This window comes from Phytoactinopolyspora mesophila, assembly GCF_010122465.1.
In the GTDB taxonomy this organism is placed as follows: Bacteria; Actinomycetota; Actinomycetes; order Jiangellales; family Jiangellaceae; genus Phytoactinopolyspora; species Phytoactinopolyspora mesophila.
In genome coordinates this window covers 1-57,671 of record NZ_WLZY01000002.1, presented here as the reverse complement: position 1 = coordinate 57,671, position 57,671 = coordinate 1, and the positions used below count along the sequence as shown (strand labels likewise).

Below are 57,671 nucleotides of genomic sequence, written 5' to 3'. Positions count from 1 at the left end.
TCCCCAGGTGGCTCACGCCGCACGATCAACCTGGGACCACGCGTTCGAGGGCGCCGGAAACTGGTCGTTCAACACCGCCTATGCAGCCTCGTTCCGGCAGCTCGACGCTTACACCACCAGGCTGCGTTCGCTCGACGACATCGAGCGATTCATCGATGCCGGGATTCCGGTCGTCACGTCCCAGTCTTTCGCCGAAGACGAACTCGACGGAGCCGGGTACAGCACTGCCGGCCATCTGATGGTGGTCACTGGTTTCACCGACGACGGTGACGTGGTGGTCAACGACCCCGCCGCCGTTTCCAACGCATCGGTCCGGCGGGTCTATGACCGTGAGCAGTTCGAACAGGTCTGGCTGCGGACTCAGCGTCCGCTCGCCGGTGGCGGCATCGGCGCCGGTCCGGGCGGCATCGTCTACATCATCAAGCCCTACGAACACGACCTCCCGGACGCGGCCGGACCGGACGAGTCCTGGTAGATCAGCGGCGGAGTTGGCTGACCCGCCGTGCGCTGGTAGGATTATCGATCGCGTGTCCGCCCAGGTCGTGGATGCGCCGGTGCACCTCACGCCGCTCACAACGAGTCCCCAATCGCTGTGTGTCCCGAGGTGGTCCGAACGCCCTCATGACCTATCCGATCGACACAAAGGCACACGTTTCGTGGCGAATATCAAGTCCCAGAAGAAGCGCATCCTCACCAACGAGAAGGCGCGGCAGCGCAACAAGGCGGTGCGGTCGTCCCTGAAGACGGTCGTGCGCCGCTTCCACCAGGCTGCCGACGCCGGCGACACCGACGCCGCCACGGAGGCGGCCCGGGTCGCCAACCGCGAGCTCGACAAGGCCGCCTCCAAGGGTGTCATTCACAAGAATCAGGCGGCCAACCGCAAGTCGTCGATCGCCAAGCGGGCCGCCTCCGTCTGAGCAGTCCCGCTGAGCCTCGCTGATCGGCGAGACTCGATCCTGCTGGCCCGCACGGGCCCCGGGTAGCACACTCACGCTTCTGTTTCGGCTGGCCCGGAGCGGCGCCGCACTTCCACGTGGAGAGCGGCGCCGTTCCTTTTCGGCCGCGACTTTAGATCCCGCTGACCTGGACCGATCCGTTGGATTCCAGGACGAGGTGGATTGCCTCGGCGCACGATCCCGCGCTCGCCGTCGGCTGGAATTCAGATTCAGCCCATACGCGCCCCCGATGCATCCACACACTGGAGATACCCGCCCGGTGCGCGCCTGCGATGTCGGACGCCGGATTGTCACCGATCATCCAAGCTCCGCCCAGTGGCGCCCTGGCGCGCTCGGCGGCCAACTCGAAGATGAGCGGATCAGGCTTCCAGACGTCTGCCTCTTCGGAGATGATCCAGCCGTCTACCATGGCGTCGAGTCCGCTGGTGCGGATCTTCGGTTCCTGAGCGGCCACCGAACCGTTGGTGACGATGAAGGTAGTCCAGCCCCCGTCGCTGGCCGCCTTCAACGCCGAAGCCACGACGGGTTCGACCGTCATGCCGCTCACAAGACCTTCGAGTATGCCTTCGGCGACCTCGTCCAACGTTCCCTCGAGGCCGTACCGGTCTTTCAGATCCACGACGAACTCCCGCAGCGGCAGCGGCGCACCGGCGTCCTTGTTCAGCAGCCAGTCAATATCCGATTGGGGGGCATCGATCTCGCCGAGGAAACGTTGCGCCCAGGCGCGCATCGCAGCTGTGCGATCAAGAAGGGTGTCGTCGAGATCCAAGAGAAGCAGCGTCATGTGCTCGACCATAACCGTAGCCGGCACGGCACCCGCCTGGAGGCATGATCATCATCGATGCGGCGAATCCGTCCAGGGCATTCATCGAGCGGCGTCCTGAACTCCGTATACGAGCAACCGGTATCTTCGCATGGAACACCAACATCCACGAGGTCACCGTCAGTCACGCCTATGGTCGAACCTACCGGCACCCAGTCGGCAGCATTGCTCCAGCGACCTGGGAAGCCCGCCGGCCCGCCCGGTACCGCCACCTCCGCAACGTTCGGATAGGCATCTCAGCACGGGCGCCTGGCTGGGCAGATGCCCCTGGCGGAAGCAGCCCCGGCCCGGATATCGCCACGTATCCGGCCGGCCCAGGCCACGGCCGGCGACGCAAGTCCCGCTCCAGGAATAAGAGCCTGGAATTCACCGCGGTACACCGCTCCCTATTTCGCAATAGAGGACATTGCGACAATTTCCGGAGCCCCGATGATCACTGTGCGTTGTTCTTCAATAACTGAGAGTGAGAATTTCCAGCACCTTGCGGCCGTTACAGACCGTGACGTATTATAACGCAAAGTAGTTTGTTGCCAATGGTCCGTTTGTCGGTTATTGTTCAACGTGTTCGCAGGAATTCCGACCGAACGGCTCGTCGCTCCAGATAGAGCAAAGTGACGAACAGCAAGCTACAATTAGTTTACTGTTCTTCATAGCGGCTCAGGATTCCTGCGGCCTCACGGCTCAGCCGTGAACCCTAGACCCGGTGCGGCTCCGCCCTACCCACCCCGCACCGAGATAAGGGGCGCGGTGCGTTCGTCCGGGGATGAACGCACCGCGCTCCACACACACAAGCGGCGGCAGGATCCATCGGGGGGCGGATCCTGCCGTCGCTGTTTCTATTTCTCGCGTGCCGAAGCCGCATTCGATCACGAGTATGGCAATCTAACAGACAGGACGTTCTGTCCTTCCAGGCCGCGCCCACCCATCCGTTTCCCAGCGGCACCCCTGCGCATGATCATTGGGGATTTATTGGGCACTATAGACATATGGAGCAGACGAGCCAAGCAACGTTAACGAGGATGAGGCCGACACCCTTACCGGGAGGTCAACTGTTCGAGTTCAGGGACGATGTGACCGGATTGTGGATGCGCTTCTACCGCCCCATGACGCGCTTCGACCTCTGGAAGCGCTACGTGGCGGGCGTCACGCAGACATATCGCAAGTTCGGGGCCGAGAATGCGCTCTCGCTCCCCCGTGTCACGCCGGAGTCGATGTGGCCGATCTTCGCGGTTCTCACCGAGCGTGACGACCACGTCGTCGGCGGTTGGTACGTCAACGGGCCGTTGACGGCGGTCAACCAGGCGTTCGCCCCGAGCGAGTTCGCGGCCGACCCGCTCTCGGCGACACTCATTGCCGAGTGGGTCTCCCAGATACTCCCCGAAGGCGCCATCGAACTGAAGGCGGGTTGGGTAGACAACGCTCATCCAGCCAAACGGGCGCTCGCCGACACCATCGGCCGTTCCGTGATCCACTCATTGCACATGCTCGAAGCCCGATACGCCTTCGCGACGGCTGCCGAGCACGCGATCCGCCGCTGGCAACTCGCCGGCGGCAGCCCGTTGCCCGGCATCGCCCCCACGCCCTACCCGGATGAGCGCTACTCGACCCACTTCTATCACTGGGACGCGCAGACCGCCTTCGACATGGCCAGCCCTGCGCAGCAAGACCTGTTCTTACTCGACCTGAAATCGACCCCACGGACACTGGTGACCAGTGGGGGTCCGGTCAGATGACACAACCCGTCCCGGACGACACCGAAGCATGGCGTCCTGTTCACGTTCACAAGCCCAGCGAATTGTCCCGGCTGAGCGCCGATCCCCACACCAAGGTGTTCGACCGGGTGGATCAGCAACGCCGGGACCTCGCCCGGGTGCTGCCCTATCCGGACCCGCGCCACCTCGACGAGCCGACCCGCTGGTACTACTACCCCTGGCGCCGCAGTATGGTCCACCTGCTCGGACCAGAAGCATTCCAGGCGCTACGATCCGACCGGAACCGGAACAAGCTCACCGCTGACGAACAACAACGTCTACGGCAACTCACCATCGGAGTGGTCGGGCTCAGCGTGGGGCACGCCATTGCGCACACCTTGGCGCTGGAGGGCATCTGCCGGGAGATCCGGCTGGCCGACTTCGACGAGATCGAATTGTCCAACCTCAACCGGATCCCGGCGAGCGTGTTCGATCTCGGTCTCAACAAAGCCGTGGCTGCCGCCCGGCGCATCGCCGAGATCGATCCCTACATCGAGGTGAGCATCGATCCGAGCGGCGTCAGCCTCGACTCCACCGACACATTCATGACCGGGCTGGACATCGTCATCGAAGAATGCGACTCCTTCGACGTGAAGCTCGCCGTCCGGGACGCCGCACGGCGGCACCAGATCCCGCTCATCATGGAGACCAACGACCGCGGCCTGCTCGACATCGAGCGCTACGATCTCGAGCCCGATCGCCCGTTGTTCCACGGCTTGCTGGGCGACACCAAAGCCAGCGAGCTGATGGGGCTCTCGACCCGCGACAAAGTCCCCTACATCCTGCGTATCCTCGAGGCCGACAAGCTCTCCGCCCGGGTCCTGGCTTCGATGACGGAGATCGACGAGACCGTCAGCACGTGGCCACAGCTGGGCGGCGACATCCAGTTGGGCGCAGCGGTCGTCTCAGCGGCGGTACGCCGGATCGGCCTGGGACAGCCGCTGCGGTCCGGCCGCGTACGCGTCGATCTGCACGAGGCGCTCGACCGGATCGCCGAGCCGGCCCGGCCGATGGCGACGGACGCCCACGACGTGTCGGCCGAACCGGAGGAAGCGCCCGCCGTAGCCCGAGACGCCGTCGTTCATGCCGCGCGGCTCGCGCCGTCCGGGGGTAACACCCAGCCGTGGACATTCACCGCCGACGATTCGAATCTGCTGATCCATCTCGACCCGGAGCAGACATCGACTTTGGACGTCGCCTTCCGGGCCAGCTATGTCGGCATCGGCGCCGCGTTGTTCAACGCAAGGGTGGCAGCTGCCCGGCACGGCATACTCGGCCCGGCCGAGGTCTTCGCCCACGCGGGCGACGCGTCGCCCGTGGCACGGCTGGCCTTTGCCGACGCTGCCGACGACGAACTCGCGAAGCTGTACGAACCCATGCTCCGGCGGGTATCCAACCGACGCGTCAGCGAGCCGCGGCAGCTTCCAGAGCATGTCGTGCCGGAGTTGCGGCGCGCAGCGGAGCGAGAAGGCGCCGAGGCTGTCGTCGTCACCGATAGAGAACAACTGCGCGAGCTTGCCGAACTGTACGGCGAGTCCGACCGGATACGCTTTCTCACCGACCACCTGCATCACGAAATGATGCGGGAACTTCGCTGGCCAGGCGTCGACGACCTGGACTGGGGGCTCGACGTGCGCACACTCGAGCTCGATGCCTCGGACCTCGCGAAGCTCGGGGTGGCGCGGCGGTCCGACGTCATGGCGGTGCTGGCGGAGCAGGACCTCGGCCGGGCCCTGGGCGAGATGAGCCGGACCCGGATAGAAAGCACGTCGGGCTTCGTCATCGTCACCGTCGACGGCGCGGACCCGGCCGACTATGTCCGCGGCGGTCAGGCAGTTGAACGGACGTGGATCCAGGCCGAACAACTCGGGCTCGCGGTTCAGGCCATGTCGCCGGTGTTCATATACGCGGTGGATTCCGCGGATTACGGCCAGCTCTCAGTGTCGTACGCTGAACAGCTGAGGAGTCTGCACAGGAAATTCAATCAGTTGACCGGGATAGGCAATCAGCAGATCGCACTCACGATGCGCATCGGCTACGCTCCATCAATCAGCGCCCGAAGCCGTCGCCGGCCCGCTGAACGTATAGTCCGGGTTGCCTGAAGAGCATGGAGCACAACTTGGGTATGGACCCCGATACGATCCAGCCATTGCTGAAGTCTTTGGCGGAGACGACGCATGCCGTGGCAGCGGATGTCATCGCCGTCGACGACGGCGTGCCACTCGCCTCGTGGGGTCGTGCCGTGAATGCCGGAGTCCAGGGCGAGGCATTGTCGGAAATGCGGGACACGATCCGGGATGTGACATCCGACGTCGCGAACCGGGAACCTGACGACGCCATTGCCGAAGCGCTGATACCCGGTTTCACACTGATGGCTCACGGACTGTGGCACAAGAGCTTCCGCGGCAGCTTGTGCATCATGCGCCCGGACGACCAACCGTGGACCGAGAACGACCGCGCGCTGCTGAAGATGGCTGCCGACCTCTGCCGCTCGGTCATGGAGGCCGGCAACATCTCGCGCGATCACGGACGCAGGCTCGATCTGCTGGTCTCCTACGTGGCGTCGGAGCTGATGGGCGTCTCGGCCATGGATCACTCCGAGACCACCTACCGCGTGCTCGGGGAGCTCGGCCGCTTCTTCGAAGTAGACACGTGCTACCTCCGGCACAATGATCCACAGCTGCGCGCCAGTGTCCTGGTGGACGAGTGGCCACGGCGCGAAGACGTCCCTGACCCCGATCCACTCGGGGTCATTTCTTGGGACGACCCCATCTCCGCGGTCACCAAGGACCTCCGGGAGCCGTACGTAGTCCGGCCACGCGGCGGGCCGGAAAGCTACCAAGCTCGAGTCGAGGCCGGCTCCGGGATTCATCAGGCGTCAACTGCCATGGTGCCGCTCGTCAGTGGCGATACCACCCGGGGCGTGCTGGGTTTCGTGCACTTCGGTGACCGGGACTGGAGCCGTGCGGAGATTCGCGCTCTGCAGGCCATCGCCTCCCTTCTGGTCCAGCTCGATGCGCGGGTGACCGCCGAGGAGAGCCTGCATCACCACGCCTACCACGACGAACTCACCGGCTTACCCAACCGGAGATCGTTCGTCGAAACTCTGACGGACATCCTCAAAGAGAACCCGGAAGCGCCTCTCACGGTGCTCTTCGCCGACATGGACCGGCTGAAGACGGTCAACGACGTACTAGGCCACTCGATCGGTGACCTGTTCATCCAAGCCGTCGCTGACCGCCTGCGGGAGTCGGTTCGTCCGGACGACATCGTCGCGCGGCTCGCCGGGGACGAGTTCGTCATCGTGTTGCGTGGCGTCGACAACGTCGAGCACGCCGAGCGTATCGCCCGCCGCCTGCTGAATCATCTGACCGAACCGCTTGATGTGGGCGGTCACGTGGTCAGCCGCAGTGCCTGCGTCGGGCTGGCCGTGAACGGCGGCAATTCGAGCGCCATGGAAGAGCTGCTCGGCAATGCCGACGTGGCGTTGCTGGAGGCGAAAAAACGCGGCGGCAACTCCGTGGTGTCGTTCAACGATGATCTCCGCTGGCGCCTCCTCGACCGTGCCGATCTCGAGTTCAGGTTGCGCACGGCCATCGGCGAAGGAGAGATGCGGCTGTTCTACCAGCCGGAATTCGATCTACGTGGTGGCCAGATCACGGCCGTGGAGGCTCTGGTCCGCTGGCAGCATCCGGAACGTGGCCTGCTGTCGGCCGACTCTTTCGTCTCCGTGGTCGAGGAGATCAACCTCTCGGCCGAACTCGGCCGATGGGTCCTGAACGAGGCATGCCGTCAGCTGGCGGAGTGGAAACGGAGCTCGATTCCCGCACCGGACGTGGTTCGTGTCAACATCTCGGCAGGTGAGCTGATCAGCGCGGACTTCGTCGGGTTTGTCGGCACGCTCTTGAGCCGGTATGGCCACAAGCCGCAGGAACTCGGCATCGAGATCACCGAGAGCACGGTGATGCGCGACATCGACGATGTTCTGGCCACACTTCTGGGGCTGCGCAGGCTAGGGGTCTCCATTGCCATCGACGACTTCGGCACCGGATACAGCTCGCTGTCGCACCTGAAGCAGCTGCCGGTGCACACGTTGAAGATCGACCGCAGCTTCGTCTCCACTCTGGCTCATGACAGCGGTGACCGGGCCATCGTCTCGGCCATCATCCGCCTGGCCGAAGCCTTCAATCTGAGCACCGTGGCCGAGGGTGTGGAGGATATCGACACGGTCACGGCGTTGTTGCAGCTCGGCTGTGAGCGGGCACAGGGATACCTCATGTCCAAACCGGTGTCCGCCGCCGACATCACCAAACGGCTAGCCGAGCCCGGAGACTATCTCGGCAGCAGTTGGTGGATGGGACGATCATGACAGATACCCGTTACGCCACCGTGGCCTCGAGCACCGATGACGGCTATTCTGTGCTCTGTCCACGTGTCAAGGCCGAGGTCGTATCGACCCCGGTGTACGCGTGCAGCAAATACACTGTGATGTGGGGGAGCAGTGAGGTAGGGCGGCCTTGGGAGCTCGACAATGAATGAAAGCAAGCTGGACCCGACGGATACAGATTTCGCGAAGGTGGTGGGCGAACGGCTGCGGAAGGTCAGGCGCCGAAAGCAGCTTTCCCTGCAGGCGGTCGAGGAAAGATCCGGCGGTGCTCTTCGCGCCGCGGTGGTGGGATCATACGAACGGGGTGACCGGGCCGCGTCGGTACGCAGACTGGCCGAGCTGGCCGACTTCTACGGTGTGCCGGTCGATTCCCTGGTATCGACCAAAGAGCGGGAAACGTCTCAGGATGATGATGACGACGGCAAGGTTGTGCTGGACCTCAACGCCTTGCGCAGTGCACCCGAAGAGGCCGAGTACCTGATCAACTTCGTCACTGGAGTCCAGCAGAAACGCAACGACTTCGGCGGCAACATCTTGACCATTCGCTCCAACGACGTCTGGATGGTGTCATCGGTCTACGGCTGGACGGCCGGGGAGCTCCGGGAAAAGATGGCGGCTTGGGGCGTGATCGCCGATCAGGGCTGACCCTTCTCGCCGGAGAAGACCGACCCTTCTCGCCAGAGAAGAAAGGCAACGAGAGAACATGGCCGTCACTGACACGGCGATCGACCGGATCAAGGAGATGATCGTCGCCGGCGAACTCAAGCCCGGTGACCGGCTGCCGAAGGAGGCTGAGCTCGCCGAACGCCTGGGTCTGTCCCGAAACTCGCTGCGCGAAGCCGTGCGTGCGCTCGCGCTGATCCATGTGCTCGACGTGCGCCAGGGTGACGGTACATACGTCACCAGCCTGTCCCCGGACCTCCTGCTCGAGACCATGAGTTTCGTCGTTGATCTCCACCGCGACGACACCGTGCTCGATTTCCTCGAAGTTCGCCGTATCATCGAGCCGGCCGCCGCCAGCATGGCTGCCATCCGGATGCCGGACACCGCCATCGCCGAACTCGGCCGCCATCTGAGCCAGCTCGGCGATGACCCCGATGTCGACCAGCTCGTCGCCAACGATCTCGAGTTCCACCGGATGATCGCTCAAGGCTCCCAGAACGCCGTGCTCTGCTCGCTCGTCGAGAGTCTCTCCGGCCCAACTCAGCGAGCCAGAGTATGGCGCGGTCTCACCCAGGCCGATGCCATCTCACGGACGCTGACCGAACACCAGGACATCTACGAGGCGATCCGCAATCGCCAGCCCGATATCGCCGCGGCGACGTCCACGGTCCACGTGGCCGGTGTGGAACAGTGGCTGCGCACGACGTTCGCCGAAACCCGTTAGCGCCTCGCGTGGTCTCATGACTTCAAGACCACCCCACCGAATCAACTCGAGCGGGCTTGCCCTATCTGCACCAACGCATTGGTCAGGGCCAACGTGGAGTCGTTGGCGCCGCCTTTCACGGCTAGATCGGCTGCCGCCACCGCGCGGATGGCTTGGGACAGTCCAGTGGGGGTCCAGCCTCGTAGCTGGCCACGTAGGACCCGGATCTTCCACGGCGGCACGCCGATGTCGCGCGCGAGGTCGGCATCGCGCACGCCCCGCGCCGCACCGGCCAGACGTGCCAGCGCTCGAAGGGCCGTCGCCAGTGATCCGATGACCAAGACCGGGTCAGTGCCCGTCTGCAAAGCCCATCGCAACTGCTCGACCGCCTGGGCGGTGTTGCCTTCAACGGCCCGGTCTGCCACCACCCACCCCTTGACCTCGGCCCGGCCCTCGAAGTAGGTGGCGACGACGTCGGTGTCGACGATGCCGTCCAGAGCGTCGGAGGCTAGCTGCGACGCCGCGGATGCAAGGCCCCGCAGGTCTCCGCCCACGGCATCGACCAGTTGCCGAGCCGCGGGCTCGTCGATCCGCCCGCCCGCGTGACGGACCTCGGCCCGGACGAAACTCACCTGGTCATCGGGCTTGGTCAGGCGCTCGGCCTTGACCTCGTGAGCGCCTGCCTTGCGCAACCGGTCGAGCGTCTTCTTCGACTTGACGCCTCCTGGATGCACGAGCACCAGATGGATGTCTTGCACCGGCGATTTGACGTGCGCCACCAAGGCCTCGCTGACCGCGTCCGACACATCCTGGACATCCCGGACCACCAGGACCCGGCGGGTGGCGAACAGCGATGGGCTGGCATGCTCGGCCAGGCTTCCAGGTGTGAGGTCGGCACCGGCCACTTCGGAGATGTCCGAGTCCGCGTCGGCCTGGCGAGCGGCACGGGCGACCGCGGCGACGGCACGCTCGGAAAGCAAGGCTTCCGGCCCGACGACCAGGGTGACGGGAACCAGCGGATCCACGGTTCGAGTAGGCATATCGCGACACAGCATGCCACGCCCGGCCGACAACGAGCCAAGTGGGAGACGACCACCGGTCTCAACGGGCGACGACGGCGAGGCTCTCGTCCTCGAGCCGCACCACGGCCATGGTTCCGTCCTGGTCGGTGCGCCGCACCTCCACGCCGGCACGTTCCAGCACGCCGAGCACCTCTTCGGAGGGATGCCCGTGAGAATTCTCCCCGACCCCGATGAGAGCCAGTTCGGCTTCGAGCCCAGCCAGAAATCGCTCCTCCTGGCGTGCCGACCCGTGATGCGAGACCTTGAGTACGCGGGCGGTCAGGTCGGGTATCGTCCGGAGCAAGGCGCGTTGGGCCAACGGCTCGACGTCACCGGTCATCAGCATGCTCACGTCGTGGAGTTCCGCAGCCAGCACCACACTGGCGTTATTGGGATCGGACTCCTCGGACGACCGGATGATCCGTCGCGGCCACAACACCTCCATCGAGATCTCGCCCACTGCCCACCTGTCCCCCGCCCGCGCCACGTGGATGGGCACTCCGGCCGCGTCCAGCCACGCGGCCACCTGCGCCGCGTTGGGTTCGGGCTCAGGCAGCGGCGAGACGAGAGCATGGTCGACGTCGCGTCCGGCCAGTACGCCCGGCACCCCATCGACATGGTCTGCGTGATAGTGGCTCAGGACCAGCAACGGCACCCGCGAGATACGCAACGAGTCGAGGCACCGGCGCATCATGACCGGATCCGGGCCGGCATCGACGACCACCCCGGCCCCAGGCCCGGCACGTATGACGACGCCGTCGCCCTGGCCGACGTCACACAGCACCATCACCCATCCATCGGGTGGCCAGCCGGGTGCCGGAACCGCCCGTAGTAACACCAGCACGAGGACGGTAGCGGTTCCGGCCGCGACCAGTGGCCGGCGAAACACCACCGGCAGCACCGCGATGCCCACGACCGCGAGTGCGATACCAACTAAAGCACCCGGCCTGCCGTCAGCCCATTGGTACTCCGAGCCGGGCTGATAGGCGAGCCACCGAGCCACGGCCGCGATCCACCACACCGGCCAGCCGGCCAGCCAGGCAATGGCGGCGGCCAGCGGCGGGACGACGGGCGCCACCACGGTAGCGGCCACCCCGAGCACCATGGCGGGGGCGACCACCGGGGCCACCAGGATGTTCGCCGGCACCGAGGCGATACTGAACTGGCCGAACACACCCAGCAGCACCGGCGTGCAAGCTACCTGGGCGGCCAGCGGCACCGCGACGGCCAGCGCCAGCGGGCGCGGCAACCACGTCATCGCGCGTTCCCAGGACGGAACCAGCAGCAGGATGCCGGCAGTGGCGGATACCGAGAGCGCGAACCCGACCGAACGGGCCAGCCACGGATCGACGAGCACCAATACACTCACCGCTGTCGAGAGCGCGGGCAGGGCACGCCGCCGCCCGGCGAAGACAACACCGAACACCGCGACAGTGCCCATGACAGCCGCGCGCAAGACGCTCGGATCCGGCCGTACCAAGAGGACGAAGCCGACCAGGCTCAACACACCCACCAGGGGTAGAGCGGTTCCTCGTACCCCGATCAGCCGCGCCACTCCGAGTACGGCGAGCAAGACGATGCCCACGTGGGTACCGGAGACCGCCGTCAGGTGTGTCAGACCGGTGATGCGCATCTCCTCGCGAGTCTCAGCTCCCATCATCGATTCGTCCCCCACCACCATCCCCGGGATGAGGCCGCGGTGCGCCCCTGGAACAACGCGCACCGCTTCGCGCAGCCCGGCCCGCAGAGGCTCGGTCAGCCGGGCGATCCGACCCGGTCCGCCGACGAGTTCCGGCTCGCCGTGCACACGCACGAACGCCGCGACGTCCCGGCCTTCGGCTGATGACATCCAGCCGGTGATCCGCACCCGCTGACCAGGCAGAAGCGTGCTCCACACAGCACCGCCGGCCACCGCCAGGACCGGGGTGCGAACCCGATACTCGCCGCCGCGTCCGGAGATCTCATCGACCCGGATCCGCACCAGCACGTAGCCGGCTGTGCCGGGGTCGTCGCTACCGGCCCGCGCGGTTTCCCGGATCACCGGGTCCGTGGACACCACACCGTCGATGTCGACCTGGGCCTCTTGCGCCGCGAGATCGGCCACGGGCCCGTCCCGCACATGTGCGGCACGCGAGGCTCCGATGATCGCGCCGACGGCGAAGCAGACCACCACCACCGCCACCAGAGCACGGCGCGTCCGGGCCGGGCGCCAGGACACCACCACTAGTACCCCCAGCACGGCGAGCAGCGCGCCGGCGAAGGCCAGCCGGGCCGGTGCCATCAGTAGGCCCGCCAACGCGCCGGCCCATAGGCAGCCGGCCACCGGCACGAGCCTCAGGTCGAGCGCCTCACCAGCGGGCGCGTTCCGCGCGTCGTCGCCGGAACGCAGGTGGAATGCCGACATGATTCAGACCCTGACCAGCGGGGCGATGTCGGCAAATCTGCTCGGGCCGATGCCGGCTACTTCGTGAAGCTCGTCTACGTGATTGAAGCGGCCGTTCTGTTCGCGCCAGTCGATGATGCGCTGGGCCAGCGCCGGCCCGATGCCGGGCAGCGTCTCCAGCTGCTGACTCGACGCCGTGTTCAGGTCGATCAGGTCACCTGCGCCCCCTGGGCCGGCCTCCGGGGCGGTACCGGCGCCGGCGTCGCCACCGGCATCGGCTGGCGGCTGGTGTCCAGGAGGCAGCTCCACACCTACCAGAACCTGCTCACCGTCGGTCAGGACCCGCGCGAGGTTGAGCGGTGTCAGGTCGGTGCCCTCGGCCGCACCACCGGCCGCGTCGATCGCGTCGGCGACCCGCGAGCCGGCCGGGACCGTCACCACGCCTGGCCGGCCGACCTCGCCGGCAACGTGGATGACAAGCATGCCGTTGTCCGGATGGCCACCACCGGCCGACCCTTCAGTCGGCGGGTGCTCGCTTTCCATGCCGGTGGCGCCCGATGTGTCCTGCTCCGGGGCCGGTGGCAGGTGTCCCGCGGCGTCGTGACGGGCACCCGGATCAGCCGGACGCTCTGGAACCGGGGTTCCCGTCTCGACGATCTCGGCACCCACCGGCACCGGCTCAGGACGCGCGGTGCTGTAGATCACCGCCGCCACGGCGAGCCCAGCCACCAGTAGGAGGGCGACCACGAGGATCTGTCCGCGCCCGAGCTCTGTGCGCGGCCGACCTGTGCCGGCGGTGCGTGCCTCCCAGAGGCCACGCACGGCCAATGGCAGCCGGTCGATGAGCGCTCCCGATACCGGGCCTCGCACGTACTGGCTCCCTGGCTGGTCACCGGACGGTTCGGGCACGGTGTCGCCGGCGTCGGCCGGCGGGGCGTCATCGGTGTCCGCGAGCGCCGTCTCATCAGCCTGTTCCGGCACCCGCGGCACCCACCCGCCCATCCGGGTCGGGCTGCTCGCGTGGCGGCCCTCCGCCCGGCTGTCGGCTGCCAGCCGGGCCACCCGGTGCCGGGCGACGACACCGAGATCCTCTTCGGTGTCTCGGCTGAAAAGTGGCAAGCGCATAGCCGCGACCTTCGCAGCGGCGACGGCGCCGAGCCAGTGGTTACCGACGAGTTGTGGACAACTCAGTCACGCCCAGGCCGACCGCTGTGGACAACCCTCACCTGGCGCACCCCACGACTCGGTGATCGTCAGTGCGTTGTGGCTGCTGGCGGGTGATCGTCAGTGCGTTGTGGTGGTTGGGCAGCAGCCACAACGCACTGACGATCACCGGGGGTAGGGAAGGCGATGGCCCACGGGGCTGACCACGACGGCCAGCATTCCGGGCCCGGTGTGCGCACCGATCACCGCGCCCACTTCGGAGACCACGAGGTCATCGATCGCGGTCAACCGGCCGGACAGCCGGCTCGCCAGCGCCTCCGCTCGCGCGGCGTTGTCGAGGTGATGAACGGCGATGTTCACCTCGGCGGTCCCGGCCCGCTCCACCGCTAGGTCCTCGAGTCTGGCCACTGCTTTCGCAGCGGTGCGGACCTTCTCCAGCGGCTTGATCAGGCCGCCGTCCAGATACAGCAACGGTTTGATCGCCAGGGCGGTGCCGAGCATCGCCGACGCCGGGCCGATCCGGCCACCGCGACGCAGGTACTCGAGAGTATCGACGTAGAAGAACGCCGACGAACGCCGCGTCGTAGCGGTCGCGGCCGCTACGACGTCATGGCTGGACGAGCCCCGGCGCGCGGCCGCCGCCGCGGCCAGCACGGCAAATCCCAATCCCATGCCGATCGACTCCGAGTCGACCACCTCGACCGGCACCGTCGCTTCTTCGGCGGCAAGCCTGGCGGCGTCGACCGTTCCGGAAAGCCCTCCGGACAGGTGGACCGAGACGATGTGGTCCGCACCCTGCTCCGCCACCTGCCGATAGGTGTCGAGTAACGCCTGCGGGGTGGGCCGCGAGGTACTGACCTTGGCGTGCCCGCGCAACGCCGCGGCCACCTCCTGCGGACCGATTCCGGCGCCTTCGACGCGCGGTACGCCGTCGATCACGACATGCAGCGGCACCACGTGCACGCCGAATTCGGCAGCAAGGTCTGGGGCGAGATATGCGGTGGAGTCGGTCACCACCGCGACCCTGCCGGGCGACGAGCTCCCGGACTGTCCGGTGCGACGCTCCATCGGACGCGATCAGGCCGGCACGATGTTGACCAGCTTCGGTGCCCGGACGATCACCTTTCGCACCCCGCGACCGGCCAGCGCCCGCTCTACCGCCTCGGAGGACAGCGCCAGCTGCTCCAGGGTGGCGTCGTCTGCCGACGGCGGCACCTGCAGCCGGTCACGGACCTTCCCGGCAACCTGCACAACACACGTGACCGTCTCTTCGACCAGCATGGCCTCGTCCGCCTGTGGGAACGGCGCATGCGCCACCGAGCCGGTATGGCCCAGCCGGGACCACAGCTCTTCGGCCAGGTGGGGAGCGACCGGCGCAACCATCAGGACCAGAGCCTCGGCAGCCTCGCGCGGCACGTGTTCCAGTTTGGTCAGATGGTTGTTCAGTTCGATCAGGCGGGAGATGGCGGTGTTGAACCGCAAGTTCGCCATGTCGGTGCGTACCGCGTGGATAGTCCGGTGCACGGCGCGCCGGGTTTCTTCGGTGGCTGGGCCGTCGACGACGATGACCTCACCGGTCTGCTCGCTGATGACATTGCGCCACAGCCGCTGCAGGAACCTCAGGGAGCCGACGACGGCGCGTGTCTCCCACGGCCTGGACACGTCCAACGGCCCCATCGACATCTCGTACACCCGGAACGTGTCCGCACCGTAAGCGGCGTACATGTCGTCCGGGGTGACGATGTTCTTCAGGCTCTTGCCCATCTTGCCGTACTCGCGGTTGACCGGCTCGCCGTTGTAGACGTACGACGACACAGGCTCGGCCTCGACTTCCACGACGTCCTCGGCCGGCACGTACTGGCCCCGCGCGTCGGTGTAGGCGTAGGCCTGGATGTAGCCCTGGTTGAACAGCCGGTAGTACGGCTCTTCGCTGGAGACATAACCCAGGTCGAACAGGACCTTGTGCCAGAAGCGCGCGTACAGCAGGTGCAGCACCGCATGCTCGACGCCGCCGATGTACAGGTCGACGCCGCCGGGGTCGTTGGCGCCGCGGTCAGGCTGCGGCCCCATCCAGTACTGCTCGATCTGTGGATCAACCACCTGCTCGGTGTTGGTGGGATCCAGGTAGCGCAGGTGGTACCAGCAGGAGCCGGCCCAGTTCGGCATGGTGTTCGTGTCGCGGCGATACCGTTTCGGGCCGTCGCCCAGGTCCAGTTCCACCTCGACCCACTCGGGCACCCGGGCCAGTGGCGGCTCCGGCTCGGTGTCCGCGGCGTCCGGTGCGTACGTCTTCGGCGAGTAGTCCGGCACATCCGGCAGTTCGACCGGCAGCTGCTCGTCGGGAATGGCGATCGGCAGGTCGTGCTCGTCGTAGACGACGGGGAAGGGCTCGCCCCAATAACGCTGCCTACTGAACAGCCAGTCCCGCAAGCGGTACGTGACGGTCCCGGTGCCCAGCCCCTTGGACTCCAGCCAGGCGATGATGGCGCTCTTGGCTTCGGCGACGTTCAGACCATCCAACGAGATCTCGTCATTGGCGGAGTTGATCGCCGGTCCTTCACCGATGTACGCCTCACCGTCGAATCCTTCCGGAGGCTGAACGGTCCGGATGATCGGCAGGTCGAAACGCTCGGCATACTCCCAGTCGCGCTCGTCCTGGCCCGGGACGGCCATGATCGCTCCGGTTCCATACCCCATCAGGACGTAGTCGGCGACGAAGACCGGTATCTGCTGGCCCGTAGCCGGGTTGGTCGCGAACGAGCCGGTGAAAACGCCGGTCTTGTCCCGGCCCTCCGTCTGCCGTTCCACTTCGGTCTTCGCGGCCGCTTGCTGGCGGTATTCGGCGACCGCCGCACCCGGTGTCTCGTGCCCGCCCGTCCAGGCCTGCTTGGTGCCCTCCGGCCACACCGTTGTGGTCAGCTCCTCGACCAGCGGGTGTTCCGGAGCCAGCACCATGAACGTGGCGCCGAACAGGGTGTCCGGACGGGTGGTGAAGACCTCCAGGTCCCCCGCGGACGTGGCGAACCGGACCGCGGCGCCCTCGGAGCGGCCGATCCAGTTGCGCTGCATGATTTTGATCTTCTCCGGCCAATCGATGCGATCCAGGTCGTCGATCAGCCGGTCGGAGTAAGCCGTGATACGCATCATCCACTGCCGCAGCCGGCGCTTGAAGACCGGGAAGTTGCCCCGCTCGCTGCGCCCGTCGGCGGTGACCTCCTCGTTGGCCAGCACGGTGCCCAGACCGGGGCACCAGTTGACCGGCGATTCCGAGACGTAGGCCAGGCGGTGATCGTCGACGACGCGCCGACGCTCCACGGTGTTCAGCTCAGCCCACGGGCGGCCGTCGGGGGTGGGCCGCGCGCCGGATTCGAACTCCGCGATCAGCTCGCTGATGGGTCGCGCCCGCCCACGCCCGCCGTCCGCCTCGGCGTCGTACCACGAGTTGAAGATCTGCAGGAAGATCCATTGCGTCCACCGCATATAGGCGGGATCGATCGTGGCGAACGAGCGCCGGGGATCGTGTGCCAGGCCCAGTCTGCGCAACTGGCGGCGCATGTTGGTGATGTTCTCTTCGGTGGTCTTGCGTGGATGCTGCCCGGTCTGGACGGCGTACTGCTCGGCCGGCAGGCCGAAGGCGTCGTAGGCCAGCGCGTGCAGGACGTTGTCCCCACACATCCGCCGGAACCGTCCGGTCACGTCGGTGGCGATGTAGCCCAGCGGATGCCCGACGTGCAGGCCCGCACCCGACGGGTACGGGAACATGTCCATCAGGAAGAACTTCTTCTTCCGCTCCGCGCCCGACCCCGGCGTGGCCAGCTCACCCGCTGGGTTAGGGGTGTGGAAGGTGCCCTCGGTCTCCCAGTGGTCCTGCCAGCGCTGCTCGATGTCGGCGGCCATCTCGCTGGTATACCGGTGCGGCGCCTCAGCAGGCTGCTCGCTCGTGCTCTGGTCCGTCTGAGTCATCGAATTGGCTTCCCTCGTCGTATGTAGTGCTCGGGCCTGGACGTCAAAAAGCCCCTCACCGCAGGAGGGGCTAGCCGCGCCGACACGACGCCTGAAGGCGCCCGCTACTTGACGTCAGCGCGGCCCGATAAGGAGCAACAGACCTCGCACGCCTCTTAGGTTATCGCAAACGATCGGCTCGCACACCGTCACCGACGGGGAACGAGGTCGGCCACCGCCACTGCCGCCCAGCCGAGTCCGGGTGCGCTCACAGTATCTCCAGGCGTGAAGACGCCTGTCTCGATGTAATTCTCATCGCCCAATCGGAACGTATGTACCTCGACATCCGGAGTGATCTCCACCCGCCAGAAGTGTGGAATCCGCGCCTCCGCGTATTCGCGCGGCTTCACTTTCCGGTCGGTCGACTCAGAGCCTGGACTGACAACCTCGACGGCCAGCTCTACCTCTGATGGGCTGTAGCTGCTGCGCATGCCGTCTCCATAAGCCGTCGCGGTCACTACCACGACGTCCGGATTACGCCGCAGCAGATCTTGCAGGTAGATCTCCTGCACACCAACAACTTCAAGAGACGATGGCACCCGCCGTTCGAGCTCACTGATGAGCCTGTGCGCAACCTTCTCGTGCCGCCCGGAAGGCGTCGCCATCATGTGGACTACTCCATCCACGAGCTCACGGAACCTGTTCTCAGGCAGGGCGTCATACTCTTCCGGTTTCAGAACAGTACCGATCACGTCCTCAAGTGCGATCGCCATCATCCACCTCCTGCCCCGGCCGTTGCCACGCGATAGGTCGAGATCGTCTGACCGGAATCGCCTGTCTCACAACATTAGCGTGTTCCACGTCAGAGGTCGCGCGTCGTCAGAACACCAGGTCCCAGCGGTCCCAGAACTCCACCGCGATGAAGATCGCGATGCCGAGCAACCACACCATGGTGATCAGGCCGCGATTGCCGACGATCGCCCGCCGTACACCGGCCGGCGCCGGCAGATGCCGCTCGGACAGCACATACCCCGTCGTATACACGAACGTGGGGATGGTGGCCAGCCACACCACCATGCAATAGGGGCACAACGCGCCGATCACGTACACACTCTGGGTGAACAGCCAGGTGACAAAGACAGCGCCCAGCACAGTGCCGCCCCAGAGCCCGAGCCACATCCATCGCGGCGGGCGCATACCAGCCAGCAGCATCACGCCGAAGGTGATCACCACCGGAAAAGCCGCGACACCGATGAACGGGTTGGGGAAGCCGAACAACGAGCCCTGCCAGCTTTCCATGACTTGACCGCAGCTGATCAGCGGGTTGAAGCTGCACGACGGCACGTAGTCCGGATCGCCGGCCACCAGGACCCGCTCGATCGAGAGCGCACCGGAGCCGAGCAGCCCGACCAGACCACCGATCACCAGCAGCCAGCCCATCACCAGCCCGGACGCCCGCCGCTCGACCGGCGCGACATCGTCGAGCAGGTCGGCGTCATCGAGGAGGTCGGCGTCGTCCAGCGCCTCGTCCTCCGCCACGGCACCGGCATCAACCTCGGTGGACACCGTGGCCGATGCCTCGAGCGTCGCATCGGGCCCGAGAGCCGTGTCCGGCTCAGCCAGCGTCGCCTCACGCGGCTGTTTGCCGGCTGGTATCTGTGTGGTCATCACTCCACCTGATCACTGTGTGCGGCGTTCATCACGGCCACCCTAGCCATGCTCACCGCACTACTAACGTACTTCATCTTCGCCGAGTGCCCACGTGCGTCGGCAGGACGCGCCGGCCGAGCCAGATGTGCCAGTATCGTCATTGTGGGACAACCCGGGCGCGACCACAAGGACGACGCGGCGACCAGCCGCGGCACCGATCACCGCATCGGGCGCCGGTTGCCGGCCATCGCTGTCCTCATGGCCGCGGCGTTGCTCGTCGTCGCCATCGCCGGGATGGGCCGGATGGAGGTCGTCACGCCGGAATGGCAGGGCGGGCAGAGCACCCCGGTGCCGCTGCCGCCCCCGACGGCCGAACCCGACGACCCATACGCTGAGTGGCTCGAAGAGCTCGAAAGCGACTACACGCCACGGGAGATCAACATCCCGTGGAACGCGGCGTTGGCTGTGCTGATCGCGGTGCTCGCCGCCGTCATCGCCTTCATCGTCCGGCGGATGCCCAAAGGGTTCCTTTCCCGGCAGCGGCGCAACGTCGTCGGCGGCCACCTGGACGAGTTTCCCGACCACGTCGACGAGCTCCGCAAAGCCGTCCGGACCGCGAGCAGTGCCCTGGATGCGCAGCATGCCAGCGGGAGCGACGCCGTCATCGAGGCATGGCTCGGGCTCGAGGCGGCCGCCGAGGCATCCGGTGTGCCGCGCCGGCGTTCCCAGACACCGAGCGAGTTCACCGCCGGTCTGCTGCGCCAATACCACGCCGATGAGACGGCGACCCTGTTGCTTCGCGACTTGTACCACCGTGCGCGTTTCGCCGCCGATCCGAACATGTCCGCCCGCGACGTCGAGGCGGCCCGCACCGCACTGGCAGCTATCTTGCGGACGCTGCGTCCGCTCGACCACGACACGGTGGACGCGCCATGAAACGCTGGTACATCCTCGGTCCGGGCGCTGGGGCGGCCGTCGGGCTCATCGCCTTCGCGGTCGGGGTGCAGGGGTGGCGTCCGGTTCTGATGGGCATCGTCGTCGCTGGCGTTGCCGTCTGGGCGCCCAGATACTGGCCAGAGGGAGCGCATCTGCCCTGGCCAAGGACGGCGAACCGGCTGCGCAGCGGGGGGTCCAGCCAGGTGGCACGGCTGGCGAGCCGGCTCGGGCAGCAGGCTCGGTCGGGCCGAATTCCCGACCCCAGCCTCCAGCACCGGTTACAGAGGCTGGCCGCGGTCAAGATGCACCGGCTCGGGGTGGTGTGGGACGACGTCCGTGGCCCTGAACTTCTCGGTCACGATGTGCACACAGTGCTGCGCTCCGAGAGCTTCCAACCAGACCTTCCGACCATCGAGCGGATCGTGCGGGCGATCGAGCAGCTGGACGCCGCCGGCGGTGCGACCGCGGCCCGAAACAAGCCGTCCCATCAGCGTGCGGGGCCGGAATGAGCTGGCTGTCGAAGCGCCGGTACTGGATCCCCACCCCGGCATACAGCCGGGCCGTCGCGCTTCCGGTGGTGCTGACCGGCTTCGCGCTCGTGCTGGGGCGCACCGAGCTGTTGCTGCTCGGGGTGCCGTTGGCGCTCGGCGCCGCGCTCGCGCACGGCCGCCACAGCGCGCTGGCCCGGGCATGGACCGGTGAGTCCGGCCTCGGCGCTCCACCGGAGGTCCGCGTCATCGGCCCCGAGCGGCTGGATTCCGGTCACCGGGCGAAGCTCGCCACCAGCCTCGCGCCGTCGTCCGGGCAGTTCGTCACCGTTATCCTGCCGCCCACCATTCAGGACGGCGACGGTGAGCGCGTGGCGGTCCAGGCGCCGGGACGTGACCACGAGCCCCGCCAGATCGTGACCGAGATGGAGATCACCACCTGGGGCACCCACGTGCTCGCCCGTCCCACCCATCTGGTTGCGGCCGACGACGCGCTCTGGGTGGCCGGCCCCACCGAAGGTGCCCCGTTCACGGCCAAGGTGCTGCCGGCGATCACCTCGCGGCTTCCGTCCGGCGCCCTGCCCCCGCGGCCGGCCGGAATGGTCGGCGCGCACCGCACCCGGCGCCCGGGAGAGGGCACCGAACTGCATGAGATCTCTCCATTCGTGCCCGGCGACCGGCTGCGTCGAATCGACTGGCGGGTCACCTCCCGCCAATCCGGCGTCGACGAACAGCTGTACACCCGGCGTACGCTCGTCGATGCCGACGCCGATGTGATGTGCTGCCTGGACAACCGGTACGACCTCTCCGCCGATGTGGCCCAATGGTCGGCGTCCAGCGAGGTGACACCACGCGAGGCCCGCGACCACGGTTCCCGGACCAGCATCGATCTCGCCGTCGACACCGTGTCGTCCATCGCGGCCGCGTACTTGGCCCACGGAGACCGGGTCGGCATGATCGACCTGTCCAACCCGGCCACACTCGTGCGCCCGGCCAGCGGAAGCCGGCATCTGATCCGGCTGCGCAATCATCTGGCCCGGCACACCCGCCGGCCGAGCTCCGGTGACCTGGCCCGGCTCGCGCGCCGGATCCCGGCCTTCCCGCCGGGTTCGATCATCGTGGTCACCTCCGTCTTCTTCGACGACGACATCGTCGACGTGGCGGCCGGCTGGCGGCGGGCGGGCCACCCGGTGCTGGCTGCCGACGTTCTACCGGAACCATTGCGGGTGCCGTCGAAGAACCGGGAGATGGCTGTGGCCCTACGTATCGTGCTCGCCGAACGGGACGAACGGCTGGCGGCACTGACCGCACAGGGGGTCACCGTCACCCCGGCCGACCCTGGTCAGCTCGCCCTGAACCTGGCCCGCCTCGCCCGGGCGCCAAGAAGGAGCCGGCACCGATGAACGATCCTGCTGCCCTCCCGGGCACCACCGGCAGCCCGCCGGCCACCGAATCGGAGCCGGGCGGCCCTTCGAGGCTGCCCGGGTCCGGCACTGTCGGCACGACGATCCCCGCCTGGTCGCTACGAATGCTGCTCGGGCTCACCTGTGCCGCCACCATCGCGATCATGACGTTATGGGCCGATCCGAACGCGGCGATGCTGGTGATGCTGGCGTTGTCCGCAGCCGCGACCGTGGTCCGGCCCGCCTCACACTCCGCCACCGTGTTCCTCGGATTCGCCGCCTTCACCGTGCTCGTCACCGACCCGGGGTTGTCGGTGTGGACCGCCGGCGCGGTCCTGAGCGTGCACGCGACGCACAGCACGGCAGCGCTTGCCGCGGTGCTCCCGTGGGACACCGACGTCGAGGCCGCCGCTCTGGTGCCGTCCTTACGCCGGTTCGCCGTGGTGCAGGCCGCGAGTCAGTCGCTCGTCGCCCTGGCCCTGCTGATCGTCCCCTGACAACCGTCGTGGTTCACACGACAATCTTCACAACCGGTGTGTCCCCACTCGTGTGAAGCCCGACCGCCCACAGCCGCATGGTTTGGCACGACGATCTTCACAACCCCCGAATACGGCCCCGGCGGCCGTCGTGGTTCACACGACAATCTTCACAACCGGTGTGTCCCCACTCGTGTGAAGCCCGACCGCCCACAGCCGCATGGTTTGGCACGACGATCTTCACAACCCCCGAATACGGCCCCGGCGGCCGTCGTGGTTCACACGGCGATCTTCACAACCGGCGACACCCCAGCACGGACGCGCCGCGGCAGTGGTCGTGAAGATCGTCGTGCGGACCACGCCGGACGATCCAAGCCCCACCACCCGCCGAGACATGAAAGGTCACAGCACAGCCGGGCGCCCACCGCTCCCCCCGACGACCCCACCCCCAAGTGGTCTCTCATGGACACATGCCACAAGAGCACCAGAGGACCCGACGATCAGCGCGGAGTGTGTGTGCTGTCTCCGGAGGAGGGGGCGGCGCCCGGCGCGGGTTCGTTTCCTGCGGGCGGGACAGCGCCGGCCGCAGGCACCGCCGACGCACCGGTCAGAGGAGACGCGTCGTCGCGAGTGCCCAGCCGGATTTCCGGGATGATGATGGCCGCCACCAGCGCGATCGCGAGGAATGGCAGCGCTGTGAGGAACACGTTGCCCAAGGCGTTGACCCATGCTTCGGTCACCGCCGCTCGTGCGTCGTCCGGCAGCGCCTGGATCGCCTGGACGTTGCTGGCCACGTTGGCCTCGTCGAATCCCTCCGGCGCGACCAAGGCCGGCGCGTCACGCAGGTGGTGTGCCAGGCGGGCGTTGAGCACGGCGCCGAAGACGGCCGTTCCCAGTGCTCCACCCAGCGACCGGAAGAACGTGATACTCGACGTCGCGACGCCCATGTCGGCACGGTCGACGGCATTCTGCGCGATCGTCACGAGAATCTGCATCGTGAACCCGAGTCCGAAGCCGAACAGGAAGACGTAGAGGCCCACCTGCCAGTACGGAGTAGATGTGCCAAGGGTCGACAACAGGAACATCGCGATGGCGGTGATCACCACGCCGAGAATGGGAAACACCTTGTACCGGCCGGTCCGGGTCATCAGCTGCCCGGATCCGATCGAGCTCGTGAAGATCCCGACCATGGCGGGAAGCATCGCCAGACCGGACTCCGTCGGCGACATGCCCTGCACCACCTGCATGTAGATGGGCAGGTAGATCAGGCCGCCGAACATCGCGATGCCCATGATCAGGGTGAAGACCACGGCCGGGCTGAAGACACGTCCCCGGAAGAGCCGCAGCGGGATGATGGGTTCCTTGGCGCGCGACTCCCACCAGACGAACACCAGCGCCAGCACCACGCCCGATCCGAGCAGGGTGAGCGAGAAAGAGTCGCCCCACCCGAATTCGCCGCCAGCCCACGCGGTGTAAAGGAGGATCGAGCTGACGGCGGCCACAACGAGAGCGGCTCCGAAGTAGTCGATGGTGTGTTCTCGGCGGACTTTCGGCATCCTCAGCGCCAGCGACGTCACCACCAGTGCGGCCACACCCACCGGCAGGTTGATCCAGAAGATCCATCGCCAGCCCGGCCCGTCGGTGAACCATCCGCCCAGAAGGGGACCCGCGACGCTTGCCGACCCCCAGACGATACCGAAGTAGCCCTGGTAACGGCCGCGTTCCCGGGGTGGGATGACATCGCCGACGATGGCCAGGGCCAGGGCGATCAGGCCTCCCCCGCCCAGACCCTGTACCGCCCGGCCGCCGATCAGCATCCCCATGCTGTCCGCCAGCGCCGCGACCGTCGACCCAACGATGAAGATCACGATCGCGGCTTGGAACGTCGGCCGGCGTCCATAGAGATCGGAGATCTTCCCCCACAGGGGCGTGGAGGCCGTCGTCGTCAGCAGATATGCGGTGACCACCCACGAAAGGTGGTTCAGGCCACCCAGCTCGCTGACGATGCGCGGCAAGGCGACACCGAGAATGCTCTGGTCCAGCGCGGCCAGAAACATCCCGGCCATCAAACCGCCGAGAACGATCAGTATTTGCCTGTGCGTCAGGAAGCCATCGGAGTCAGGCTTCTGTGTATGCACAAATTCAGTTAACACCAAGATGGGTGCATCACGCAACTAATTATCGTGCCCCTCCTTCCGTTGATCATGAACACTTGTTGACGGTATTGGTCACTTAGCGTTCATGATCATGAGGCGGTTTGCAGATGACGAAACCCTGTTGCCGGGCCACGCACAGCCCGTGGGAGGCTGGCAGCCGTGAGTGGACGATGGGCGGTCGACGAGCCGCAATTCGAGACCTGGCGAGAAGCACAACTCATTCTGATCCGGCACGGTGAATCCCACTGGAACGCCGAGGGCAGAGTGCAAGGGCAACTCGGCACCGGGCTGACTCCCCTGGGTCACACCCAAGCGGCGGCAGTGAGCCGGCATCTGCATGCCACCTATCCCAAGCCGGCGCTGGTGTTCAGCAGCGATCTCGAACGGGTCATGCAAACCTCAGCGCCGTATCTGTCCCGCACCGGCTACCCGGTCGAACTCGACAAACGGCTACGAGAGATCGACTGCGGCGCGTGGAGCGGCCTGCTCAGGGAAGACGTCCTCGAGCGTTTCCCCGAGGAGATCGCCGCCATCCAGGCCGGCGAGGACGTCCGCCGGGGCGGCGGCGAGAACTTCGCCGCCATGCGCGCCCGCGTCGGTGAGGCGCTACGCGACATCGCCGAGCTGACCGTGCGCGGGATTCCGCCCGAGAACACGGCGACGGCGCTCGTCTTCACCCACGGCGGCCCGGTCCGGGTCGCCACCGCGGAGGCACTTGACCTACCTCCCGACGGACACCGCCTGCTCGAGCCACCCGACAACTGCTCGGTCACGATCCTGAACATGACCGTCGACCCGGACGGGGAAGTCACCGCCATCCGCCTGGGCGGTTACAACAGCGTGTTCTTCTCCAGCGTCGACGCAACCACCCACAGCGCCGATGCCGTCGGGGAACGCCAGCCATGAGACCGTTCACGTTCGTCGCGATGACCTACAACATCTGGGGTGGGCACCGGCTCACCGAACGCACCCGGGCTCTGCAGTCTCTGTTCAAGCTCCGCGAGCCGGACGTGTTCGGTGTGCAGGAGCTGCAGCCGGAGTCACGGGTAGTCCTCGACGACGCCCTGCCCGAGCATTCCCGTGTCGAAGACGACTTTCCCGGGTGGGCCACGCAGAGCAACATCTGGTGGCGCGACGACGTGTTCACCCTCGAGGACTACGGCGCGGAAGACATCGGCATCCGCTCCGAACATGCTCGGCTGTTCTGGGTCCGGCTCCGTCCGTCCGGCACCGGAGATCTCCCGTCGCTGCTGTTCAGTACGGCGCACCTGACGTGGCCGGGCCACCCCCAGGAACGCGTCGACGATGTCAACCCGAGAGTGGGACAGGCGCGCCAGGCGGTCGCCGTGCTGAATCGGCTCGCACCCGATGGCCCGTGTCTGTTCACCGGTGACATGAACGACTACGCGCGGCCGCTATGGCCGCTGCGAGAGGCGGGTTTCACGGACTCGTTCACCGCCCTGGGCACCACGTCGCCCCCCACACACCCGGTCTTTCCCCTCGTCGAGCCCGGCCAAGGCTGGGCACCCGCCGAATCACCGCAGAAGGCCATCGACTGGCTCTTCCACCGCGGCCCGCTTCGCCCACGTTGCAGCGAAGTCGTGGAGTTCTTCTTCGAAGGCCAGGCGCCCTCCGACCACAAGCCTGTGACCGCGACATACACCCTGCGGTAGCACCGGCGGCCGGCCGGCATCGCTGCGCCTGCCGCACTGTTTTGCACAGGGCGAAACGTCATTGTTCTCCGCACACACCGGACGGTTAGCTCGGGAGCAGCCGCTCACGATCCCGGCGGTTCCGGCCGGGATCCTCGAGCACTCGCATGCTTCCAGCGCTGATCCGAAAGGGAGAACGCCATGACCGCCAACCGAACAGGGCCACCGCGAGGCCGCATGAGCAGGGTCGCGGGCACGGTATTGGCCGCGGGTTTCGTTCTCGCGGCCTGCGGTGGCGCCGACGACGCGGCACCTCAGGGCGAGTCCCCGCAGGTGCTGCGGGTCGCCACGAGTGTCGCCCCGGTGTCGCTGGATCCACACGGCGAGCAGTCCGCGGAGTCGGCGCTGCAGGGCGTCGTTCAGCACCTGCTCGACCCGATGGTCCGGCTCGACTCCGGCGAGTTCATCCCGGTCCTCGCCGAGTCGTGGGAGAACCCCGACGAACTGACGTGGGTGTTCCACCTGCGCGACGACGCCGTGTTCCACGACGGCTCCCCGCTCACCGCCGCCGATGTCAAGGCCTCCGCCGAGCGCCTGATCGAGCTCGACGGTCCGCTAGCCCCGCTCTGGGCCGACGTCGACAAGATCGAGGCCACCGACGACCACACCGTCACGATCAGCACGAAAGAGCCTTTGGGCACAGTGCTCAGCTCGGCGTCGTTGCTCTTCATCGGACCGGCGGACAAGATCGGCGACGACGGTTTCTGGCAGCAGCCGATCGGCAGCGGCCCGTTCGAGTTCGACACATTCGTGCCCGACGAGCGCGTCACCATGGCTCGCAACGACGACTACTGGGGCGGCCCGGCACAACTCGACCGGCTCGAGTTCATCTACATACCGGAGATCTCCGGGCGGCTCACCGCACTGCAGACCGGTGAGGTGGACCTCACCACCGGCGTCCCACCGGACCAGGTATCGCAGATCGAGGACAGCGACGACATCGATTTCGAGACGGTGCCGAGTTACACGTACTACTTCAACTGGTTCAACGCCCAGGAAGAACCGTTCGACGACGTCCGGGTCCGGCGGGCGATGTGGCACGCGCTGAACATCGAGGGGGCGGTGGACGACCTCTTCGGCGACATCGCCCAGGTGGCGCAGGCTCCCATTCCACAGGACGTCTTCGGCGCACCTCAGCTCACGCCCTACGAGTACGACCCGGAGCTGGCCCGTCAGCTGCTGACCGAGGCCGGATACCCCGACGGCTTCGAGACCACGTTGCAGTGGCCGCGGGAGCAAGGCGCCAACATCCGCCCGCTGGCGCAGTCGTTCATCTCGGACTGGGCGGAGATCGGCGTCGCCGTCGAGCCGCTGGAGAAGGAACGCGCCCAGTGGATCGACGATCTCAACGCGCTGAACTGGGCCATGAACCTGCAGACCAACAGCGTCGGCACCGGCGACGCCGACTACACACTCGGCCGGCTGTACACCTGTGAGGCGAACCGGAACGGCTACTGCAACGACGAACTCGATGAGCTGCTCAGCTCGGCCCGCCGGGCGTTGGATCCGGACGAGCGGGTCGACTTCTACGCCCAGGCCGCCCAGATCATCTGGGATGAGGCGGTTGGTGCCTTCCCGATGGACCTGACCACCAACGTCGCGCAACGCCAGCACGTCGAGGGCTTCACATTGAACCCCAACGGCCGCCCCTACTTCCACCAGGTGTCGGTCTCCGATGAATAACTACGCGGCACGTTACCGTCGTGGTATCACGGAGAGGACAGTCGTCACGAGCACACGCTTTCGCGGCCGGATCGTGCTGGCCGGTGTCTGCGCACTGGTGCTGGCCTCGTGTGGTGGCGACGGAGGTGGCGGCGCCGGGGGCGAAGCCGAGCAGGTCTTCCGCTACGCCGACGGGCTCTTCCCGGTCTCGCTCGATACCCACCAGTACCCGGCGGAGGAAGCCGTGCAGACTGCCGTGCAGCAGGTCCTCGAGCCGCTCGTGCGGCTCGAGGACGGCGAGCCGGTCCCGGTCCTGGCGCAGTCCTGGGAGAACACCGACGAGACCACCTGGGTGTTCCATCTGCGCGACGACGTCGAGTTCACCGACGGCTCGCCCCTGACCGCCGATGATGTCAAGGCCTCGGCGGAGCGGCTGATCGACATGGAGGGTCCGCTCGCTCCCCTGTGGGCGCCGGTGGAATCGATCGAGGCGACGGACGACTCGACCGTCACCTTCCACACCTCCCAGCCGCTGGGCACCCTGCCCAGCACGCTGTCGCTGCTGTTCATCGGACCGGCCGGGCAGATCGACGACGACGCGTACTGGCAGCAGCCCGTCGGCACCGGACCATTCACCGTCGATCGATTCGTGCCCGACGACCGCGTCCTCCTGGAGCGCAACGACGGCTACTGGGGCGACGCCGCGATCCTCGACCGCGTGGAGATCATCAACATCCCGGAGGAATCCAGCCGGATCACCGCGCTGCACACCGGCGAGATTGACGCTATGTCACGGATCCCACCGGACCAGATCGGCAAGGTGGACGGAGAGTCCGGGATCGTCTACGAGACGGGACCGAGCTTCACGTACTACTTCATCTGGTTCAACGGGCACGAGGAGCCGCTCGACGACGTCCGGGTACGCCAGGCGATGTGGCATGCGGTCAATGTCGAAGGCGTCGTCGCTGACCTGTTCGGGGATCTCGCGACCCTCGCCCAGGCGCCGATCACTCAGGCGGTTTTCGGCGCCCCGGCGCTTGAACACTACGCGTACGACCCTGGCCGGGCGCGGCAACTGCTGGCGGAGGCCGGGTATCCGGACGGCATCGATCTTTCCATCCAGTGGCCGCGTGAAGGCGGGCCGAATATTCGCGGCCTGGCTCAGGCGTTCATCTCCGACTGGGCGGACGTCGGCGTCAATGTGGAGCCTCTGGAGAAGGAACGGGCCCAGTGGCTCGAGGATTTCGGCAACATGAACTGGGATCTGAACCTGCAGACCAACGCGACGGGCACCGGCGACGCCGACTTCACCCTCGGTCGGCTGTACACCTGCGAGGCGGACCGGATGGGGTACTGCAACGAAGATCTCGACGACGCGCTGGCGCGGGCCCGCGCTTCCCTCGACCCGGCCGAGCGTGAGGCGTTGTATCTGGAGGCCGCGCGCTACATCTGGGACGACGCCGTCGGCATCTTCCCAGCCGACCTCGCCAACAACACCGCCTACCGGGAGCACGTCCAAGGCTTCGAGCTCCCACCGAACGGGCGGCCCGACTTCTCGACTGTCGCCATCACCAATCCTCCTTCCAGGTGATCGTCAGTACGTTGTGGCTACGATTTGGTGATCGTCAGGGCGTTGTGGTCGCAGGCCGACAACCACAACGTACTGACGATCACCGAGACGGGGAGGGTGTTGACCAGATCGGTCCGCAATGAGGCATGATGGTGTCTTCCGGCGAGACCGTCCGGCAGCCAGGATGGCAGGTATGAAGAGCGCACTGATCGTGGTCGACCTCCAGCAGTCCTTCCTCCGACGGCCGAACTGGCCCGCCGTGTCCAACCCACAGATCGTTGAGCAGGTGGACCGGCTGGTCACGGCTGCCCGCGCAGCTGGCGACCTCGTCGTCTGGGTCCTGCACACCGAGCCCGGAACCGGCACCGTCTTCGATCCCGCCCAGGGCCACGTGCGGCTGATGGACGGCCTCACGCCTCTGGATGCCGAGCCGGTGATCACCAAGACTTCGATCAACGCATTCACCACCACCAATCTCCAGCAACTGCTCACCACGCATGGCATCAGGCAGCTGACTGTCTGCGGCATCCAGACCGAGCAATGCTGTGAGACCACCACCCGGGTAGCGGCCGATCTCGGCTTCGAGGTCATCTTCGCCATCGACGCCACCGCCACATTCCCCATCGCGCACCGGGATGCACCCAGCGGCCGCGCCCTGCCTGAGATCCTGGCGGATCCGAGCACGCTGTCGACCGCCGACATCATCACCCGGACCGAATACGCCCTCGCCGGCCGCTTCGCGACCATCCGGACGGTTGACGAGATCGTTCCGGCTACCGTCGCGGCCGGCTGAGGCGGGTTGTGCCACGCGTCGTCTTCGTTCTGGTGCCGGGCCTGCACCTGCTCGACCTCGCCGGCCCGGCACAGGTGTTCTCCACCGTGGCCGATCTCGGCTACGGCTACGAGTTGCACTACGTCGGCGACGTTCCGGAGGTGCGCACCGCGCAGGGCCTGACGGTGCATCTGTCGACCAGCTGGCCGGAACTGCGTGCCGACGACCTCGCGCTGGTGCCCGGCTGGCGATCACCCGTGCGGACCGGCCCGGCCCTCAGCCCAGCGGGATCACGATGTCTCACCGAGCACTACCAGGCCGGGGGCACCGTCGCCAGTGTCTGTTCCGGTGCCTTTGCCCTGGCCGCCACCGGATTGCTCGACGGCCGGCGCTGCACCACTCACCACGCCCTGCAGGACGACCTGGCTGCGCGTTACCCGCGGGCCGACGTCGTCCGGGATGTGTTGTACGTGACCGACGGCCGGATCATCACCTCAGCGGGCATCGCCAGCGGTATCGACCTCGCTCTGCACCTGGTGGCAGTCCGCCACGGCCCCGCGACGGCCGCCCGCACCGCCAGGGAGATGGTCGTCTTCGGCCGCAGGAACGGTAACGAGCCTCAGGCCAGCGCCATGTTGAGGCACCGCTCACACGTCAGCGACGTCGTCCACCACGCCCAGGACCTGATCGACGCGCGTTTCACCGAATCGCTACGCCTCAGCGAGCTCGCCGGCGCGGCGGGCGTCAGCGAGCGGACCCTGACGCGTTTGTTCGGCGCGGCCACCGGCATGACGCCATTGCGCTACCAGCAGATCTTGCGGGTGGAACGTGCCGAGCATCTGATCAGCCATGGCAGCACGGTCGAGGCAGCCGCGCACGACGTCGGCTTCAGCGATGCCCGGATGCTGCGCAGACTGAGAAACCGCGCCTCGTGATCATTGGCACTTAGCCACCGAAATCGGTGGCTAAGTGCCAATGATCACGGGGCGGTGGACGCACGGACGACCAGCTCCGGCGCGAACACCAGCTTCTCCGGATCGGGGTCAGGAGCGTCGTTGCCAGCGCCGCCGTCCGCGGCACCGGCGTGCTCCGGCCGTCCCCGCATGCGCTTCAGCAACAGGTCGACAGCAGCGGTCCCGACCTCCTGGGCCGGGAGCCGCACGGAAGTCAGTGGCGGATCGAGGTATGCGGCGTACGGGTGGTCACCGTACCCCACGACCAACATGTCGCCCGGCACCCGTAGACCGACTTCGGCCAGCGCCCGGTACAAGCCCAGCGCGAAGAAGTCGTTACCGGTGATCACCGCGTCCGGCCGATCCGGGCGCGCTACCAACTGTTGAGCGACCCGGTAGGCCTCTTCCGGCTGCCACGGCAGCACTGCCGAATCGTCGCGCCGCGTCGGCACCGAGATGACGCTGCCTTCGTCGAGCGGCAGTCCGGCATCAGCCACCGCGCGCCGGAATCCGGCGATGCGTCCCGCGATGGTGGTGATGGGCAGATCTTCTTCCAGCGCCATCACCGTGCGGGCTCCCTGGGCGATGACGTGCCGGGTAGCGTCGTACGCACCGAGCTCGTTGTCGATACCAACGAAGTCGTACTCACGCTCGGGCACGTCCCGGTTGACGAACACGAGTGGGATGCCGGCCCCTTCGAGCCGTTTCCAGTGGTCGGACTCTCTCTGCACCGGCACCGCGATGGCCCCGTCGACAGCCGACTGCAGCAGAGCATCCATCGCCCGGCTTTCGTTGTCCGTGCTCTCATCGGTGACCAGGAGCAGCAGCGAGTATCCGTGGATGCGCCCATGCATCTCGATGCCGCTGATGAGCCGGGCGTAGAACGGGTTGGAGGGGTTGGTGATCACCAGCCCGAGGGTCATGGCGGAACCGAGCACCAGCGAACGCGCCAGCGTATTCGGCACATATCCGAGCCGGTCCGCCTCGGCCCGGACCAGACCGCGGGTGTGCTCGCTGACGCTGTCTTTTCCAGCCAGGGCACGCGAGACCGTATTGACAGATACCCCCAGAGACCGCGCGATGTCCCGCAGCGTCGGCCTGCGTGCCCCGCCTGTTACCACGCTGTTCTACCCCTTGACGGCCAAGTAGATCCGTACCTTGACTTTTGCGCCCGCACCCTCAACGTACCCCCGGACGCGTAGCCAGTGGCCGAACTCGCGCACCGGCCAGCTCGTCAGCCCCGCCCCAGCGGCGACGCGCTCGGCATCGTCGACATCGCACCAGGTGATCCCGTCCGGCGACACCTGGGTGACCAGCCGCAAGCCTGGCCCCGCGGTGGAACCGTTCGAGCCGTTGCCGCCGCCGGCATCCGGTGCCGGTTCGGCCGAGAGTATCTGAACGAACCAGCGTGCCTCCACCGCCCACGCGACCTCATAGGGTTCGGTGGCGAATTCTCCTTCAAGTGTGGTGTTACGCTCGAGAACTGCCGTCATAGATTGCCGCATCGCGCCCTACCAATCCACCGATATCAGCACCGAGTCAATGTAGAGAAAATTGCGCACCGGTGCGTGCGTGCGGACACTGAAATAGAAATTGAGCAAATTCTCCAGGGAGTCGTAACCCTCCTCGTAAGGCGGCACCGGAACCTCACTCATGTCCATGATCCGGTCATTCACCTGAAGCTCGATGTTACGGCGCTTCTCGGTATCCAGCTGCCACCGCACGTAATGCCAGTTCACCTTCGTGGGAACCTCGTTGTAGCACAGTTCCTGAGGCTCGCCGAATGGGTGCCAGTCCTCGGGGTTCGGAGCGGTGAAGTCGGCCCCGTACTGGAGCTTGACCTTGCCCTGGAAGTGTTCGCGCGGCGTAGGTTCCGGCACTGCCGGATAGACCCATTGGCGAGCCAGCCGGTTGTCCAGGTCGGTGTTCTGGTAACGCGCGACCGTGTGATACCGCAGCCCGCCATCTCCACAGATGTCCGTGGCCATCGTGAACGCACCGAACTGCGCCTCGGAAGGATGCAAGTTGCCATCCCAGGCCACGCCGCCGAAGGTGTTCAGCGCCGGATCGTTACCCAGCGTCGCCTCTGTCTTGAACGCCAGGTAAGCCTCGAGCTGCACGCGGCCGCGCCCGCTCATGGTCAGCCGCCGGATGCCCACGGCGGTATGCCCCGTGATCGGCCGCGTGGCGAGTTTGAGGGAGTATGTCCCGCTCATGGCGCCGTGGGTTCCGATGTCAAAGAAGTTGCAGGCACTCAGCTGCGGCGGCCGGAAGTCTCGCATGTGGTCGTCCACGGTATCGAGATTGCCATTGCCGTCATAGTTGCCGATCAGCTCACACCATCCGTGCGTGCCGGAATTGAATTCGTCGTGGCTGAGAATCCGCGGAAGCGGCCGAAATCTCGACAAACGTGGATCCGCCGCGATGATGGCTTCGCGCAATTCATCGCGGGTGTTATTGCTCGTGCCCGTATTCAATCTTCTCCTCCTTGGCCTGACGTTGACAATGTCATCGCCATATGCCGAAACGGTGTCCGAACATTAACGTTAACTCTGAAACAGTGTCAAGGCCCGCGTTGCAACATCGGAAACGATCCCCTCGTCACGCAAGTGTGCTGCATGCGTGCCCCTTGACAGCATTGAGAACGTTACTCTAGCGTCATGGATGAACGCTACCGTTAACGTTAATGTAAATGAGCCATCCCGGTGTTTCCCTCGGCCCTCCGGCCGACCGACAGCTGGACTCGTAGGTGATTCCCATGAAATCGCTGAGCCGTGCGCTGATGGTGCTGGCCGAACTCAGCCGGCGAGGCCATCCGTTGACCTTGAACGACATCGCGGGCGCGGTCGATCTGCACAAGAGCACGGTGCACCGCATGCTCGCCACGTTCGTCGAGCACGGCCTGGTACGGCGTGACGAGGCGAACCGGTACGTCGTCGGCCTCGACGCTTTCGATCTGGCGCGAGCGGCACGCGGCGAGACCGGCCCCGGTGAGCTGGTGCAGTCAGTCCTGGAGACGCTATGCCGCAGCACCGGCCTCACCGCCAGCTACGCCCGACCGAGAAGCGGGGCGATGACATACGCGGCTGTGGTCGGTGACGCCACCGGCTTCCCGAACACCGAAGTCATCGGCACGGCGGTGCCGATGTATGCGACCGCGCTGGGCAAGGCCTACCTGGCCCACCGACCGCGGGTGGAGGTGGAACGCTACGCGGCCCGGGCGCCGTTCCGCCCGCTCACGCCACGCACCATCACCGATGGCTACGGGCTGCTGCGCGGACTGACGCGGGCTCGGCACCAGGGCTTCGCCGTGGAAGACCGCGAGTTCGCCACCGACCTGCGCGCTGTCAGCGCCCCGGTACTAGATCACGACGGGCTCGCCGTCGCGGCCTTGTCGGTCACCATCCCCGCACGGCCACCGCGCCCGGGCGATGTCCGGCGGGTCGTCGCCGCGGTCATCTCCGGCGCCAGCCAACTCGGCGCCCATCTGCTGGACGAAGCGCCGGCCGCGCCGGAGCCCGCGTTGGATGGCGCTTGCGCGCAAGCCATCGCAGGTGTTGCGAGCGGCCACCCGTTGACAGCGGCTGCACCGGCGCGAGGCGCCTGATGGGGGCCTACCTCGCACGGCGGCTGTTCTTCTCCATCTTCGTACTCTGGGGCGCGGTCTCCATCATCTTCCTGGTGCTCCGGCTGGTCCCGGGTGACCCGGCCCTGATCCTGCTGGGGCCGGACGCACACCCTGACCAGATCGCCGCGCTGCAAGAACGCATGGGCCTCAATGAGCCCCTGATCATCCAATACGGCATCTACATGCGCGACGTCGTCCAGCTCGACTTCGGCCCGTCGTTCCGCTTCGGCGTCGACGCGATGGAGCATGTGCTCACCCACGTGCCCAACTCAGCGCAGCTCGCGTTCACCTCGCTGGGGCTCGCACTGCTGATCGGGTTCCCGCTCGGGATCATCGCCGCGCTGAAGGCCAATACCCTCACCGACCGCATCATCTCGGTCTTCTCACTGGCCACACAGTCACTGCCGAACTTCTGGGTGGGCATCGTCTTCATCCTGGTCTTCGCCCGCATGCTGCAGGTGCTGCCCAGCTACGGGCAGGGCAGCTGGCAGCATCTCGTGCTGCCCTCGGTCACGCTGGCGCTGCCGTTCCTGGCCATCCTCGTCCGGCTGACCCGCAGCGGGCTGCTCGAGGTCATCCATGAGGGATACGTGCAGACCGCCCGTGCCAAGGGTTTGCGCGAGGGGGTGGTGATCTTCCCGCACGCGGTCCGGAACGCACTGATTCCGGTGATCACCGTCATCGGCCTGCAGTTCGGCGCGCTTCTCGGCGGCACCGTGATCGTCGAGACCGTGTTCGCCTGGCCGGGCGTCGGCCGGGTACTCATCGAGGCGATCTCACACCGTGACTACGGGGTCGTCCAAGCGGCAATCCTGTTGATCGCCGCCATCTTCGTCTTCACCAACTTGGTCGTAGACATCCTCTACGGCTATCTCGATCCACGGGTAAGGCTGGCCGGGTGACGCCATGACAGACGTTGTCAGCGAACTTTCCAGATCCACGAGTGCCCAACCGGCTCCGCCGGCGGCTCGTAAGGCCAAACGCGCCGGCGGCGGCCGGATCCGGTTCTCCGCCACGGTCATCAGCATCTACGTGGCCGCGGCCATCTTCGGACCGTGGCTCGTTCGGTACGATGCCGTCGCCACCAGTACCACCGACCGGCTGTTGCCGCCCGGTTCGAGGCTTAGTGACGGCTCTCTCGCGATCTTCGGCACCGACGACGTCGGTCGTGATCTGCTCGCGCAGATTCTGCAGGGAGCCCGCATCTCGATCGCGGTGGGTGTGGCCACACTCCTGCTCGCCGGACTGATCGGCGTCACCATCGGGGTGATCGCCGGATACTTCGGCGGCTGGCTGGACGGGGTCCTGATGCGCCTGGCCGACGTGCAACTCACCTTCCCGTCCATCTTGCTGGCGATCTTCATCGCCGCGCTGCTCGGCCCGAGCGTCGTCAATGTGGTGATCGTGCTGGCGATCTCCAACTGGGTCACGTTTGCCCGGGTGGCACGTGCTCAAGTGCTGGCCACCAAGCGACGCGATTTCGTCGACGCGACCCGCACCATCGGCGCCGGCACCTGGCACCTGATCCGCCGCTGCATCTTGCCCGCTTGCACCGCCCCGATCCTGGTAGTCGCCACCGTCGAGATCGGCGGTGTCATCCTCGCCGAGGCGTCGCTGAGCTTCCTCGGTCTGGGGACGCCGACCAATACGCCGAGTTGGGGGCTCACCATCGCCAACGGTCGCGACTATCTCTCCGACGCGTGGTGGATCTCCACCATCCCTGGCCTCACGCTGGCGATTCTCGTCGTCAGCTTCGGCATCCTCGGCGACGCACTGCGCGACCGATTCGACCCGAAGCTGAAGAACCTGTGAAGCGGGAGGCACCGGTGACCACATCGAGACCGGACCAGTCGGCTGGAGCCAGCGGTGGATCGGAGGGCGGCGGCGGTCCGGCCACTGGAGCGAGAGGGGGCTCGCTGGGTGAGGACGGAGATCCGGCCCGGGTTCGGTCGGGCATCGGCGAGCGAGGAACGAGCGAGTCCGCGGGCGGGGCCGGATCTCCGTCCTCAGCCAGCGATCGGCCTCACCTTCCGGCGGCTGACGCTCCGATCCTCAGCGTGCGGGACCTTCGGGTCGAGTTCAGCACGGGGGCCGGAACCGTCCGGGCCGTCGACGGGATCTCCTTCGACGTGCGCCCAGGCGAGACTCTCGCCATTCTGGGCGAGTCCGGCAGCGGCAAGAGTGTCACCTCGCAGGCGATCATGGGGATCATCCCGAAGCCGGCCGGGCGGGTCACCGGCGGCGAGATCCGGTACCGCGGCGGCGACCTGCTGACCAGGCCCGCGTCCGAGGTGCGAAAGCTTCGCGGTACCGAGATCGCCATGGTCTTCCAGGACCCGCTCAGTTCGCTGAACCCGGTCTTCCGGGTCGGCTACCAGATCGGCGAGATGTTCCGGCGGCACCGGGGCTACTCCCGCAGCGACGCGCGCGCCGCCGCTGTGGAGCTGATGGAACGGGTCGGGATTCCCGCTGCTCGCAAGCGGGTGGACGACTTCCCCCACCAGTTCTCCGGCGGGATGCGCCAGCGCATCATGATCGCCATCGCCCTGGCACTCGATCCGGCCTTGCTGATCGCCGACGAACCCACCACCGCACTCGATGTGACCGTGCAGGCGCAGATCATGAAACTGCTGACCCGCCTGCAACGTGAGGAGGGCATGGCGTTGATCCTGATCACGCACGACCTCGGCGTGGTCGCCGACGTCGCCGACCGGGTGCTGTTGATGTACGCCGGCCGCGTCGTGGAGACCGGCGACATCCGCGAGGTCTACGAGTATTCGGCGCACCCCTATACCAAGGGCCTGATGGCGTCCATCCCCGATCTCGACAGCCCGGCCGACCGGCTCACGCCCATCACCGGCTCACCACCCAACCTGCTCGATCTGCCTCCGGGCTGCTCCTTCCGCCCTCGATGCCCGTACGCACAAGCGGTCTGCCTCGACGACGATCCGGCCTTGCTGCAGGTGGACAGCCGGCCCAGCTCGCACCGAGCAGCGTGCCACTTCCGGGAGGAGGTGCTCGACGATGTCCGCCAACGGGTCTGAGCCAGCCGGCTCCGGGCACGCTACGCCCTTGCTCTCCGTGCGAGATCTGCGCACCACCTTCCCGATCCGCTCTCCCCTGCTGCGCCGGACGGTCGCCCAGATCCAGGCCGTCGCCGGGGTGTCGTTCGACCTTTACCCCGGTGAGACGCTCGGGCTGGTCGGCGAGTCCGGCTCGGGCAAGTCGACCATCGCCCGCACGATCATCGGCCTGGAGACCGCGGCGGCAGGCACGGTGACCTTCGACGGGCAGGACCTCACCTCGCTTTCGCCCGCCGGTATGCGACGGATCCGGCGCGACGTTCAGATGATCTTCCAAGACCCGTACTCGTCGCTGAATCCACGCCGGACCGTGGCGCAGATCATCGCAGAGGCGTGGGAGGTGCACCCCGGCGTCGTGCCGAAGCCTCGATGGAATGCGCGGGTCAAGGAGCTGCTGGAGCGCGTGGGTTTGAACCCGGACCATGCCGGCCGGTATCCACATCAGTTCTCCGGTGGACAACGGCAGCGGATCGGCATCGCGCGGGCCCTAGCCCTGCACCCGAAGCTGATCATCTGCGACGAGGCGGTCTCCGCGCTCGACGTCTCCATCCAGGCGCAGGTCCTCAACCTGCTGCAGGATCTGCAACGCGATCTCGGGCTGACCTACCTGTTCATCGCCCACGATCTGTCCGCCGTCCGGCACATCTCGACCCGTATCGCCGTGATGTACCTGGGCAAGATCGTCGAGATCGCCGACCGGAACGAGACCTTCGAACGGCCGACCCATCCGTACACCCAGGCGTTGCTCTCTTCTGTTCCGGTGCCCCGGCCGTGGGAGGCGCCGGAACGACGCGAGATCATCATCACCGGCGACGTGCCGTCACCCGCTGACCCTCCGTCCGGGTGCCGGTTCCGCACCCGATGCTGGAAAGCGCAGGAGCTGTGCGCCGAGGAAGAACCGGCGCTGCAGACCCGGCTGGGCCTGCACCCGAGTGCGTGCCATTTCGCCGAGCTCCTCGGCCACGACCAGCCATCCCGGGCGTGACCGGGTCGTCAGACCTCCTCGAGCTGGCGGGCCAGGTTTCTGGCATCCTCCGCTTGGGCGTCGTCGCCGTTGGCGGTGAGCAGTTCGGCGTGCCAGTCGAGACAATCCAGCACCGTGGCGCGGACCGCGTCGTCGACGTAGGCGTGCGGCACCAGCTCGCTGACCAAGGATGCGACCCATCGGCCGAAATCGAGGGCGCAGGCTTGGAGACCGGCTGCCGCCGCCATCCGCGAGCACAGCAGCAACATGCGCACCCAGTGGACCCCGAACTCGTCCAGCCGGAATCGCATCGAATTCTCCCGGCTTTGCGACGCCATGGCGAACAGCGCATGAGCTTCCAGCGCGATGCGGGTCGCTGCGATCTGGTCGACGCTGGCCAGCGGTCTGACCTGCTCCGCCAGCCGCACCGCCATCGCGGGGACCAATTGTGCCTCCTCGACCCGATCTAGGACGGTGACGATTTCCCGGTCGGTAGCCGGGCGGGTCACCTGCTGCCGCAGTTCCACGGCCCCGGCGACGTCCAGAGCTTCGGCCAGGGTCATCCTGGCGGTGATCTCCTGCCCGCTCGGCAACGGCAGGGGCGCCACCTCCCCGGCCGAGGCGCCGGTGACGACCACGGCTCGCGCAGCCGCCGCCGTGCCTCCCGCTGCCTCCGCCATCTCGGTGCGTCCATACGCATGATGAATCGCCTCGGACAACTCCGCGGCGAGCCGGAACATCCGCCCGTGCACGGCGATCTTGGCCGGATCCGCGTTGATCTCGTCGGCCCCGACCATGTACATGAAGAGCGCCTCGTCGACAGCGGCGCTCGCTACGTCGGGATCACCAACCGCCAGCATGTTGACCGCATGCAGCGCCAGCCCGCGCGCAGCGTCGAGCACATACGCCTGTCCGTTCGGCCCCTCGAGCAACGGCAGGTAGGCCGCTACACCCAGCTGGCTGTCGACCATGCCGGAGGCTTTGTGATCCAGCTGGATGTGGGCCCACGCGCGCCGGATACGAAGCTCGGCGAGAAACGCAGGTCCCATGCCGGCATCAGCACCGGCCGATTCGGCCGCGTCGAAGGTGCCCAGAGCCTGCTCGAACTCTTCCATGTCGAGCAGGACGTCGCCTAGTGTGCGCTGAACCTGACACAGCTCGGTCCGGTGATCAGCGTCGTGCGGCTCCCGCTCCACCATGACGCCGAGAAGCTCCGCAGCCTCCCGATAGCCGGCGACGGCACTGGACAGGTCGCCGTCGGCGTAGGCCTGATCAGCCGCGGCCCTGAGTCGCTGCACCTGCTTGCTTCGGCCTTTGGCCGCAGACCTCCGCCACAACGCCCTGTCCCCTCTCCGACCTCGTTACCCGCCCGGCTTCCTGGCCTCACGTAACGTTCAAGCCCTAGATCACGACCTCAAACGTTACACAAGGCCACGAAGCTCTGAGCCACGGACCGACGGCGGGCCGGATGACGCCGAGCCGGAACCGCCGAGCGGGAACCGTCGCGGCATTCGGCCGCCTGGTGTCCAAGATGTCCCGATCCGCGAAAAAGGGCTGGCATTGACCGTCCGGTCGGGCCAGACTGTAGATATGTAGGCCCACTGACGGAGTGGGGGTATGTCGATGTCTGTGCCCACAGCCGAAGCACCAGCTTTGCTTCCGACACTGTCTCGAGGCAAACATCGTCGCCCGCAAAAGGGCGCGTGCTTCATGGAATTCGCGTCCTACCTAGCCGGTGAGCGATGGAGTGACCATCCCCGCTGCACACATCCGCTCCTGGCGTCGCTCGCCCGCGTCGTGAACGACACCATCTCCGACGAATACCGCCCCCGCCTTGCCCGGCTGATCCCGTCGGTGGTCGGCCTCAACGACGACGATCTCCATCTCGACGCCTTGATCGTGCGCCGGGCGGCCGCAACGGGCCTGCCAATCGTCTGCGCCGACCGGCAGCGCGTGCTGGCAGTCGCGGCGTACGCGTCGGAGCGAGTGCTCGCCGAGCTCGACGGCAAGCGCGCCGACACCGTCAGCGGACTCACCCGTGAAGCGCTCGCTCAAGCACCAGATGCCGCGACCTGGGCTCGCAAATTCGCGACCGACATGCCCCCGACGTCTCGCGGCTTCCGGCGGCACGCAGGTCCCACGGCTGTTCGCTGCGCCGTCGTCGGCATCGCCCAGGCTTGCGTGCCCGACCCCAACCAGATCTTGCACGACCTGCTGGCGAAGGCCATCGAGGACTGCCTCGCCTGGACCACCGACCGCCATCCTCCCGTGATCATTGGCACTTCACCACCAAATTCGGTGGTCAACTGTCAATGATCATGGGAACGTCGTGCACTCTGGCCCACACGGGTGGGGTGTGCCGTCCCAGCCCCGGGCGGCGAGCACGCTAGCCTGTTCCGCTGCCACGCCACAGGGGTCACCAAAGACGTCAGCGTGCCCGTAGCGCAGCGTGGCCCGGCCATCCACCGTCGCCAGATTGTCACGACGCCGATCCCGGAACCGGCCCTCCTCGACATGGCCAAGCCTGCCGTCGAGCTCGATCCGGAGCATGTACTCGTCATGGTCGACGTCGATCCAGACAGTGCGCCCGCCGGCGACTCGCCGCTGGCGGCGGCCCGTCGGCAATCCGTGGGCGCGTTCGACCCGGCGCAGGTGCCGGAGCTCCAGTGGCGACTCAGCTCCTTCGGAAACGTCGACGAGCATGCTCTCCAGCATCGGTCGCCAGCGGATCTTGGGACGCATTCCAAGCGCCTCCGCCAGCCTTTCCGCAGTGGTGCGCCGGCGCTGACACGCACGGCTGACCCAGGTCTCGACCTCGCGAGCCAGACATGTGTCATCGATCAAATCCAGCACCGTCTCTTCGATGCGAGTGCGCGGCGGCAGCCGGGTCGGATGGCGGGTGCGGGCCAGCCGGTGCGCGTAGTGAACTCGCACTCGGTCGATGCGGCCCCGGACATGCCTGCCTGCCGGCACGGTCACGTGGATCACCTCGCCGGGATCATCACACACGCCGTCCAGGAAGGCCGCCGTCTGATGACTCGCGACGGCGTCTCGGCCGGCGCGGAGGATGGCGGCCCACAACAATGCCTCGTAGATCAACGGCCCGGTGAAGGTCGCGTACACGCCTCGGTGAATGCGGCACCAGCGCCCCGAGACGAGCCGCCGCTCTATCTGACGGATGCTCAGACCGGCCGCGATCGCCTGCCGGCGGCTGATCACGCCATGTTGCACGGAGAGGAGTTCATCGAGCGTGACGGCGTCGAGCCTGTCGTGCGGTTCGCGTGCAGGAGAAATGAACGGCGTGAACACTGCACCGCCGGTGGGGAGCCCAGTCATGACCACGACGATGTCCGAGGACGCCGGACCGCAACAGTGCCGTTCGACGAATTGTGGACAACGTCGGCCGCGCCCTGTGGAAATCCCACTCCCCCATGATCATTGGCACTTCACCACCGAATTCGGTGGTCAACTGTCAATGATCATGGGCTTCATTGACCACTAGGGCGCACCGGTGAGGTAGCGCTGCACCGTAGGGCCTAGCCAGGCAACAACCTCGTCCCGGCTCATGTCGACGATGGGCGGGAATCGCAAGATGTAGCGGGCCAGGGCAAACCCGAGGATCTGAGTAGCCGCGAGCGCACCCCGAACGGCCACGGTCGACTGGTCGTCCGACAGCTCGGCCACGACCGGCATGATCTGTCCGGCGAAGATGTCTCGCATGCGCTCGGCGGCGTCGTCGTTCGTGACGCCGGAGCGCAGTAGCACCATCAACCCGTCATCGGCATCCCACCGATCGAGGAAATGTTCCACCATCAGCGAGCCGGCCCGATCTCGCTCCAGACCGGACAGCGACGGCAACTCGAGGTCGAAATCCGCCGCGGCCGCGAACAACTTCTCCTTGCTGCCGAAATAGCGCATCACCATCGACGGGTCGATACAGGCGTCAGTCGCGATGGCGCGGATAGTGCTGCGCTCATAGCCGTCCGCGGCGAACCGCTCCCGTGCCGCCGCAAGGATCTTCGCCTTGGTCTCTTCCGATGTTCTCCGCATGCACCCACCATAAGCCAACAGTCGTTGGCAAACAATTGTTGACTTCCGGCTCAGGTCGGGTTTAGATTGATGCCAACACTTGTTGGCAAACACTCGTTGGCATTGGAGTACACAATGACCACCACACTCCCCACCACCACAGACGTCCTAGTGGTCGGCGCCGGCCCCACCGGTTTGACCCTGGCGATCGGTCTCGCGCAGAGCGGCCACGACGTCACGGTCGTCGACCACCAGGCGGCAGGTGACAACACGTCGCGTGCCGCCGTCGTGCACTCCCACACATTGGAAGCACTAGAGCCCTACGGGGTAGTCGAGCGCCTCACCACGGAGGGCATCCACGCGCCGCGCTTCACCATTCGAGACCACGACCGGGTCCTGGTCCCAGTGCCCTTCTCCGAGCTGCCGACCGCCTATCCCTACCTGCTGATGATTTCTCAGGCCACCACCGAAACCATCCTCCTCGACCGGTTCACTGAGCTCGGCGGGCACGTGCACCGGCCATTCACCCTCACCACACTCGCCCAGGACGACGCTGGAGTGACGGCCTCGTTCTCCGACGGCGAGCGGGTCCGCGCGGCCTACGTCGTCGGCGCCGACGGCATGCACAGCACCGTGCGGCAGGAGGCCGGGATCGGCTTCAGCGGGGACACCTACCCCGAGTCGTTCGTGCTGGCTGACGTCCACCTTGGCGGCGCAATCCCGGACGACGAGGTCATCATGTACTTCTCCCCTGAAGGCCCCGTCGTTGTCGCACCGTTGCCCGGCGGGTCGCACCGCATCGTCGCTACCGTCGACAACGCACCGAAAGAACCCGACGCTGCATTGGTACAGGACCTTCTCGACACCCGCGGATCAAGAGCACAACGCACCGAGGTGCAGGACGTGATCTGGAGCTCACGCTTCCGAGTGCACCACCGGGTTGCCGACACCTACCGCGCCGGCCGGATCATGCTCGCCGGCGACGCCGCTCACGTGCACAGCCCAGCAGGCGGCCAGGGCATGAATGCCGGCATCACCGACGCCGCGGCACTGAGCCAGGTACTCGGGCGGGTGCTGAGCGGAGAAAGCCCCGAACTACTCGAGAGCTACGGCGCCAGCCGCCGGCCCGTAGCCAAGCAAGTAGTCGCGCTGGCCAGCCGGCTGACCAGGGTCGCCACCGCCAACCGGGCTCTGCGCCCGGTGCGTAACGCAATGCTCGGACTGCTGGGCCGGATTCCACGGTTCCGCACCCGGCTGGCCCACCAGCTGTCCGGCCTCGTCTACCGCTGATCGCCGTGAGCCAGCCGGTACCCGCGCGGTTCACCGCCGCTCAATCACCCGTGAGCACAGCGCGAAGCTCCGGCAGCGACTCGAGCTCGCGGCGGAGGATGCGCTCGGCGGCGTGCACCGACCCGACCAGCGGGTGGATGGCCAGCGCCTTGACCGCCGCCGCCCGGGACCCCGTGCTCGCTGCCTCGATGGTCATCCGCTCGGCGGCTTTGACACTCGCGACGAGCGCCGACGACGACGGCTCCAGGGCACCAGCCGCCAGCGGATGCGCGCCGTTGCGGCCCACCAGGCACGGCACTTCGACGACGGCGGCGGCGTCCAGCCCTGGCAGCGCGGACCGGTTGCGCACGTTGAGCACAAGCGTGACCTGCTCATCAGCGGCGATGGCACGCATCAGGGCCAGCGCCACCCGGTCGTAGCCGCCGCCGTCGAGGTCGGCGCTGTCCCGGCTTCCCGCGCCAGAGGCCTCCCGGCTTTCGGCCATGTACGTGGCTTCGCGCTCGAGGCGGACCTGGTCCCAGCGATCAGCCGCACCGTGTGCGTCAGAAGCCTGATAGAACGCGTCCTGCTGGCGCAGAAGGAACTCGCCGCGGGTGGCGGGAGCGTCCTTGATCGACGCGATGGCCTCCGGCGTGAAGTAGTAGTAGTAGAGGTACTCGTTGGGGATCGCGCCGAGCGCCCGAAGCCACGGAGCACCGAAGAGCTTGCCCTCTTCGAACGAGGTCAGCGCCTCGTCGTCGGCCAGTAGGTCAGGCAGCACGTCCCGGCCGTCCACCAGCACGCGCCGAAGCCACCCGAGATGATTCAGCCCGGCGTAGTCGAACCACGCGTCAGCCATGTCCGTTTTCAGAGCCCGGGCCACGCGCCGGAACAACCCGACCGGCGAGTCGCAGATACCTATCACCCGGTCGCCCAGGATCTGGCTCATGGCCTCGGTGACCATACCCGCCGGGTTGGTGAAGTTGATGACCCACGCCGACGGCGCGTGCTCACGCACGGCCTCCGCGATCCGCTGCGCGACTGGAACGGTGCGCAGCCCATAGCAGATGCCGCCCGCCCCGGTCGTCTCCTGCCCCAGCATGCCTTCGGCCAGCGCTGACCGCTCGTCACAGATGCGGCCTTGCAGCCCTCCGACCCGGATGGCGGAGAAAACGAAATCGGTGCCTTTCAACGCGGCGGCGAGGTCTTCTTCGACGATCACCTCTGGCCCACGCCCGGTCGAGGCTTCGTTCAGCACCGCACGCACGGCGTGGACACGGGCCGGGTCGGTGTCGTGCAGCACCACGGTCTCGACCCCGGAGTCCTCCGCGGCCAGCGCGGAATGAACGAGCGGGACACGGAAGCCGCCACCGCCCAGGATGGTCAGCCTCATACGGCAATCACCTCTACTCCAGATTCACTCAATGTCGTGAGGGTGCCGGGATCGGCTCCCTCGTTGGTGATGACGACGTCGAGCGCTTCAGGTCCGCAAACAGTGGCGTAGCCGCTGCCGGGAAACTTCGACTTGTCCGCCACCAAGATCACTTGATCGGCCGAGGAGATCATGGCGCGCCGGACCGGCACTTCCACCGCGGTAGTGTCGACGATAGTGCCGTCCGGGCGGATCCCGCTGGTGCCGATGAACAGCCGGCCGGCCCGTAGCTGCCGCACGCAGTCTTCGGTCAGGAATCCCACTAGGGAGCGGTAGTTGCGGCGCACCACACCACCGAGCAAGATCAGCTCGATCTCCGGGTCCGGAACCAGCTCCTCGTAGACCGCGAGGTTGGACGTCATGACCGTGATCGAGCGCCCATGCAGGTGCGCCGCCAGGCGATGCACCGTGGTGCCGATGTCGAGAAGCAGAACATCGCCGTCGCGCACCAGCTCCGCAGCCTTCTGCGCGATGGCGTCGCGGGCCTCCTGGCCGACGGTGGCGACTTCTGAGAACGGCTCCTCGAGAGTGGTGCTCGCAGCTGCGCCGCCACGCACCCGGGTCAGCAACTCCAGCCGTTCCAATCGGTTCAGGTCGCGGCGGATCGTCGCCGCGCTGACACCAAGGCGATCAGCCAGCACACCGACGGAGACCGGCCCCTCGGCACGCAGGATCTGCATAATCAACTCATACCGTCGCTGTGCGAGCACGAGTGAACAATATCAATCAACTGTGCCCGGATGTCCATCCCAGAACTCCGCTTCTGATCAAATATGGCTACACATGAGGTAGAACACGCCACTTTTTGCGATCATATCTTGTCAACTTCAAGCACTCAGACTATGTTCTTACAACACGACAACGTGGATGCGCTCGGAAACGGACGCCCAGGCGGCCGGTCGAGCTCATCGCACCCGGGAGAAATTCAGGACCAGCAAAACCGGTCCGCGGGACACAGCGCCCGAGAATCAGCAAACGTCTCAACCACCCGACACCGAGGTATCCGTGCCAAGCTCCGCCCGACCACCGCGCCACGCTGGCTCGCAGCGCTCCTCCGGACGCCCGGCGAAGTCTTTCCATGACCCGCTGGAGGGCATTCGGCGCGACGGCGATCCGGACGTAGACATCTTCCTGACCGGCACCGTCTTCTTCGACATCATCTTCATCGGCCTCGAGGCTCCGCCGCAGCGCGGCACCGAGGTCTGGGCATCAGGCATGGGATCCGGCCCGGGAGGCGTCGCGAACATGGCGGTTGCCTGTTCCCGGCTCGGCCTGCACACAAGCCTGGCCGCGGCGTTCGGTGAGGACCTCTACGGCGACTACTGCCGGCAGACACTGAGCATCCAGGAAGGCGTCGACCTGACCTACTCCCGGTATGTCACCGGCTGGCACTCCCCCGTCACCGTATCGACGGTCTACGACCGCGACCGGACCATGGTCACCCACGGCCACATCACCGACGTCCAGGCACGGCTGGTCGGCCAGCCACCCCGGGCCCGCGCCACCTTCGTCGACCTGGGCGTCGAGCGCCAGCCCTGGGTCGACACGATCGCCGCCGACGGCGGATTGATCTTCGCCGATCTCGGCTGGGACCCGGAAGCTCGCTGGGACATGGGCCGGCTACGAGAAAGCCTCAGTGGCTGCTACGCGTTCTCCCCCAACGCCGTCGAAGCGATGAGTTACACCCGCACCGACTCTCCCATCGAGGCGGTGAAGGCGTTGTCGGATCTGGTACCGCTGGCCGTCGTCACCTGCGGTAGTGACGGCGTCATCGCACATGATCGTGAGACGGACACCATCGTCCACGCACCCGCGGTGCCGGTGGAGGCCATGGATCCCACCGGCGCCGGCGACGTTTTCCTCGCCGGCCTCGTCACCAGCACCGTGGCCGGCTGGCCAGTTGGACAGCGGCTGCGCCTGGCCAATCTCGCCGCTGGGCTGTCCGTGCGTCATTTCGGCGGCGCGCTCGCCGCGCCAGGCTGGGGCGATATCGCCAGCTGGTGGGCCGACACCGGCTCAAAAGACCCCGCGCTGACTGAGGACTACGCGTTTCTCGACGAGATTCTCCCCGACTACGACGTCCCCGAGGTTTCCCGAGCTATCGCCACACTCGGTTTCCGCGCCGGACGCTGATCGCTTGCGCACTCCAAACGAAAGGGCATGAGAATGAGTAGAACCACACGGAAACTGGCCCGGTTCGCCGCCGCCGCGACGGCAGTCGCACTCGTCGCGGCATGCGCGCCGGGTAGCGACGACGACGGTGACGACGCCGAAGACAACGGCGCCAGCGCCGAGGTGGAGACCGACCTGGAGGACTTGGGCGACGTCACCCTGGTCGTGTGGGATCAGGAGGTGCGCGGCGGTCAGTCCGAGCAGATCGATGAGCTGAACCAGGCGTTCGAGGAGGAGTACCCGAACATCACCGTCGACCGGGTCTCCCGTTCCACCGACGATCTCCGCACCACACTCCGGCTGGCACTGACCGACGACGACGCACCCGACGTCGTCCAGGCCAACAACAGCCGCACCGAGATGGGCCAGTACGTCGGCTCCGGACTGCTCGAGCCGCTCGACGCCTATGCCGACACGTACGGCTGGTTCGAGCGCTTCCCGGAGTCGGTGCGGTCGCTGGCGATGTACAGCGACGACGGTGAGGTGTACGGCGACGGGGCCCTGTACGGACTGCCGCAGATGGGCGAGATCGTCGGGCTTTACTACAGCAAGCCCAAACTCGACGAACTCGGCATCGATCCACCCACCACCTATGACGAGTTCGTCGCGGCGCTGGAGACCGCCGACGACGCCGGCGAGCTCCCGATCCAATTCGGCAACCTCAACCCGTTCGCCGGCATCCACGAATACGGCTTCGTACAGAACCAGTTCCTCGACGCCGAGACCATCCGCAACCTGGGATTCGGCCGGCCAGGTTCGTCCTGGCTGGAGCCGGAGAGCATCGAGGCCACCGAGACGATCATGTCCTGGGTGGACGATGGCTACTTCACCGACGGGTTCGCCGGACTCGACTACGACGACTCGTGGCAGCAGTTCACCCAGGGTGAGGGTATCTTCCTGGTGGCGGGCACCTGGCTGCTCGCCGACCTCGACGACGCCATGGGCGAGGACGTCGGATTCGTCCTCCCCCCAGCCGGTGCCAGCGGGCAGCGCCTGGTGACCGGGGGGATCAGCATCCCGTTCGCCATCCCGGCCAACAGCGCCAACAAGGAAGCCGCCGCGGCCTACATCGACTTCATCACCAACGCCGACGCGATGACCACGGTGGCGGAGGCCGGCAACCTGCCGGTCGTGGACGCGGACCAGCAGGAAGCCAGCGGCCTGCAGGCCGAGGTGTTCGAAGCGTGGGGACAGGCGGGCGCGGAAGACCTGCTGGTGCCTTACCTCGACTACGCCACACCGACGTTCTTCGACACCATCACCGCCGCGATCCAGGATCTCCTCGGCGGACAGCGCGACCCGGAGGACTTCCTGAACCACCTCGAGACGGAGTATCTGGAGCAGGTCGGCGGCTAGCGTCCATCACCGGTCGCCCATCCCGGTGATCGTGAGCAACTTTCAGCCCTCAACCCCGGTGATCGTGAGCGGATTCGAGTCGCCATAGCGACACCGAACCGCTCACGATCACGGGGAGGTGGAGCACTGTTGCGCTCATGATCACGGGACTGGTGCGCCCTGCTAACGCGCTGTACAACGACGAGGAGGGTCGATGAGCTCGATGGTGGGCACGGAGACCGCTGCCCGCGAGGCGGCGCGGCGGCGCCGCCCGAAGGGACCACCAGGCGAACCCAGGAGGCTGGCCTACCTTTACATCCTGCCGGCGCTCATCGTCTTCGTGACGTTCATCGGGCTTCCGCTGTTTCGAAGTGCCACGTTCTCGCTCTACGAGTGGGACGGCCTCGGCAGCAGCACGTGGGTTGGTCTGGCGAACTATGCCGCAGTGTTCACCGACCCGGCGCTTCGCGGGGCGTTCATACATGCCCTGGTGCTGATCGTGTTCTACGCCGTGGTTCCGGTGTCGCTGGGGCTGCTCCTGGCCGCCACCATGATGCGGGCCGGGCGGATGCGCGGGCTCGGGCTGTTCCGGGTCCTGATCTTCCTGCCTCAGGTGGTGCCGATGGTGGTCGTCGCCATCGCCTGGCGGCAGATCTACGCACCCGAAGGTCCCCTCAATTCACTCTTCCGGGCCGTGGGACTCGACGCCGTGGCCCGTCCATGGCTCGGCGACTACACCTGGGCGCTGCCGTCCGTCGGGCTGGTCGGGACCTGGGTCGGTACCGGTCTGTGCTTCGTGCTCTTCCTCGCGGGTATGGCGAAGGTTCCTCGCGAGCTGTACGAGGCGGCCCGCCTCGATGGCGCCAGCCCGCGGCGGGAGTTCTTCGCCATCACACTGCCTTCGGTCCGTGGGGAGCTCGCCGTCGCACTCACCCTGACCGTCATCGCCGCGCTGAAGACGTTCGACCTGGTGTACGTCATGACCAGCGGCGGTCCTGGCAACCAGACGGCCGTGCCGTCGTACGAGGTGTACCGGCACGCATTCCTGATCGGCGAGGTCGGCACCGCCGCCGCGCTGGCGCTGGTGCTCACCGCGCTGGTCTTCGTCGCCACCGTCATCATCAACCGGATCGGCGACAGCAACGACGGCTCGGCGCCGGCCGGAGCCAGCGGCATCCGCGCCCTGGCGCGCCGCAACCGGTCCGGGCCGCCCGTCGCATCGTCCGATCAGCCGGGGCCAGATCCGGATCTCGATGACGCTGGTCCGGAACCTGAGGAACCGGCCGGCTCGGATGATCCGCGGCAGCAAGGAAGGGGACGCTGATGATCTCGCGCAACGAGCGAGTGGCGAACTACGCGATCCTCATCCTGTTCGCCTCGATCGCTCTCTATCCCGTCCTGCTGATCCTGACCACGGCATTGTCGCCGGATCAGATCGGTGACAGCGGCGGGCTGCACTTCGGCAACTTCGCCGACGCGTGGACCCAGGGCCGCTTCAGCTCGTACATGCGCACCAGCGCCATCGTCGCGATCCTGGTGGTCGGGCTCTCCGCGCTGTTCTCGATCATGGCCGGCTACGCCTTCGGCACCATGCGGTTCCGGGGTTCGGAAGTCCTCTTCTACGTGATCTTGCTGGGCATCATGGTTCCGGCCGAGGCGCTCGTCGTCGCCCTGTATTTCGACCTGCGTTCCGTCGGGCTCACCAACACCCTGCTCGCCATCGTGGCACCACAGGTGGCACAGTCGGTGGCCTTCGGCACGTTCTGGATGAGGGCGTATTTCCGGTCCAGCTCACGTGAGGTGGTCGAGGCCGCCCGGCTGGACGGCGCCGGTCACTGGCGCACGTTGTGGCAGGTCCTGGTGCCGATGGGACGCCCGGCCATCACCACCATGCTGGTCCTGATCTTCATGTGGACGTGGAACGAGTTCCTCATCCCGCTGGTCATGGCCACCAGTGAAGGGCTCAGAACAGCTCCGCTCGGGCTGGCCTTCTTCCAGGGCCAGTACACAGCCGGCACCTCGCTGCTGGCGGCCGGTGCGGCACTGGTCGCGCTGCCGGTCGTGGTCGTCTACCTCTTCCTGCAGCGTCACTTCATCCGAGGCATGGTCGAAGGCGCCGTCAAATGACGGCCGGGACCCGGCCCACGGCAGGCTACTCAAATCCCGCCCGGGGACCCCCGATCATCCGCGTTGATCACGGCCTGTTCTTCGCCGGTCCCGGCGGCAAAGGCTCGTGATCAACATGGATCCAGGTCTGGTCTGGTTCACATCCCCTGAGAGAACGGATCCCCTCCATGCGATTACCACTTCGACTGGCCACCGTGCCTTTGGCAGCTTTACTCGTCTCCTCCTTGTCGCTCGCCTCGGCCGGCTCCTCGCCAAGCGCCGCGGCCACGGCACAGGGCAAAGCCGGCGGCACCGGCAAGATGGTCGACCTCGACGTGCTCTTCGTCGGCGCCCATCCGGATGACGAAGCCGGTGCCCTCGGCACCTTCGGGCAATGGAACGAGTACGACGATCTCAGTGCCGGGGTGATCACCATCACCCGTGGCGAAGGCGGCGGCAACGCCGTCGGATTGGAAGAGGGTCCGGATCTCGGACTGATCCGTGAGGCTGAGGAACGCCGCGCCGTCGCGTTCGCCGGCATCAAACACATTTACAACCTCGACAAGATCGACCCCTTCTACACCCTCAGTGCTCCACTGCATCGCGAGGCGTGGGACGGTGACGATCCTGAGGAGACCCTCAGCCGCGTCGTCCGGGTCGTGCGCGCCACCCGGCCGGACGTCATCGTGACGATGAACCCGTCCCCCACACCTGGCAACCACGGCGGACACCAGGAGGCGGCCCGGCTGGCCGTGGAGGCGTACTACGCCGCCGCCGACCCCGACGCCTTCCCCGAACAGTTGAGTGACGAAGGGCTCGAGCCCTGGTCGGCCGGGCGAATCCTGCGCCACGGCGCCACCGGCTCGGCCCCGGGCACCGGCGAAATGTGCGAGACCACGTCTTACAACCCAGCGGATCCGTCGGAGCGCGTCTTCGGCACCTGGCAGGGCCGGATGTCCGAGGCAGCCGGCGAGACATGGGCACTGCTGCAGCGCCGGGCCCAGTGGGAGTACGTGACACAAGGCTGGGACCGGTGGCCACCGCCATCGGATAACCCCGACGAACTCCCCTGTACCTGGTTCACCCTGATCGACAGCCGCACGCCGTACCCGGAGCCCACGACCGGAGGAACCGCGGCTGTGGAAGGCGCGGCGCTGCCCATCGAGGGTGGGCTGCCGCTGGGGACCGAGCTCGGCATCGAGGCGGACCAGTTCACCCAGCTTCCAGGGGTCGCCTTCGAGGCGACCGTACGGGTGCAGGCCGCCGACCGTCCACTGAACCGCCCCGAATTGGACATCACGGTTCCCGAGGGCTGGACCGTCGAACAGCTCGACACGTTGCCGCGGGTGATCACACCCGGCCGCGAAGCCACCGTCTCCGTCACCGTCACCCCGGCTGACGACGCGCCTGCCGGCGAGCGTTTCAATCTCGCAGCCACCCTCACCACGCGCGACGGCGCCAGCGGGACCAACGAGACCGCCGTCGAGACGGTCAACGAGGTCAGCGCCCGGGTCACCCCGAGAGAAGAGATCGCGGACTTCAACGACTGGACGCACGACCAGAACCTGCCGAACCTGGAGACGCTGATCCGCCAGACGGCTTCGGTCGGCACCGGCCGGACCGAAGAGGTCACCGTCGACGTCACCAACGACGGCGAAGAGTCGGTGAGCGGCACCGTGACACTCGACCTCGCGGACGGCTTCCAGGCAGAACCCGCCGAGCAGCCGTTCACCGACCTGCCCGGCGGCGAGTCCACGACGGTGGCCTTCGAGATCACCAACGTCGACGAGTCACTGCCGACGTCGAGCAACGCACCCGGCGGCGGCTACCCATTCCAGGTCGTCACGTCGTATGACTCGGTCACGGACGTGCAAGAGGCGGTCCTCGAGCTCGTGCCGACGACGACGGTGCCGAAACTCGACACCGCTCCGGACGTCAACGGCGTGGCCGACGACGACGAGTACCCAGGTGAAGAACTCGATGTCTCGACGCACTGGGAAGGCGTGCAGGTCGGGCCCGAGGACATCTCCGCGACCGCGAAGGTGAGCTTCACCGACGAGGCGTTGTACGTCTTCGTCGACGTCACCGACGACGTGCTCGGATCGGTCTTGCCACCCGAGGACTGCAAGCGGCACTGGAGGACCGACTCGGTGGAGATCACCATCGATCCCCGGGGAACGTCGGAGAACAGCGCCACGACCTTCAAAACCGGCATCTTCCCGATCACCGACGATCCGGAGAACGGCAACCCGCCCTGCTTCCAGCGCGACGCCGACAACCATCAGGGCCCTGGTGAGGAGACCGCGCCCGGTATGGAGGTCGCCTCTGTGGTTCGCGGCCCGCAGGCACTGACCGGACGTGAAGGCTGCGGTTCCTGCGGCTGCGCGGCCTGCACTGGAGCAGCGGCGCTGGCAGACGCCGAGTTCGACGAGTACACGGGTTACACGGTCGAGGCGAAGATCCCGTTCGACGTGCTGCCCGACACCGTGGACCCGGAGCGAATGGGCTTCAACGTGCTCGTGTACGACTCCGACACCCAGGACAACACCGGCCAGACGCGGATCGGGTGGTCGACGTTCGGCGGGGTCCAGGCCAATCCGTACGGCTGGGGTCTGGCGACGTTGCCGGGCCTGGCCGCGTCGGAGCCGGATCCGGTGGAGCCCATCTTGCCGTCCGATGTCGCGCAGAGCATCGAGTCGCCGCAGAGCATCGCTCAGTCCGCCGAGGACGGCGTGCCGCTCGGTGGTGCGCCCGGCCTGGATCCGAAGACCATGCAGGTCAGGTCGGCCACCGTGGCCGACGACGCCGTGTCGGTCGGGTTGCGAACCAGGACGAGCGGCCAGGCAAACGTCTTCGTGTGGGACGGCGAGTCGGTTGTCGGGTCGGTGACCGGTGCCGACGTCAGGCGCGGCCAGGCCACGCTTGATGTGCCCATCGATCACGACGGCGACGGCGAACTCGAGGTGCTCGTCGCGTTCATCACCGACGACGGCACGCTGGCCGGCGCCCGTTCCGTCGGCTGATACTCCATGATCATTGTCCCCGTTTAGGTGCTGGAGCGCCTAAACGGGGACAATGATCATGCCAGCCGTCTCCGCGCATGTACTCCGACTAATCTGGGAACTAGGTAACTGTGCGGGCGCACAGGGCGCCGGCTGGGAGGATGAGCGGCCTGATGAGCCTCATGCGAGGTGTGCGGCAAGCGGCTGACCAGACCCCGGCGGATCGCAACCGCCACGTGGACATGCTGCGCGCTTTCGCTATCACGGTGGTTGTCCTCGGCCACTGGCTGGCAATCGTGGTGTGGACCAACGACGGCATCGACGGGCACAGCGCACTCGAATATCTGGAGTGGGCACGCCCGGTCACGTGGGCCGCGCAGGTGATGCCGCTGTTCTTCCTGGTCGGCGGCTATGCGAACGGAGCGTCGCTGACGTCGCACTTCCAGCGCGGCGGAGACAACGCCGGCTGGCTGCTCAGCCGAAGCGCACGCCTCCTGCGCCCGACATCCACGTTCCTCGTAATTCTGGCGGCAGCCGGACTCACCGCTCGTCTGCTGGGTGCCGATCCGGGGGTCGTAGCCCTGGCGGTATGGGGCGCCTCGATACCGTTGTGGTTCCTGGCGGCGTATTCGAGCCTCGTGTTCCTCGCTCCGTTTCTTTATGCCGCGCACCGCAGGTTCGGGCTGGCCTTTCCCGCGGCCGTGGTTGTGGTCGTCCTGCTGCTCGACGTCGCGCGAATCGGGCTCGAGGTGCCCGTGATCGGGGACGCGAATTACCTCCTCGTCTGGCTCGTGTACCACCAGATCGGACTCGCCTGGCAGGACGGATCTTTCGCGATCCGGCCGGCGATGTTCAGTGGCCTGGCCGCAGCCGGTATCGCCGTGCTCGTCGGCATCACCGCGTTCGGTCCGTATCCCATCAGCATGGTGGTGGTACCTGGAGCCGAAGCCCAGAACACGTCCCCACCGACGTTCGCCCTGCTCCTCCTCGGGCTCGTCCAGACCGCGGTGGTTCTCGCGCTCAGCGGACCGGCCAACCGGTTCCTGCAGCGTGCGGGACCGTGGCGGGCCGTCGTCGCCGTGAACGCGTTCATTTTGACTATGTTCCTCTGGCACATGGGTTCAGCGGTGATCGCCTCGGCGGCTCTCTATACCACCGGGATCTTTCCGCAGGTGGAGGTCGACTCCGCCCAATGGCTGCTGCTGCGATTGCCGTGGCTGGCGGTCTGCGCGGTGATCCTCGCGGTATTCGTCAGCCTGTTCGCCTCGATCGAGAACAAAGGCACCGGCGAGCGCAAGGGCCGGACCGTGGGCAACGCTGACGTGTTGGCACGGCTTCGGCTCCCGGGATGGTCCTGGCAGGCGATGACCGGATTGGGCATCGTCGGCGTGATGGTCGGCCTACTCACGATCGCCAACGCCGGTCGCTCTGACGAACACATCACCGGACTAGCCCCGACGGCGATCATCTTCTACCTGCTCGGTGCCGGATTGCTGCGCCTGGCCCGGCACTACCACACGACGTCGCGCGAATCGGCTGACACATCCTCCGGCTCGTAGCCGCGCGTCACCGCCCGCCCGCCGCTTAGCTAGGCGGTGGAGCGAAGCTGAGCCGCAAGTGGACACGCGAAGGGGTCCGCGTCGCCGAGCCCCACCCGATTGAGATGCCGGACGACGATCCCCCACGACTCCAGCAGGCTCGTTTCGGCGTACGGGATGTCGCGCTCGGCACAGAACCGGCGCACGATCGGCTGGGCATGCCGGAGGTTCGGGCGCGGCATACTCGGAAAAAGGTGATGCTCGATCTGATAGTTCAGTCCGCCCATCGCGACGTCGATGAACCATCCACCCCGCACGTTGCGGCTGGTCAGAACCTGACGGTGGACGTAGCCGATACTCAGCTCACGCGGCACCAACGGCATGCCCTTGTGATTCGGCGCGAATGTGGCCCCCATGGCGAAGCCGAACACCGCCAGCTGCACGCCCAGGAATGCGGCTGCCAAACCAGGCGACAGGAGAGTGAACAGTGCCAGTGGATAGAGGGTCAAGCGCAGGAGCAGCATCGGGATCTCGAATTTCCGGTACTTGACCGGCTGCCGGCCGAATACCGTGCGGATGCCGCTGATATGCAGGTTGAGACCCGCGAGAAGCAGCAGGGGAAAGAACAGCGTGCCCTGCCGGGCGACGAACCAGCCGCCGAATCCTCGCCGCCAGCGTCGCGCGCCCGAGACATCGGTGGTGAAGACAAGGGCACCCGGTTCGATGTCCGGGTCGGTGTCCACCTTGTTCGGATTGGCATGGTGCCTGCTGTGTTTCGACATCCACCATCCGTGGCTCATGCCGGCGATCAGGTCACCGATGACCAACGCCAGCCGGTCGTTCGCCTTTCCAGACGTGAAGATCTGCCGGTGCGCGGCGTCGTGTGCGAAGAAGGCCACCTGGGCCAGCAGCAGCCCGAGCACCGCCGCCACCAGTAGTTGCCACCACGACTCCCCGATGACGACGACGGCCACCGCACAGCCGGCGAGGAGCAACACCAGTGTGACCGCCCGGACGGCATAAAAGAGTGGCCGGCGGCGCAGCAGCCCGGCAGCGCGCACCCGTCGAGACACCTCGGCGTAGTCGCTCACATATCTGGTGCGTGGTGAGCCCTCGGCCGACGACGTGTTCGTGGTGCCCGCACCGTTCGCCATCGCCGCAGCGTTTCCTCTGCTCACGGCGTCCTGGTTGATCGTATTCATACGTTTGTACGCTACGGACGTACAGTGCGCGGAACAGCGGTGCTGACACCAGACTTCGGGGTGGTGCTACCCCCAGGACGCGCCACCAAACACGTGTCCGCGCCCTAGGCCACCCATCTCCACCGTCTAATCCCCACCCTCTACCCCTCTCTAACCCCCCACCCTCTACCCCCTTCTAACCCCCACCCTCTACCCCCTTCTAACCCCCACCCTCTACCCCTCTCTAACCTCCCACCCTCTACCCCACCCCCACCCTCTACCCCACCCCCACCCTCTACCCCACCCCCACCCTGGGTGATC

48 protein-coding genes (1 of these 48 running past the window's edge) are annotated in these 57,671 nt (G+C 66.7%); 30 read left to right on the top strand and 18 right to left on the bottom strand.

Annotated features, from left to right (window positions below):
- Nucleotides 1-475: the final stretch of a C39 family peptidase gene (locus F7O44_RS31650; protein WP_162449435.1), read on the top strand. Its footprint begins 1,013 nt before the window's first position; only the last 475 of its 1,488 coding nucleotides appear in the window; its start codon lies off the left edge, out of view; the stop codon is at nt 473-475.
- A 181-nt stretch (nt 476-656) separates the two neighbouring features.
- On the top strand, nt 657-917 hold the full coding sequence (rpsT, locus tag F7O44_RS31645; RefSeq protein WP_162449434.1) for a 30S ribosomal protein S20: 261 nt from the start codon (nt 657-659) through the stop codon (nt 915-917).
- 151 nt (nt 918-1,068) lie between these two features.
- On the opposite strand, the gene F7O44_RS06500 is transcribed toward rpsT, so the two are convergent.
- Nucleotides 1,069-1,740, bottom strand: a complete 672-nt coding sequence (locus F7O44_RS06500) for an HAD family hydrolase (protein WP_162449433.1) — start codon at nt 1,738-1,740, stop codon at nt 1,069-1,071.
- 1,058 nt (nt 1,741-2,798) lie between these two features.
- On the opposite strand from F7O44_RS06500, the gene F7O44_RS06495 reads away from it, so the two are divergent.
- The 5 genes from F7O44_RS06495 to F7O44_RS06475 all read left to right on the top strand — a co-directional run bounded on the left by F7O44_RS06495 (nt 2,799) and on the right by F7O44_RS06475 (nt 9,304).
- A complete protein-coding gene (locus tag F7O44_RS06495; protein WP_162449432.1) occupies nt 2,799-3,512 on the top strand; it encodes a hypothetical protein in 714 nt (237 codons plus the stop codon).
- A complete protein-coding gene (locus F7O44_RS06490; protein WP_162449431.1) occupies nt 3,509-5,632 on the top strand; it encodes an Rv1355c family protein in 2,124 nt (707 codons plus the stop codon). Before F7O44_RS06495 ends, F7O44_RS06490 begins: the two co-directional genes overlap by 4 nt.
- Nucleotides 5,633-5,637: 5 nt before the next feature.
- Complete coding sequence (locus tag F7O44_RS06485; RefSeq protein WP_162449430.1) at nt 5,638-7,899, top strand: putative bifunctional diguanylate cyclase/phosphodiesterase; 2,262 nt, start codon at nt 5,638-5,640, stop codon at nt 7,897-7,899.
- Between the two features lie 162 nt (nt 7,900-8,061).
- A complete protein-coding gene (locus F7O44_RS06480; protein ID WP_162449429.1) occupies nt 8,062-8,562 on the top strand; it encodes a transcriptional regulator in 501 nt (166 codons plus the stop codon).
- Nucleotides 8,563-8,620: 58 nt separating this feature from the next.
- Nucleotides 8,621-9,304 (top strand): FadR/GntR family transcriptional regulator, encoded by a 684-nt coding sequence (locus F7O44_RS06475; RefSeq protein WP_162449428.1) that lies wholly within the window; start codon nt 8,621-8,623, stop codon nt 9,302-9,304.
- A gap of 41 nt (nt 9,305-9,345) precedes the next feature.
- Here the strand turns inward: F7O44_RS06475 and holA are convergent, their stop codons facing one another.
- The 7 genes from holA to F7O44_RS06440 all read right to left on the bottom strand — a co-directional run bounded on the left by holA (nt 9,346) and on the right by F7O44_RS06440 (nt 19,501).
- Nucleotides 9,346-10,323, bottom strand: a complete 978-nt coding sequence (gene holA, locus F7O44_RS06470) for a DNA polymerase III subunit delta (protein WP_162449427.1) — start codon at nt 10,321-10,323, stop codon at nt 9,346-9,348.
- Between the two features lie 61 nt (nt 10,324-10,384).
- Nucleotides 10,385-12,748 carry a DNA internalization-related competence protein ComEC/Rec2 gene (locus F7O44_RS06465; RefSeq protein ID WP_162449426.1) on the bottom strand — a complete coding sequence of 788 codons (2,364 nt, stop codon included), beginning with the start codon at nt 12,746-12,748 and terminating at the stop codon, nt 10,385-10,387.
- A gap of 3 nt (nt 12,749-12,751) precedes the next feature.
- Nucleotides 12,752-13,852 carry a ComEA family DNA-binding protein gene (locus tag F7O44_RS06460; RefSeq protein ID WP_222851132.1) on the bottom strand — a complete coding sequence of 367 codons (1,101 nt, stop codon included), beginning with the start codon at nt 13,850-13,852 and terminating at the stop codon, nt 12,752-12,754.
- A gap of 204 nt (nt 13,853-14,056) precedes the next feature.
- Nucleotides 14,057-14,959, bottom strand: coding sequence for a DegV family protein (locus tag F7O44_RS06455; protein ID WP_162449425.1), 903 nt, complete (start codon nt 14,957-14,959; stop codon nt 14,057-14,059).
- A 9-nt stretch (nt 14,960-14,968) separates the two neighbouring features.
- The gene (gene leuS, locus F7O44_RS06450; RefSeq protein ID WP_162449424.1) at nt 14,969-17,854 is read right to left on the bottom strand and encodes a leucine--tRNA ligase; all 2,886 of its coding nucleotides are present in this window, start codon (nt 17,852-17,854) and stop codon (nt 14,969-14,971) included.
- Between the two features lie 188 nt (nt 17,855-18,042).
- Nucleotides 18,043-18,606, bottom strand: coding sequence for a Uma2 family endonuclease (locus tag F7O44_RS06445; protein ID WP_222851130.1), 564 nt, complete (start codon nt 18,604-18,606; stop codon nt 18,043-18,045).
- Nucleotides 18,607-18,712: 106 nt separating this feature from the next.
- A complete protein-coding gene (locus tag F7O44_RS06440; protein WP_222851129.1) occupies nt 18,713-19,501 on the bottom strand; it encodes a vitamin K epoxide reductase family protein in 789 nt (262 codons plus the stop codon).
- A 144-nt stretch (nt 19,502-19,645) separates the two neighbouring features.
- On the opposite strand from F7O44_RS06440, the gene F7O44_RS06435 reads away from it, so the two are divergent.
- Genes F7O44_RS06435 through F7O44_RS06420 form a run of 4 tightly spaced genes read left to right on the top strand, consistent with a single transcriptional unit; the run spans nt 19,646 to nt 22,807 of the window.
- A complete protein-coding gene (locus tag F7O44_RS06435; RefSeq protein ID WP_162449422.1) occupies nt 19,646-20,419 on the top strand; it encodes a DUF4129 domain-containing protein in 774 nt (257 codons plus the stop codon).
- Nucleotides 20,416-20,928, top strand: coding sequence for a hypothetical protein (locus F7O44_RS06430; protein WP_162449421.1), 513 nt, complete (start codon nt 20,416-20,418; stop codon nt 20,926-20,928). The genes F7O44_RS06435 and F7O44_RS06430 overlap by 4 nt, the downstream gene beginning before the upstream one ends.
- Nucleotides 20,925-22,310, top strand: coding sequence for a DUF58 domain-containing protein (locus F7O44_RS06425; protein ID WP_162449420.1), 1,386 nt, complete (start codon nt 20,925-20,927; stop codon nt 22,308-22,310). Before F7O44_RS06430 ends, F7O44_RS06425 begins: the two co-directional genes overlap by 4 nt.
- Complete coding sequence (locus tag F7O44_RS06420) at nt 22,307-22,807, top strand: hypothetical protein (RefSeq protein ID WP_162449419.1); 501 nt, start codon at nt 22,307-22,309, stop codon at nt 22,805-22,807. The genes F7O44_RS06425 and F7O44_RS06420 overlap by 4 nt, the downstream gene beginning before the upstream one ends.
- Before the next feature lie 479 nt (nt 22,808-23,286).
- Here the strand turns inward: F7O44_RS06420 and F7O44_RS06415 are convergent, their stop codons facing one another.
- Nucleotides 23,287-24,924, bottom strand: a complete 1,638-nt coding sequence (locus F7O44_RS06415) for an MDR family MFS transporter (RefSeq protein ID WP_222851128.1) — start codon at nt 24,922-24,924, stop codon at nt 23,287-23,289.
- A 177-nt stretch (nt 24,925-25,101) separates the two neighbouring features.
- On the opposite strand from F7O44_RS06415, the gene F7O44_RS06410 reads away from it, so the two are divergent.
- From F7O44_RS06410 to F7O44_RS06385, 6 genes are all read left to right on the top strand, one after another.
- Entirely contained in the window at nt 25,102-25,848 is a 747-nt protein-coding gene (locus F7O44_RS06410; RefSeq protein ID WP_162449418.1) for a histidine phosphatase family protein, read from the top strand.
- The gene (locus F7O44_RS06405) at nt 25,845-26,615 is read left to right on the top strand and encodes an endonuclease/exonuclease/phosphatase family protein (protein WP_162449417.1); all 771 of its coding nucleotides are present in this window, start codon (nt 25,845-25,847) and stop codon (nt 26,613-26,615) included. Before F7O44_RS06410 ends, F7O44_RS06405 begins: the two co-directional genes overlap by 4 nt.
- Nucleotides 26,616-26,795: 180 nt before the next feature.
- The gene (locus F7O44_RS06400) at nt 26,796-28,337 is read left to right on the top strand and encodes an ABC transporter substrate-binding protein (RefSeq protein ID WP_162449416.1); all 1,542 of its coding nucleotides are present in this window, start codon (nt 26,796-26,798) and stop codon (nt 28,335-28,337) included.
- Nucleotides 28,330-29,907, top strand: a complete 1,578-nt coding sequence (locus F7O44_RS06395; protein WP_162449415.1) for an ABC transporter substrate-binding protein — start codon at nt 28,330-28,332, stop codon at nt 29,905-29,907. Before F7O44_RS06400 ends, F7O44_RS06395 begins: the two co-directional genes overlap by 8 nt.
- A gap of 172 nt (nt 29,908-30,079) precedes the next feature.
- Nucleotides 30,080-30,679: a cysteine hydrolase family protein gene (locus F7O44_RS06390; RefSeq protein WP_174255889.1), complete on the top strand. Its 600-nt coding sequence runs from the start codon at nt 30,080-30,082 to the stop codon at nt 30,677-30,679.
- A gap of 8 nt (nt 30,680-30,687) precedes the next feature.
- Complete coding sequence (locus F7O44_RS06385) at nt 30,688-31,593, top strand: DJ-1/PfpI family protein (RefSeq protein ID WP_162449414.1); 906 nt, start codon at nt 30,688-30,690, stop codon at nt 31,591-31,593.
- A gap of 44 nt (nt 31,594-31,637) precedes the next feature.
- On the opposite strand, the gene F7O44_RS06380 is transcribed toward F7O44_RS06385, so the two are convergent.
- Genes F7O44_RS06380 through F7O44_RS06370 form a run of 3 tightly spaced genes read right to left on the bottom strand, consistent with a single transcriptional unit; the run spans nt 31,638 to nt 34,088 of the window.
- On the bottom strand, nt 31,638-32,732 hold the full coding sequence (locus F7O44_RS06380; RefSeq protein WP_162449413.1) for a substrate-binding domain-containing protein: 1,095 nt from the start codon (nt 32,730-32,732) through the stop codon (nt 31,638-31,640).
- 6 nt (nt 32,733-32,738) lie between these two features.
- Nucleotides 32,739-33,104, bottom strand: coding sequence for a hypothetical protein (locus tag F7O44_RS06375; protein ID WP_222851127.1), 366 nt, complete (start codon nt 33,102-33,104; stop codon nt 32,739-32,741).
- Nucleotides 33,105-33,122: 18 nt separating this feature from the next.
- On the bottom strand, nt 33,123-34,088 hold the full coding sequence (locus tag F7O44_RS06370; protein ID WP_222851126.1) for a DUF6772 family protein: 966 nt from the start codon (nt 34,086-34,088) through the stop codon (nt 33,123-33,125).
- 281 nt (nt 34,089-34,369) lie between these two features.
- Here F7O44_RS06370 and F7O44_RS06365 point away from each other — a divergent pair, with 281 nt between their 5' ends.
- The 5 genes from F7O44_RS06365 (at nt 34,370) to F7O44_RS06345 (ending at nt 39,307) form a co-directional block, all read left to right on the top strand.
- Nucleotides 34,370-35,218 carry an IclR family transcriptional regulator gene (locus F7O44_RS06365; protein ID WP_162449411.1) on the top strand — a complete coding sequence of 283 codons (849 nt, stop codon included), beginning with the start codon at nt 34,370-34,372 and terminating at the stop codon, nt 35,216-35,218.
- On the top strand, nt 35,218-36,141 hold the full coding sequence (locus F7O44_RS06360; RefSeq protein ID WP_162449410.1) for an ABC transporter permease: 924 nt from the start codon (nt 35,218-35,220) through the stop codon (nt 36,139-36,141). The genes F7O44_RS06365 and F7O44_RS06360 overlap by 1 nt, the downstream gene beginning before the upstream one ends.
- 4 nt (nt 36,142-36,145) lie before the next feature.
- On the top strand, nt 36,146-37,051 hold the full coding sequence (locus F7O44_RS06355) for an ABC transporter permease (protein ID WP_162449409.1): 906 nt from the start codon (nt 36,146-36,148) through the stop codon (nt 37,049-37,051).
- Nucleotides 37,052-37,287: 236 nt separating this feature from the next.
- The gene (locus F7O44_RS06350; protein ID WP_343073849.1) at nt 37,288-38,283 is read left to right on the top strand and encodes an ABC transporter ATP-binding protein; all 996 of its coding nucleotides are present in this window, start codon (nt 37,288-37,290) and stop codon (nt 38,281-38,283) included.
- The gene (locus F7O44_RS06345; protein ID WP_162449408.1) at nt 38,264-39,307 is read left to right on the top strand and encodes an ABC transporter ATP-binding protein; all 1,044 of its coding nucleotides are present in this window, start codon (nt 38,264-38,266) and stop codon (nt 39,305-39,307) included. Before F7O44_RS06350 ends, F7O44_RS06345 begins: the two co-directional genes overlap by 20 nt.
- An 8-nt stretch (nt 39,308-39,315) precedes the next feature.
- On the opposite strand, the gene F7O44_RS06340 is transcribed toward F7O44_RS06345, so the two are convergent.
- The gene (locus F7O44_RS06340) at nt 39,316-40,584 is read right to left on the bottom strand and encodes a hypothetical protein (RefSeq protein WP_162449407.1); all 1,269 of its coding nucleotides are present in this window, start codon (nt 40,582-40,584) and stop codon (nt 39,316-39,318) included.
- Between the two features lie 412 nt (nt 40,585-40,996).
- Between F7O44_RS06340 and F7O44_RS06335 the strand changes: the two genes are divergently transcribed.
- The gene (locus F7O44_RS06335) at nt 40,997-41,602 is read left to right on the top strand and encodes a hypothetical protein (RefSeq protein ID WP_187361157.1); all 606 of its coding nucleotides are present in this window, start codon (nt 40,997-40,999) and stop codon (nt 41,600-41,602) included.
- Here the strand turns inward: F7O44_RS06335 and F7O44_RS06330 are convergent, their stop codons facing one another.
- Nucleotides 41,603-42,622 (bottom strand): type IV toxin-antitoxin system AbiEi family antitoxin domain-containing protein, encoded by a 1,020-nt coding sequence (locus F7O44_RS06330; protein WP_162449406.1) that lies wholly within the window; start codon nt 42,620-42,622, stop codon nt 41,603-41,605.
- A gap of 162 nt (nt 42,623-42,784) precedes the next feature.
- Entirely contained in the window at nt 42,785-43,336 is a 552-nt protein-coding gene (locus F7O44_RS06325; RefSeq protein ID WP_162449405.1) for a TetR/AcrR family transcriptional regulator, read from the bottom strand.
- Between the two features lie 114 nt (nt 43,337-43,450).
- On the opposite strand from F7O44_RS06325, the gene F7O44_RS06320 reads away from it, so the two are divergent.
- A complete protein-coding gene (locus tag F7O44_RS06320) occupies nt 43,451-44,605 on the top strand; it encodes an FAD-dependent oxidoreductase (RefSeq protein ID WP_162449404.1) in 1,155 nt (384 codons plus the stop codon).
- A 40-nt stretch (nt 44,606-44,645) separates the two neighbouring features.
- Here F7O44_RS06320 and F7O44_RS06315 read toward each other — a convergent pair whose 3' ends face one another.
- Together F7O44_RS06315 and F7O44_RS06310 are read right to left on the bottom strand one after the other, a co-directional pair.
- Entirely contained in the window at nt 44,646-45,977 is a 1,332-nt protein-coding gene (locus F7O44_RS06315) for a 6-phospho-beta-glucosidase (protein ID WP_174255888.1), read from the bottom strand.
- The gene (locus F7O44_RS06310; protein ID WP_162449403.1) at nt 45,974-46,726 is read right to left on the bottom strand and encodes a DeoR family transcriptional regulator; all 753 of its coding nucleotides are present in this window, start codon (nt 46,724-46,726) and stop codon (nt 45,974-45,976) included. Before F7O44_RS06310 ends, F7O44_RS06315 begins: the two co-directional genes overlap by 4 nt.
- A 295-nt stretch (nt 46,727-47,021) precedes the next feature.
- Here F7O44_RS06310 and F7O44_RS06305 point away from each other — a divergent pair, with 295 nt between their 5' ends.
- The 6 genes from F7O44_RS06305 to F7O44_RS06280 all read left to right on the top strand — a co-directional run bounded on the left by F7O44_RS06305 (nt 47,022) and on the right by F7O44_RS06280 (nt 56,190).
- Nucleotides 47,022-48,149: a carbohydrate kinase family protein gene (locus tag F7O44_RS06305; RefSeq protein WP_222851124.1), complete on the top strand. Its 1,128-nt coding sequence runs from the start codon at nt 47,022-47,024 to the stop codon at nt 48,147-48,149.
- 33 nt (nt 48,150-48,182) lie between these two features.
- A complete protein-coding gene (locus tag F7O44_RS06300) occupies nt 48,183-49,544 on the top strand; it encodes an extracellular solute-binding protein (RefSeq protein ID WP_162449401.1) in 1,362 nt (453 codons plus the stop codon).
- A 193-nt stretch (nt 49,545-49,737) separates the two neighbouring features.
- Entirely contained in the window at nt 49,738-50,847 is a 1,110-nt protein-coding gene (locus tag F7O44_RS06295) for a carbohydrate ABC transporter permease (RefSeq protein ID WP_162449400.1), read from the top strand.
- Nucleotides 50,844-51,650, top strand: a complete 807-nt coding sequence (locus tag F7O44_RS06290) for a carbohydrate ABC transporter permease (RefSeq protein WP_425501375.1) — start codon at nt 50,844-50,846, stop codon at nt 51,648-51,650. Before F7O44_RS06295 ends, F7O44_RS06290 begins: the two co-directional genes overlap by 4 nt.
- A 167-nt stretch (nt 51,651-51,817) precedes the next feature.
- Nucleotides 51,818-54,652 carry a sugar-binding protein gene (locus F7O44_RS06285; RefSeq protein ID WP_162449398.1) on the top strand — a complete coding sequence of 945 codons (2,835 nt, stop codon included), beginning with the start codon at nt 51,818-51,820 and terminating at the stop codon, nt 54,650-54,652.
- A gap of 152 nt (nt 54,653-54,804) precedes the next feature.
- Nucleotides 54,805-56,190, top strand: a complete 1,386-nt coding sequence (locus F7O44_RS06280; protein WP_222851123.1) for an acyltransferase family protein — start codon at nt 54,805-54,807, stop codon at nt 56,188-56,190.
- A gap of 29 nt (nt 56,191-56,219) precedes the next feature.
- Here the strand turns inward: F7O44_RS06280 and F7O44_RS06275 are convergent, their stop codons facing one another.
- Nucleotides 56,220-57,371 carry a fatty acid desaturase family protein gene (locus F7O44_RS06275; RefSeq protein WP_222851122.1) on the bottom strand — a complete coding sequence of 384 codons (1,152 nt, stop codon included), beginning with the start codon at nt 57,369-57,371 and terminating at the stop codon, nt 56,220-56,222.
- Nucleotides 57,372-57,671: the final 300 nt, after the last annotated feature.

What these genes read in the sequence shown, in the direction of transcription:
- F7O44_RS06425 (WP_162449420.1), top strand. Translation starts at nt 20,925, where the DNA reads ATGAGCTGGCTGTCGAAGCGCCGGTACTGGATCCCCACCCCGGCATAC.
- F7O44_RS06375 (WP_222851127.1), bottom strand. Translation starts at nt 33,104, where the DNA reads ATGACGGCAGTTCTCGAGCGTAACACCACACTTGAAGGAGAATTCGCC.
- F7O44_RS06430 (WP_162449421.1), top strand. Translation starts at nt 20,416, where the DNA reads ATGAAACGCTGGTACATCCTCGGTCCGGGCGCTGGGGCGGCCGTCGGG.
- F7O44_RS06485 (WP_162449430.1), top strand. Translation starts at nt 5,638, where the DNA reads ATGGAGCACAACTTGGGTATGGACCCCGATACGATCCAGCCATTGCTG.
- F7O44_RS06330 (WP_162449406.1), bottom strand. Translation starts at nt 42,622, where the DNA reads ATGACTGGGCTCCCCACCGGCGGTGCAGTGTTCACGCCGTTCATTTCT.
- F7O44_RS06390 (WP_174255889.1), top strand. Translation starts at nt 30,080, where the DNA reads ATGAAGAGCGCACTGATCGTGGTCGACCTCCAGCAGTCCTTCCTCCGA.
- F7O44_RS06495 (WP_162449432.1), top strand. Translation starts at nt 2,799, where the DNA reads ATGAGGCCGACACCCTTACCGGGAGGTCAACTGTTCGAGTTCAGGGAC.
- F7O44_RS06490 (WP_162449431.1), top strand. Translation starts at nt 3,509, where the DNA reads ATGACACAACCCGTCCCGGACGACACCGAAGCATGGCGTCCTGTTCAC.
- F7O44_RS06300 (WP_162449401.1), top strand. Translation starts at nt 48,183, where the DNA reads ATGAGTAGAACCACACGGAAACTGGCCCGGTTCGCCGCCGCCGCGACG.
- F7O44_RS06405 (WP_162449417.1), top strand. Translation starts at nt 25,845, where the DNA reads ATGAGACCGTTCACGTTCGTCGCGATGACCTACAACATCTGGGGTGGG.
- F7O44_RS06460 (WP_222851132.1), bottom strand. Translation starts at nt 13,852, where the DNA reads ATGCGCTTGCCACTTTTCAGCCGAGACACCGAAGAGGATCTCGGTGTC.
- F7O44_RS06465 (WP_162449426.1), bottom strand. Translation starts at nt 12,748, where the DNA reads ATGTCGGCATTCCACCTGCGTTCCGGCGACGACGCGCGGAACGCGCCC.
- F7O44_RS06325 (WP_162449405.1), bottom strand. Translation starts at nt 43,336, where the DNA reads ATGCGGAGAACATCGGAAGAGACCAAGGCGAAGATCCTTGCGGCGGCA.
- F7O44_RS06280 (WP_222851123.1), top strand. Translation starts at nt 54,805, where the DNA reads ATGAGCCTCATGCGAGGTGTGCGGCAAGCGGCTGACCAGACCCCGGCG.
- F7O44_RS06395 (WP_162449415.1), top strand. Translation starts at nt 28,330, where the DNA reads ATGAATAACTACGCGGCACGTTACCGTCGTGGTATCACGGAGAGGACA.
- F7O44_RS06365 (WP_162449411.1), top strand. Translation starts at nt 34,370, where the DNA reads ATGAAATCGCTGAGCCGTGCGCTGATGGTGCTGGCCGAACTCAGCCGG.
- F7O44_RS06355 (WP_162449409.1), top strand. Translation starts at nt 36,146, where the DNA reads ATGACAGACGTTGTCAGCGAACTTTCCAGATCCACGAGTGCCCAACCG.
- F7O44_RS06285 (WP_162449398.1), top strand. Translation starts at nt 51,818, where the DNA reads ATGCGATTACCACTTCGACTGGCCACCGTGCCTTTGGCAGCTTTACTC.
- F7O44_RS06400 (WP_162449416.1), top strand. Translation starts at nt 26,796, where the DNA reads ATGACCGCCAACCGAACAGGGCCACCGCGAGGCCGCATGAGCAGGGTC.
- F7O44_RS06315 (WP_174255888.1), bottom strand. Translation starts at nt 45,977, where the DNA reads ATGAGGCTGACCATCCTGGGCGGTGGCGGCTTCCGTGTCCCGCTCGTT.
- F7O44_RS06480 (WP_162449429.1), top strand. Translation starts at nt 8,062, where the DNA reads ATGAATGAAAGCAAGCTGGACCCGACGGATACAGATTTCGCGAAGGTG.
- leuS (WP_162449424.1), bottom strand. Translation starts at nt 17,854, where the DNA reads ATGACTCAGACGGACCAGAGCACGAGCGAGCAGCCTGCTGAGGCGCCG.
- holA (WP_162449427.1), bottom strand. Translation starts at nt 10,323, where the DNA reads ATGCCTACTCGAACCGTGGATCCGCTGGTTCCCGTCACCCTGGTCGTC.
- F7O44_RS06295 (WP_162449400.1), top strand. Translation starts at nt 49,738, where the DNA reads ATGAGCTCGATGGTGGGCACGGAGACCGCTGCCCGCGAGGCGGCGCGG.
- F7O44_RS06360 (WP_162449410.1), top strand. Translation starts at nt 35,218, where the DNA reads ATGGGGGCCTACCTCGCACGGCGGCTGTTCTTCTCCATCTTCGTACTC.
- F7O44_RS06275 (WP_222851122.1), bottom strand. Translation starts at nt 57,371, where the DNA reads ATGAATACGATCAACCAGGACGCCGTGAGCAGAGGAAACGCTGCGGCG.
- F7O44_RS06475 (WP_162449428.1), top strand. Translation starts at nt 8,621, where the DNA reads ATGGCCGTCACTGACACGGCGATCGACCGGATCAAGGAGATGATCGTC.
- F7O44_RS06445 (WP_222851130.1), bottom strand. Translation starts at nt 18,606, where the DNA reads ATGGCGATCGCACTTGAGGACGTGATCGGTACTGTTCTGAAACCGGAA.
- F7O44_RS06500 (WP_162449433.1), bottom strand. Translation starts at nt 1,740, where the DNA reads ATGACGCTGCTTCTCTTGGATCTCGACGACACCCTTCTTGATCGCACA.
- F7O44_RS06320 (WP_162449404.1), top strand. Translation starts at nt 43,451, where the DNA reads ATGACCACCACACTCCCCACCACCACAGACGTCCTAGTGGTCGGCGCC.
- F7O44_RS06440 (WP_222851129.1), bottom strand. Translation starts at nt 19,501, where the DNA reads ATGACCACACAGATACCAGCCGGCAAACAGCCGCGTGAGGCGACGCTG.
- F7O44_RS06455 (WP_162449425.1), bottom strand. Translation starts at nt 14,959, where the DNA reads ATGGAGCGTCGCACCGGACAGTCCGGGAGCTCGTCGCCCGGCAGGGTC.
- F7O44_RS06420 (WP_162449419.1), top strand. Translation starts at nt 22,307, where the DNA reads ATGAACGATCCTGCTGCCCTCCCGGGCACCACCGGCAGCCCGCCGGCC.
- F7O44_RS06345 (WP_162449408.1), top strand. Translation starts at nt 38,264, where the DNA reads ATGTCCGCCAACGGGTCTGAGCCAGCCGGCTCCGGGCACGCTACGCCC.
- F7O44_RS06335 (WP_187361157.1), top strand. Translation starts at nt 40,997, where the DNA reads ATGGAATTCGCGTCCTACCTAGCCGGTGAGCGATGGAGTGACCATCCC.